Annotated in this window: 53 protein-coding genes (1 of these 53 running past the window's edge); 21 read left to right on the forward strand and 32 right to left on the reverse strand. The window is 48.3% G+C overall.

Annotation, left to right across the window (positions count from 1 at the left end):
• The 11 genes from BLU99_RS06585 to lepB all read left to right on the forward strand — a co-directional run.
• A partial coding sequence (locus BLU99_RS06585) for an RICIN domain-containing protein (protein WP_144006102.1) occupies positions 1 to 1,752 on the forward strand: 1,752 nt, incomplete at its 5' end.
• A gap of 246 nt (positions 1,753 to 1,998) precedes the next feature.
• Positions 1,999 to 3,813, forward strand: a complete 1,815-nt coding sequence (locus BLU99_RS06590) for an O-antigen ligase family protein (protein WP_176771067.1) — start codon at positions 1,999 to 2,001, stop codon at positions 3,811 to 3,813.
• Positions 3,810 to 4,988, forward strand: a complete 1,179-nt coding sequence (locus tag BLU99_RS06595; protein ID WP_091900420.1) for a DUF4221 family protein — start codon at positions 3,810 to 3,812, stop codon at positions 4,986 to 4,988. Before BLU99_RS06590 ends, BLU99_RS06595 begins: the two co-directional genes overlap by 4 nt.
• 8 nt (positions 4,989 to 4,996) lie before the next feature.
• Positions 4,997 to 5,452, forward strand: coding sequence for a hypothetical protein (locus BLU99_RS06600; RefSeq protein WP_144006103.1), 456 nt, complete (start codon positions 4,997 to 4,999; stop codon positions 5,450 to 5,452).
• Between the two features lie 49 nt (positions 5,453 to 5,501).
• Positions 5,502 to 5,741, forward strand: a complete 240-nt coding sequence (locus BLU99_RS06605; protein WP_091900422.1) for a hypothetical protein — start codon at positions 5,502 to 5,504, stop codon at positions 5,739 to 5,741.
• A gap of 145 nt (positions 5,742 to 5,886) precedes the next feature.
• On the forward strand, positions 5,887 to 8,052 hold the full coding sequence (locus tag BLU99_RS06610) for a hypothetical protein (protein WP_144006104.1): 2,166 nt from the start codon (positions 5,887 to 5,889) through the stop codon (positions 8,050 to 8,052).
• Between the two features lie 85 nt (positions 8,053 to 8,137).
• Complete coding sequence (locus tag BLU99_RS06615; RefSeq protein WP_091900424.1) at positions 8,138 to 8,389, forward strand: hypothetical protein; 252 nt, start codon at positions 8,138 to 8,140, stop codon at positions 8,387 to 8,389.
• Between the two features lie 298 nt (positions 8,390 to 8,687).
• Positions 8,688 to 8,954: a hypothetical protein gene (locus tag BLU99_RS06620; protein WP_091900425.1), complete on the forward strand. Its 267-nt coding sequence runs from the start codon at positions 8,688 to 8,690 to the stop codon at positions 8,952 to 8,954.
• A 155-nt stretch (positions 8,955 to 9,109) separates the two neighbouring features.
• Positions 9,110 to 11,323 carry a TonB-dependent receptor domain-containing protein gene (locus BLU99_RS06625; protein ID WP_091900426.1) on the forward strand — a complete coding sequence of 738 codons (2,214 nt, stop codon included), beginning with the start codon at positions 9,110 to 9,112 and terminating at the stop codon, positions 11,321 to 11,323.
• Between the two features lie 23 nt (positions 11,324 to 11,346).
• Complete coding sequence (locus BLU99_RS06630) at positions 11,347 to 11,874, forward strand: hypothetical protein (RefSeq protein ID WP_091900427.1); 528 nt, start codon at positions 11,347 to 11,349, stop codon at positions 11,872 to 11,874.
• On the forward strand, positions 11,871 to 12,713 hold the full coding sequence (gene lepB, locus BLU99_RS06635; protein WP_091900428.1) for a signal peptidase I: 843 nt from the start codon (positions 11,871 to 11,873) through the stop codon (positions 12,711 to 12,713). The genes BLU99_RS06630 and lepB overlap by 4 nt, the downstream gene beginning before the upstream one ends.
• A 164-nt stretch (positions 12,714 to 12,877) precedes the next feature.
• Here lepB and trpS read toward each other — a convergent pair whose 3' ends face one another.
• Both trpS and BLU99_RS06645 read right to left on the reverse strand, forming a co-directional pair.
• A complete protein-coding gene (gene trpS / locus BLU99_RS06640; protein ID WP_091900429.1) occupies positions 12,878 to 13,966 on the reverse strand; it encodes a tryptophan--tRNA ligase in 1,089 nt (362 codons plus the stop codon).
• Between the two features lie 125 nt (positions 13,967 to 14,091).
• Positions 14,092 to 14,931 (reverse strand): patatin-like phospholipase family protein, encoded by an 840-nt coding sequence (locus tag BLU99_RS06645; protein WP_091900430.1) that lies wholly within the window; start codon positions 14,929 to 14,931, stop codon positions 14,092 to 14,094.
• Between the two features lie 95 nt (positions 14,932 to 15,026).
• On the opposite strand from BLU99_RS06645, the gene BLU99_RS06650 reads away from it, so the two are divergent.
• The 4 genes from BLU99_RS06650 to BLU99_RS06665 all read left to right on the forward strand — a co-directional run bounded on the left by BLU99_RS06650 (position 15,027) and on the right by BLU99_RS06665 (position 21,588).
• Positions 15,027 to 16,439 carry an aminopeptidase P family protein gene (locus BLU99_RS06650; RefSeq protein ID WP_091900431.1) on the forward strand — a complete coding sequence of 471 codons (1,413 nt, stop codon included), beginning with the start codon at positions 15,027 to 15,029 and terminating at the stop codon, positions 16,437 to 16,439.
• 6 nt (positions 16,440 to 16,445) lie between these two features.
• A complete protein-coding gene (locus BLU99_RS06655; protein WP_091900432.1) occupies positions 16,446 to 17,654 on the forward strand; it encodes a C1 family peptidase in 1,209 nt (402 codons plus the stop codon).
• 177 nt (positions 17,655 to 17,831) lie between these two features.
• Positions 17,832 to 19,559, forward strand: a complete 1,728-nt coding sequence (gene recJ / locus BLU99_RS06660; protein WP_091900433.1) for a single-stranded-DNA-specific exonuclease RecJ — start codon at positions 17,832 to 17,834, stop codon at positions 19,557 to 19,559.
• Positions 19,560 to 19,626: 67 nt separating this feature from the next.
• On the forward strand, positions 19,627 to 21,588 hold the full coding sequence (locus BLU99_RS06665) for a RecQ family ATP-dependent DNA helicase (RefSeq protein ID WP_091901102.1): 1,962 nt from the start codon (positions 19,627 to 19,629) through the stop codon (positions 21,586 to 21,588).
• A gap of 4 nt (positions 21,589 to 21,592) precedes the next feature.
• On the opposite strand, the gene BLU99_RS06670 is transcribed toward BLU99_RS06665, so the two are convergent.
• The 8 genes from BLU99_RS06670 to ilvD all read right to left on the reverse strand — a co-directional run bounded on the left by BLU99_RS06670 (position 21,593) and on the right by ilvD (position 30,979).
• A complete protein-coding gene (locus BLU99_RS06670) occupies positions 21,593 to 23,044 on the reverse strand; it encodes an amidophosphoribosyltransferase (RefSeq protein ID WP_091900434.1) in 1,452 nt (483 codons plus the stop codon).
• Between the two features lie 68 nt (positions 23,045 to 23,112).
• The gene (locus BLU99_RS06675) at positions 23,113 to 23,577 is read right to left on the reverse strand and encodes a MaoC family dehydratase (RefSeq protein WP_091900435.1); all 465 of its coding nucleotides are present in this window, start codon (positions 23,575 to 23,577) and stop codon (positions 23,113 to 23,115) included.
• A gap of 59 nt (positions 23,578 to 23,636) precedes the next feature.
• Positions 23,637 to 24,686 carry a ketol-acid reductoisomerase gene (gene ilvC, locus BLU99_RS06680; RefSeq protein ID WP_091900436.1) on the reverse strand — a complete coding sequence of 350 codons (1,050 nt, stop codon included), beginning with the start codon at positions 24,684 to 24,686 and terminating at the stop codon, positions 23,637 to 23,639.
• 164 nt (positions 24,687 to 24,850) lie between these two features.
• Positions 24,851 to 25,621 (reverse strand): acyl-[acyl-carrier-protein] thioesterase, encoded by a 771-nt coding sequence (locus BLU99_RS06685; RefSeq protein ID WP_091900437.1) that lies wholly within the window; start codon positions 25,619 to 25,621, stop codon positions 24,851 to 24,853.
• 13 nt (positions 25,622 to 25,634) lie between these two features.
• A complete protein-coding gene (locus BLU99_RS06690; protein ID WP_091900438.1) occupies positions 25,635 to 26,876 on the reverse strand; it encodes a glycosyl hydrolase 53 family protein in 1,242 nt (413 codons plus the stop codon).
• Positions 26,877 to 26,883: 7 nt separating this feature from the next.
• The gene (gene ilvN / locus BLU99_RS06695) at positions 26,884 to 27,438 is read right to left on the reverse strand and encodes an acetolactate synthase small subunit (RefSeq protein WP_091900439.1); all 555 of its coding nucleotides are present in this window, start codon (positions 27,436 to 27,438) and stop codon (positions 26,884 to 26,886) included.
• Positions 27,439 to 27,451: 13 nt separating this feature from the next.
• Complete coding sequence (gene ilvB / locus BLU99_RS06700) at positions 27,452 to 29,167, reverse strand: biosynthetic-type acetolactate synthase large subunit (RefSeq protein ID WP_091900440.1); 1,716 nt, start codon at positions 29,165 to 29,167, stop codon at positions 27,452 to 27,454.
• A gap of 9 nt (positions 29,168 to 29,176) precedes the next feature.
• Positions 29,177 to 30,979 carry a dihydroxy-acid dehydratase gene (gene ilvD, locus BLU99_RS06705; RefSeq protein ID WP_091900441.1) on the reverse strand — a complete coding sequence of 601 codons (1,803 nt, stop codon included), beginning with the start codon at positions 30,977 to 30,979 and terminating at the stop codon, positions 29,177 to 29,179.
• A gap of 121 nt (positions 30,980 to 31,100) precedes the next feature.
• On the opposite strand from ilvD, the gene BLU99_RS06710 reads away from it, so the two are divergent.
• Positions 31,101 to 33,587: a glycoside hydrolase family 2 TIM barrel-domain containing protein gene (locus BLU99_RS06710; protein WP_091900442.1), complete on the forward strand. Its 2,487-nt coding sequence runs from the start codon at positions 31,101 to 31,103 to the stop codon at positions 33,585 to 33,587.
• Positions 33,588 to 33,683: 96 nt separating this feature from the next.
• Positions 33,684 to 34,088, forward strand: coding sequence for an FMN-binding protein (locus tag BLU99_RS06715; protein WP_091900443.1), 405 nt, complete (start codon positions 33,684 to 33,686; stop codon positions 34,086 to 34,088).
• Between the two features lie 70 nt (positions 34,089 to 34,158).
• On the opposite strand, the gene BLU99_RS06720 is transcribed toward BLU99_RS06715, so the two are convergent.
• The 17 genes from BLU99_RS06720 to BLU99_RS06800 all read right to left on the reverse strand — a co-directional run bounded on the left by BLU99_RS06720 (position 34,159) and on the right by BLU99_RS06800 (position 48,993).
• Positions 34,159 to 34,701 carry a 2-oxoacid:acceptor oxidoreductase family protein gene (locus BLU99_RS06720; protein ID WP_091900444.1) on the reverse strand — a complete coding sequence of 181 codons (543 nt, stop codon included), beginning with the start codon at positions 34,699 to 34,701 and terminating at the stop codon, positions 34,159 to 34,161.
• A 31-nt stretch (positions 34,702 to 34,732) separates the two neighbouring features.
• Positions 34,733 to 35,503: a thiamine pyrophosphate-dependent enzyme gene (locus BLU99_RS06725; RefSeq protein ID WP_091900445.1), complete on the reverse strand. Its 771-nt coding sequence runs from the start codon at positions 35,501 to 35,503 to the stop codon at positions 34,733 to 34,735.
• 3 nt (positions 35,504 to 35,506) lie between these two features.
• Positions 35,507 to 36,589, reverse strand: coding sequence for a 3-methyl-2-oxobutanoate dehydrogenase subunit VorB (locus tag BLU99_RS06730; protein ID WP_091900446.1), 1,083 nt, complete (start codon positions 36,587 to 36,589; stop codon positions 35,507 to 35,509).
• A gap of 3 nt (positions 36,590 to 36,592) precedes the next feature.
• Positions 36,593 to 36,823 carry a 4Fe-4S dicluster domain-containing protein gene (locus BLU99_RS06735; protein ID WP_036911182.1) on the reverse strand — a complete coding sequence of 77 codons (231 nt, stop codon included), beginning with the start codon at positions 36,821 to 36,823 and terminating at the stop codon, positions 36,593 to 36,595.
• 192 nt (positions 36,824 to 37,015) lie between these two features.
• Positions 37,016 to 38,542: a carboxylesterase/lipase family protein gene (locus BLU99_RS06740; protein ID WP_091900447.1), complete on the reverse strand. Its 1,527-nt coding sequence runs from the start codon at positions 38,540 to 38,542 to the stop codon at positions 37,016 to 37,018.
• A gap of 72 nt (positions 38,543 to 38,614) precedes the next feature.
• Positions 38,615 to 38,794, reverse strand: a complete 180-nt coding sequence (locus tag BLU99_RS06745; protein WP_091900448.1) for a tetratricopeptide repeat protein — start codon at positions 38,792 to 38,794, stop codon at positions 38,615 to 38,617.
• A gap of 76 nt (positions 38,795 to 38,870) precedes the next feature.
• The gene (folD, locus tag BLU99_RS06750; protein ID WP_091900449.1) at positions 38,871 to 39,749 is read right to left on the reverse strand and encodes a bifunctional methylenetetrahydrofolate dehydrogenase/methenyltetrahydrofolate cyclohydrolase FolD; all 879 of its coding nucleotides are present in this window, start codon (positions 39,747 to 39,749) and stop codon (positions 38,871 to 38,873) included.
• Positions 39,750 to 39,767: 18 nt separating this feature from the next.
• The gene (ffh, locus tag BLU99_RS06755) at positions 39,768 to 41,132 is read right to left on the reverse strand and encodes a signal recognition particle protein (RefSeq protein ID WP_091900450.1); all 1,365 of its coding nucleotides are present in this window, start codon (positions 41,130 to 41,132) and stop codon (positions 39,768 to 39,770) included.
• A 69-nt stretch (positions 41,133 to 41,201) separates the two neighbouring features.
• On the reverse strand, positions 41,202 to 41,795 hold the full coding sequence (locus BLU99_RS06760) for an epoxyqueuosine reductase QueH (RefSeq protein ID WP_176771097.1): 594 nt from the start codon (positions 41,793 to 41,795) through the stop codon (positions 41,202 to 41,204).
• Position 41,796: 1 nt separating this feature from the next.
• Positions 41,797 to 42,639 (reverse strand): DnaJ domain-containing protein, encoded by an 843-nt coding sequence (locus BLU99_RS06765; protein WP_091900453.1) that lies wholly within the window; start codon positions 42,637 to 42,639, stop codon positions 41,797 to 41,799.
• Between the two features lie 142 nt (positions 42,640 to 42,781).
• Positions 42,782 to 43,024 carry a GlsB/YeaQ/YmgE family stress response membrane protein gene (locus BLU99_RS06770; RefSeq protein WP_091900455.1) on the reverse strand — a complete coding sequence of 81 codons (243 nt, stop codon included), beginning with the start codon at positions 43,022 to 43,024 and terminating at the stop codon, positions 42,782 to 42,784.
• A gap of 70 nt (positions 43,025 to 43,094) precedes the next feature.
• Positions 43,095 to 43,973, reverse strand: coding sequence for a DMT family transporter (locus BLU99_RS06775; RefSeq protein WP_091900457.1), 879 nt, complete (start codon positions 43,971 to 43,973; stop codon positions 43,095 to 43,097).
• Positions 43,970 to 44,761 carry a prephenate dehydrogenase gene (locus BLU99_RS06780; RefSeq protein ID WP_091900459.1) on the reverse strand — a complete coding sequence of 264 codons (792 nt, stop codon included), beginning with the start codon at positions 44,759 to 44,761 and terminating at the stop codon, positions 43,970 to 43,972. Before BLU99_RS06780 ends, BLU99_RS06775 begins: the two co-directional genes overlap by 4 nt.
• Before the next feature lie 19 nt (positions 44,762 to 44,780).
• Positions 44,781 to 45,845 carry a bifunctional 3-deoxy-7-phosphoheptulonate synthase/chorismate mutase type II gene (locus BLU99_RS06785; RefSeq protein ID WP_091900461.1) on the reverse strand — a complete coding sequence of 355 codons (1,065 nt, stop codon included), beginning with the start codon at positions 45,843 to 45,845 and terminating at the stop codon, positions 44,781 to 44,783.
• Between the two features lie 74 nt (positions 45,846 to 45,919).
• Positions 45,920 to 47,092 (reverse strand): pyridoxal phosphate-dependent aminotransferase, encoded by a 1,173-nt coding sequence (locus BLU99_RS06790; protein WP_091900463.1) that lies wholly within the window; start codon positions 47,090 to 47,092, stop codon positions 45,920 to 45,922.
• 16 nt (positions 47,093 to 47,108) lie between these two features.
• Positions 47,109 to 47,951 (reverse strand): prephenate dehydratase, encoded by an 843-nt coding sequence (locus BLU99_RS06795; protein WP_091900465.1) that lies wholly within the window; start codon positions 47,949 to 47,951, stop codon positions 47,109 to 47,111.
• A 304-nt stretch (positions 47,952 to 48,255) separates the two neighbouring features.
• Entirely contained in the window at positions 48,256 to 48,993 is a 738-nt protein-coding gene (locus BLU99_RS06800) for an SDR family NAD(P)-dependent oxidoreductase (RefSeq protein WP_091900467.1), read from the reverse strand.
• A gap of 153 nt (positions 48,994 to 49,146) precedes the next feature.
• On the opposite strand from BLU99_RS06800, the gene BLU99_RS06805 reads away from it, so the two are divergent.
• Positions 49,147 to 49,647, forward strand: coding sequence for an HXXEE domain-containing protein (locus tag BLU99_RS06805; protein ID WP_176771068.1), 501 nt, complete (start codon positions 49,147 to 49,149; stop codon positions 49,645 to 49,647).
• A gap of 82 nt (positions 49,648 to 49,729) precedes the next feature.
• Here BLU99_RS06805 and BLU99_RS06810 read toward each other — a convergent pair whose 3' ends face one another.
• Entirely contained in the window at positions 49,730 to 51,055 is a 1,326-nt protein-coding gene (locus tag BLU99_RS06810; RefSeq protein ID WP_091900472.1) for a Fic family protein, read from the reverse strand.
• 757 nt (positions 51,056 to 51,812) lie between these two features.
• Between BLU99_RS06810 and BLU99_RS12160 the strand changes: the two genes are divergently transcribed.
• From BLU99_RS12160 to BLU99_RS06820, 3 genes are all read left to right on the forward strand, one after another.
• Positions 51,813 to 52,043, forward strand: coding sequence for a hypothetical protein (locus BLU99_RS12160; protein WP_144006107.1), 231 nt, complete (start codon positions 51,813 to 51,815; stop codon positions 52,041 to 52,043).
• 637 nt (positions 52,044 to 52,680) lie between these two features.
• Positions 52,681 to 54,546, forward strand: a complete 1,866-nt coding sequence (locus BLU99_RS06815) for a heavy metal translocating P-type ATPase (protein ID WP_091900473.1) — start codon at positions 52,681 to 52,683, stop codon at positions 54,544 to 54,546.
• Positions 54,547 to 54,555: 9 nt separating this feature from the next.
• Entirely contained in the window at positions 54,556 to 54,825 is a 270-nt protein-coding gene (locus BLU99_RS06820) for a TIGR03905 family TSCPD domain-containing protein (protein WP_091900475.1), read from the forward strand.
• 73 nt (positions 54,826 to 54,898) lie between these two features.
• Here the strand turns inward: BLU99_RS06820 and BLU99_RS06825 are convergent, their stop codons facing one another.
• The 4 genes from BLU99_RS06825 to BLU99_RS06835 all read right to left on the reverse strand — a co-directional run.
• On the reverse strand, positions 54,899 to 55,357 hold the full coding sequence (locus BLU99_RS06825) for a GAF domain-containing protein (RefSeq protein ID WP_091900477.1): 459 nt from the start codon (positions 55,355 to 55,357) through the stop codon (positions 54,899 to 54,901).
• A gap of 111 nt (positions 55,358 to 55,468) precedes the next feature.
• Positions 55,469 to 55,633, reverse strand: coding sequence for a hypothetical protein (locus BLU99_RS12255; RefSeq protein WP_176771069.1), 165 nt, complete (start codon positions 55,631 to 55,633; stop codon positions 55,469 to 55,471).
• Between the two features lie 229 nt (positions 55,634 to 55,862).
• Complete coding sequence (locus tag BLU99_RS06830; RefSeq protein WP_091900479.1) at positions 55,863 to 56,756, reverse strand: helix-turn-helix transcriptional regulator; 894 nt, start codon at positions 56,754 to 56,756, stop codon at positions 55,863 to 55,865.
• Positions 56,757 to 57,671, reverse strand: the 3' portion of a protein-coding gene (locus BLU99_RS06835) for a C1 family peptidase (RefSeq protein ID WP_091900481.1). 489 nt of this gene lie beyond the right edge of the window; 915 of the gene's 1,404 nt are visible here — the last part of the coding sequence; its start codon lies off the right edge, out of view; the stop codon is at positions 56,757 to 56,759.

Here is a 57,671-nt window from a genome sequence, read left to right on the forward strand (position 1 = left end):
TATCAGGGCTATCCGTGCTGGAGGATTGCTCCCATGGACTCCGTGGACCTGTACCTGGAAGACTATCGGGTCTGTCTTGACACCCTGGCGATTGTAAGTAAGCAGGTATACATCCTGGTGACCAATCCGGACAGATGCTATGAAAGGGATGTGACCGCCTATCAGTCCAGATACATCAATCACCAGAAATGGGCAATCATACCTGTCGGTGACGGCATGTGCAAGATCATGAACAAGCAGACGGGCTTGTTCTGGGAATCCCGCGTCGACAAGCAGACTGGCAAGGAGATCCTGGTACAGAACTTCTATTCTGGAAAGGACACGCAGAAATGGAAGATCACCAAGAAAGAAAAGAACCCCTATGCCCGGTCATTCTTCAGGATCGGAAATGCCCAGTCTGAGGCTGTGCGGGTGACGGATGCGATGGACCTGTTCGTGCCCGCTAAAGCCAGAGGCAGTGTAACTCCGAGTCTGGCATCATTATGCCGATACCGTACAGGACCCTGTAAGGACGAGGCCTCCTACGTAGCTGCACTATCCAGATATATGGGAATTCCCGTGGCCATAGATTTCACGCCACATTGGGGAAACCGCACCAACAACCACACATGGAATGCCCTAGTACTACCTAATGGAAAAGCGACACCCTTTTACATGGGATATGTTCCGGGAGATACGACCCAGTTCACACATAGTCCCGTCTATCTGAAGCCCAAGATCTACAGATACCGCTTCGAGGTTAACCAGAAGATCGTCGATGACATGAAAGGTGAGAAGAGCGTCCCTGAGTTATTCCAGTTTCCGACGTTTACAGATGTCACAGACGAGTATCTGAATACGACGGATGTGGTACGTGACATTCCGAAGGAGTTCCGTGACAGTAAGATCGCCTACATCTGTGTCAACGACAAGGAGCACTGGATCCCCGTTCATTATGGCAAGGTATCAAGGGGTAAGGTTACATTCACGTCTATGGGACGTAATATACTGTATTCCGTCTGCATCTATCAAAATAGCAGTTTAACTCCTATCGGGAATCCCTTTATCCTGAAACCAGACGGATCGATCAGAGAAATCGTATGCAACAACTCCAAACGCCAGACGATGACGTTACTCCGCAAATATCCTTTCTTCGCTCAGTTTGATTCCTTCAGGTATAGAATGAATATGGGAGAGTTCCAAGGGAGTAACGTCAAAGACTTCTCACAAAGCACGGTCTTGTATCAGCATCAGGGATATACAGATGCCTATTGGTATGAGCTGGAGTTGGAGAACGCTGGGAACAAATACCGGTATCTTCGCTATATTGGCGACAAGGACTCCTATTGCAACATTAATGAGATAGAGTTCTATAACAGCAAAGGCCAGAAACTGACCGGCAAGATACTTGGCACTCAGGGCATGCCCGGTCACACGAAGGAGACCGTCTTTGACGGCGATATCCTGACAGGATTTAACGGAATCAGTCCCGATGGCCATTGGGTAGGACTGGAACTGGCTCAGCCGTCTGACGTGGCAAAGATAAGGTTCATACCCCGAAATGACGGTAACTGCATCGAAGTCGGTGATATTTATCAATTACTTATGTATGATAGTGGGAGATGGATTGAACTGACGGAGTTACAGGCACAGAACAATAAGATTGTGCTTGAGGATATGCCAAGTGACGGATTGTACCTATTGAAAAATCTCACGAAAGGCATAGAGGAACGTATATTCACCTATGAGAATGGTGAACAGATTTGGTGGTAAGGATAGATAATTGAGAGAATGATATAAAGTGTCACATGGCATTTTATATCATTTTCTTTGCTATTTGTAACCATAAAACCCGTCTTCGTCTATTGTCAACTCATTGTCAACTCTAATACTTGGATATACACATCCCATGTTGTATATTTGCTTCGAAAAAACCGAAATATTAACTATTCATGACGACCGCCTTAACCGCATTTTTGACATCTGATGCGTTCGCGAGTCCAAAATAAATGTGAAGAGATGAACGATAAAAAGAAAACAAGCCAAGACATTCTGGCCTGGACAATTAGATTGTTTTTGTATTTGATGCTTATTATTCTCCCCTTTGCACCACATCTGTTAGATATTAGTGGAGAGGGAGAGAAGGCAATGGGACTTTCTTTGTTGGTATTCCTTTCGCCTTTAGCAATTCTAACTGCAATTCATTTCTTTTCTCGGTTTAATTGTATACACATCACCAAACTAGATATCTGTGTATTTCTGTTAATATGCTATATACTACTACAATCACTCTTTCTTCATCATCTGACAGGACAGCATATCATTCTGGGAGGTTTACTGTTATTATATGCTATCATAAGGTCTTTGGGAGCAGAATCCATCAAACAACTTACCACTATTCTCGTAATCTGTGCTGTTGTTCAAGCCTGTTATGGACTGCTCCAATTATTTGGAGTGGCCAAATCACAGAGCTCCTTATTCAACATAACAGGCAGTTTCTACAATCCTGGACCTTTAGGAGGATATCTGGCTATGATATTTGCGATTCCGTTAACAAGCATCATCAGAGACGGTAATCTGCTCGATGCACATCAACAATCATGGAAGAAGACAATATATTATTTCGGAGTCATTGTTACGGCAACTGCCATTATATGTAGCCAATCACGAGCCGCGTATGTCTCCATACTACTGACATGCCTCATACTATTTTATCCCGCAATACGAGATTACATCGTGAAACTGACAAAAACCAAGAAATACCTACTCTACGGCACTGGAGTATTGGTTGTACTTATTCTTTCTGTCTGCATCTTTAAATACAAAACAGTATCTGCTTTTAGCAGACTGTATATCTGGGGAATAACAGCATCGATACTTGACAAATCAAATATATGGTTCGGAGTGGGATACAACCATTTTAATCCAGCATACATGAATGCACAAGAAATGTATTTCAGAAACAACCCGATGTCAGGCTACTCTGATTACGCTGATAATATCGCATTCTGTCTGAATGAGCCTCTCCAAGCATTGGTTGAACTAGGAATCATTGGTTCACTTATATTACTAACAATCATCTATTTTATATGGACAGTACGTTCAGGATCTAATAGGTTTTTATTACAGATAAAGTTGTGTCTGTTTAGTATTCTTGTTTTTTCATGTTTTTCTTATCCTTTCCATACCATCATCATAACGTTGAACATGTGCATTTGTCTAGCTTTTATCTCTACATTATCAGCCAAAGACAATCGTCACATAATATTATCATTCAAGTTGAACAAAATTGGCAGATTAATATCGGGCATACTGTTCCTTTCCTTAAGCATCATAACAGCATGTTACGCCAACGAGCTTGCAAGTTCGCTGAAGGATTGGGGAAAAGCAAATTACTATTACCATGACTACAGGTATAAAGAAGCAATACCACACTACAAGAAAGCAAATGCATTCTTTAGTACAGACGGTAATTTCCTAAACAATTATGGGAAAGCCTTGTCGTTGGCTCAAAGATACGAAGAGAGCAATACGATCTTGCATCAAGCGACACAACACACCATCACCTCTTTTTCATATACAACGATGGGACAGAACTATGAAATGTTAGGAGACATGGCATTAGCAGAGACCTATTATTGGAAAGCTCATTGGCTAGTTCCATCAAAAGATTATCCGTTATATCTATTGTTTAAGTTATATGACAAAGAAGGGGATTCTACAAAAGTAGTGGATATGGGATACAGGATTCTCCATAAAAAACAGAAAGTGCCTTCCATCGCTTCAGAGCAGATAAGAAAAGACATTACAAACATTATAAATAAATATCAATGAAAAAGAAACTCTACAACTGCATTTTGATACTTCTATGTGCAGGGGCTTTCATTGCCTGCAAGAGAAGTACTGTTATCACTATTAGTAATCCACAAGAAGGGAAACTTCATGCGACTCGTTCTTTAGTTGAAAACGGGGAAAAAGTGTTCGAATTAGACTCTGTGTCTGCACCCAAGGCTGTTTACATGCAGTTCTGTAAAATCGGTGGGAGGGATGTCCTTTCTTTCTTAAATAGATTCAATTCTTCTATTTATTTTTATGATTATAATGAAGGTAGTTTATTAGGAGTTTATAATTTTGGAAAGGATGTTGTAAAACCGGGAGCCTATTATATCGTCAATGAAGACAGTGTCTACGTGCTTGATATGGCTAAGATGAGTTTAACGTTATTCAATTACAAACAAAACGTTCTGTTAAATGATATCTCCTTAAAAGGGAAAGAGGGCAAAGATTGGCCTATCAAACTACCCCAATACAATCTCTTTACATCCAACCCCATTATCAAGGTGGGCAATGAACTTATCATGACAGGGCAATTATTTTGGTCAATACCAGCCAAGGCCATCCAAACATTCCACTTTTCTGCAAGCATTGGAATACAGTCTAGAAAATTGAAGTTTGAGCATTGTTATCCAGAAGAGTTATATGGCCACGATTCTAACTGGGAAGGAGGACACCCAACGGCTCCCCATGCAACAGTATCGCCTGATGGAAATTTGGTATATAGTTTCCCGCCATCACATGACTTGTATATTACGGCACCACATGCCGACTCATACAAAAAAGTGTATGGAGGAAGTAATGATGCTGGCGATGTCTCATCTATTGATTATCAAAACAAAGAAGAGACCCCAGAAGACATCATCTCGGAGAATTACGTGATGCAGGATATGTATGGCCCGATTATATATGACATATATCGCGGCGTCTATTATCGTTTTTTGTTGAAGAAAGTCACAGACAAACGAAAGAGCAACTCCGTACCTGACAAGGATATTAATATCGTAATCATGGACAAAGATTTCAATTATTTAGGAGAGACAACTATAGGAAACGGGAAAAAGTGGAATATTCAAAATGCTTTTATAACGCAAGAAGGTCTGAATATCGAGCATCTGTCACCTGAGAATCAGGACGAAGATCATATGGTTTTTAAAATATTTCAATTAAAATAATGTACATTATGAAGAATTTATCATTTTGCTTATTGCTATTCTTTAGTCTGATATTTTATTCATGTAACAGTGAAAGGCAAAAAGAAATAGACTTTATAGATAATGTCCTTTCCGAACATGTAGACCTCTCTAATTACAACTGGCTTGTCATTATACCAGGTGTAGGTTGTAATGGGTGTATCCAAGAAGGTGAGTATTTCTTAAAAAAACATGTATCGGATAAAACCATTGGCTTTGTACTGACCAATATCAGCTCCCTTAAAATCTTACAACAAAAGACGGGATTAAAACTCAAAGAGCATGATAATATATATGCAGATACAGATAATGCATTCATCGTACAGACTCACAACTCTATCTATCCTTGTGTTGTTGAAATCAAGGATCATCATGTCGCATCACTTGAGTTCCAGTCCCCTCAGACACCCGCATTACGTAACCTCGAAGAAATCTTATTGAAATAAAAAGGCGAGGAAAGACCTCGCTATTATCAATTAACTAATAAATATTACAATGAAGAAAAAAATTATTATGGGCGCTGCAGCATGCATGATTGCTGCTCTGTCTGTTGTTGGTCTGAATGCCAACAAAACAAATTCAAGTAACGTTACCATGAGTGATCTAGTGATGACATCAGATGCAAATGCAGATTGGGGTGGCTCCACTTGGATTGCAGATGGGCACAGAGTCTTTGGCTACGGTTTCTGCATCTTCAGGATGGATAGTCATGACTGCGATCCGTACGCAAACTAATAACCATAGCAGAGGGTGCTTGAAAAGCACTTCTCTGCTATTTCGTTTCTAATAATAGAATGAGATAGAGCGTATGAAGTCTGTCGTAATATCCATATTGTCCATGATGTTTTGGGTTTGCCAAGTGACGGCCCAGACCACAGACATGCTGTATATATTCCCGAATAAGGATATATATGAGACTGGCGAGGATATGTGGTTCAAGGCATATCTGATGGACAGGCAGACTCTGGCCTTGTCGGACAGAAGTCAGACGCTCTATCTGCAGGTGAGGAGTGAAACGGGTAAGGTGGTATGGAGCGAGAAATATCCCCTGACATCGGGACGAGGTGACGGGCATATCTATATCGGAGAGAATTGGCTGCAGGAAGAATATTATCTGGAGGGCTATACTCGCTCTTCTTTCACAACGGACAGCACGACAGCCATCCATCCTCGCAGGATTCGAGTTGTGGACAGGGTGACGCAGATGGACTCCATCTCATCTGAGGCGGTAAAGCGCGATTCCATAGAAAGACAGACAACAAAGCACAGGTTTGACCTCTTCCCTGAGGGGGGACAGCTGATTGATGGTATCAATGCCTGCGTGGCATTTAAGGCGACATATGGGAAAGGTTTCCCTGAAGATATATCAGGAAAAGTGATGGAGGACGACAGGGAGATAACGGCCATCCGCAGCCTGCATGACGGGATGGGAATGTTTGCCATCACACCACGATGGGGGAAAGACTATAAGGTGATTCTCTCAGATGGCAGGACCTACCCGCTTCCTGCCATAGAGCGTACAGGCATGGGACTTCGTGTCTTACGCAACAACGAGTCTGGCATCACGGTCGTTGTATCAGCATCGGACACCATCGCACGGCCGTTTACTATATTGGCCAAGATACGCGGTATGCTCTGTTGCACTGCGAAAGGAGTAGTCAAAGGACAGCAGATTGTCAGGATGCCCAAGGAGAGATTCCCGATGCAGGGCATCGCAGAGATCACATTGACAGTCGGGGACAACCTGTTCCCTGTAGCTGAACGACTGGTATATGTCAATCCTATACAACGGCTGAACATCACTGCACATACAGACCGTCAGCAATACAACAGGCGTGATGAGGGAAAGGTCTGCCTGCGAGTAACAGATCATGGAGGCAAGCCGCTCAAGGCGGAACTGGCCGTAAGTATCTTCGACAAGGCCTATCTCTATCTTCCAGGACATGAGAATATCCTTTCGCACTGCTATCTGTCAGAAGAAATACGGGGTAACATCTTCAATCCCTCCTATTATTTTGACGAACGGAACGAAGACCGCCTGCAGGCTCTCAACCTGTTGCTCATGACGCAAGGCTGGAGACGCTATGTCTGGGACAAGGAGCCTGCACAAGGACGCCCGTTGCTAACGGACGGGGTGAGCGGAAAGGATCTCGTTGCCAGAACGCAGTTCATCCAGGTATTCTCGCCTCAGAGTGATACATGTCTTGTGATGTCGGATTCCATAGGCCGATTTGAGATTATACCTGCTATGATGGACGCGATGCGAGGGAATATCTACTTAAAGCCAATGGCGAAAAGTCCCAAGCCAAAACTATCATTAGTCAACCCGTTCGACAGCATCAGCTATCATCAACAGGGCAGACCGAGGTATCTGCCGCAGAACCACATCTTTGAGACAGCCAACGGAGAACGCGACATTACCAACGCCTTCGGGACTGTCGTACTGAAAGACGTCTACGTAACAGCCAAACGACGTTCACCTTATCGTGATAAGGTGACGGGTTATCTGGATAGCCTTGCCATCATGGCAAGCGGAGAATGGGTCTGTAAACATGGGGGACAAATGTACCTTAACGATTATCACGGTTACACGCACCATCCTGAAGACTGTTTCTGTCCACCGAGTAAGGTAGAGCATCTAATGCCCAAACGAGGGGAAATATACAGAGTCATAAAATACGTGCCAGGTGGCCGATATTTAGTAGACATAGATATGAACGATCCTCCTCATGACATCGTATATAATGGCCCCCAATATACAGAAGAGGAGTTGCTAAAGAAATATGGAATGTCGAAAGCACAAGGCTATTACCCACGACGTGAGTTCTATGAGCCTGACGTCTTTGACCTCTCCTCCCCCACGCCAGACTCTCGGAACTCTTTACAGTGGAAGCCCGCCATACCGACCGATGAGAACGGTAAAGCAGAAATCACTTTCACTGCCTCAGACGTTAACACCGAGTTCATTGGCATCATCGAAGCCATCGATGGTACAGGACTCATGGGCTATCAGACATTCACATTCAGAATCATCAGGAACAAATAGATGATGAAACACGAAAAGATAACAGAGAGAGAAAAAAGCGGGGAAAGTCCTCGCTATTAATTCATTTACCAATAATTTATAAACAATGAAGAAAAAAGTATTATTTGGTGCAGCAGCATGCATGATTGCAGCTCTGTCTGTTGTTGGTCTGAGCACCAACAAAGCCAACTCAAGTGACGTCACACTGAACGACATGGTGATGACATCAGATGTAAATGCGGAATGTGCCCCTCCTCACTGGTTTGGTGAAGGGAAATGTATCGGTGGTTGGGTATGTATCTTTTCATACTATTCTGGTGTAAACAACTGTGATCCATACACATCTCGTGATTTCTAATTATCATAGCAGAGGGTGTCTATATAGCACTCCTCTGCTATTTACACATCTAAAGACCAAAAGCCACTAAACATATAGAATATAAGTTCTTTTTTTCAAATGTTTGCTATGACGAACAGCATAATATGAGAAAAAGTGTTCTCTATTAACGCATTAATGGAATTGTATTTATACCGTCAGACTTTCACACTCAGAATCATCAGGAACAAATAGATGATGAAACATGAAAAGATAACAGAGAGAGAAAAAAGCGGGGAAAGTCCTCGCTATTAATTCATTTACCAATAATTTATAAACAATGAAGAAAAAAGTATTATTTGGCGCTGCAGCATGCATGATTGCTGCTCTGTCAGTTGTTGGTCTGAACACCAACAAAGCGAACTCAAGTGACGTCACCCTGAGTGACCTAGCGATGACCTCCGATGTACATGCGGTATGTGCAGACGATGACCCATTCGGGTGGAAGTGGTTTGGCGAAGGAAAATGTATAGCTGGTTGGATCTGTATCTTCTCATACGGCTCTGATACAAACGACTGTGATCCATATAAATCTCATGATTTCTAATTATCATAGCAGAGGGTGCTTGAATAGCACACCTCTGCTATTATATTTCTGACGAACGAGCATAACAGGACGTATGAAAGCACTGACGATTAAGAATTGCTTGAAAGTTGTATATTTGAGATAAACAAAAATATTCACATTACATAAATAGAAAAATGACACTAAGATCTTCTTTTATCGCTATTTCCCTACTCATCCCAACCATAGGCATGATGGCCCAGAGTAAGACTGATTCCGTACAACATCTGAAAGAGGTAACAGTCACTGGCGTCCGCCCTCTGATCAAAGCCGACCTTGACAAATTCACATATAATGTCGCATACGATCCCGATAGCAAGAGCCAGAGCATTCTTGAGATTCTTCGCAAGGTTCCGATGGTGAATGTCGAAGGTACTGATCAAATCAAGGTAAACGGGAGTTCAGACTTTAAGGTCTATGTAAACGGAAAGCCCAATACGATGATGAGCAATAAGCCCTCTGAGATATTAAAGGGTATGCCCGCCTCAACAGTAAAAAAGATAGAAGTGATAACAAACCCAGGTGCCAAATACGACGCAGAGGGAGTGGCAGGCATTTTGAACATTATCACGGAGAGCAATATCCGTCTGGAAGGTTATAATCTGAATATCAACGGAGGAATGACTACTGTAGCACAGATGGCCAGCATATCAGGCATCATGAAAGTGGGGAAACTGACAGTTTCTGTTTCAGACGGTTTTACTTATGCCAAACCACCAAAAGGGTATCAGGAAACAGAGCGTACCACCTTTGGTGCAAATGCCAGTTCGATTCTTGCTAATTCCACCTATAAGTCAAAAGCTCCAGTACACTACTTTGAGATGGAAAGCAGCTACGAAATCAATAAGAATAATCTCCTGAGCATTTCTGCTGGAGTTGAGAATTACACATCAAAGAGTTGGAATGACATGAGTACTGTTTCAACTCTCCTACCTGATTATCAGATGTATTCTTACTCAAACTCCCACTACGCCCGAAATAAGATTAACGGATACTATGCAGGGGCTGACTTCCAACATTCTTTTGGCGAAAAGGGGGGAAACATCGTTTTTTCCTATCGTTATATGTCAGCGCCATCAAATACTGATGGGTCAAGTATCTTTAGCAACATATCTGATACCAATAATACACTGATGCTGACAGACATGCAGACTAAGACCGATCTTGGAATACGTGAAAACACAGGACAGATTGACTACACCGTCACTCTAAAACGACAGCATACTTTCAGCGTCGGGACCAAATATATCCACAGAACAAACAAAGCCGATAACGCTGAGTATACTCGTCCCGCAGGGATGGATGGAGCATTTGCCCTAGACGCTTATAGGAGCATCGACTACAAACAGACAACTGATGTCGCAGCAGCCTACACAGAATACAATCTGAGACTTAAGACCCTATCATTCAAGGCTGGTGCCCGATATGAACATTCCTCTCAGAAGGTTTCCTATCCAGGCGAGAATCTTTTAGGTCGGCCAGACTTCAAGGTAGACTTCAACCATCTCGTCCCCAGTCTATCCGCAGGTTATAGATTAGGAAACACCCAAATGGTCAGTCTTGCCTATGCCATGAGGATCTCCCGCCCAAACATCTGGAATCTCAATCCTTATGAAGACAAGACATCGCCAACAGTCATCAAGGTAGGTAATCCCGATCTGGAGACGACCACATCACATGGGTTCAGTCTCTCATTCAACGATTTCCGTCGCAAAGGAGGTTATAATCTGCAAATAGGCATGGATCTGTCAGACGATGGCATTACTGAGTATTCTAGTCTGAATGCTCAGAAAGAGATGGTGACAACCTATGGCAACATATTGAACCGCAAGAACACCTATCTGAACTTATTCGCACGATATATGCTCACTAAGACTACCAATCTCTCGGTAAACGCAAACGTAGCCTATACAGACTTTAAGAGTTCAATGGCCCATCTGCACAATCATGGTTTCACAGGCAATGGTAACATCGGTATACAACAGCGTCTTCCTTGGCGAATGACCTTGTCTGCCATTTGCGCATACTCCAGTCGTAGTCTTGATGTGCAGGGATATAGAGACGGTAACACTATGTTCCGTCTGATGTTGATGCGCTCATTCCTGAAAGAGGATCGTCTCACCATCACGCTTTATGGATATAACATCTTCACGAAAGAGCTCCGTATAGACGATATCACAGAGATGCCGGACTTCAGGAATCGTTTCACTTCCATCAGACGCGATTACCGCAACCTCGGTATCACTGCCAGTCTGCGATTGGGTAAGCTGAGGGAACGCGTGAAGCATGCCTCCAAGAGTATTCAGAACGATGATGTCATCCAAGAGGGCAATCCAAGAACTGCAGATTAAAATATCTATAACATCAAATAAGTATGAAGATGAAGTCAAAATATCTGATATTTGTCTCGATTGTCCTGATACTCCTTTCATGTAACGAAAAAAAAACCGTGTATCAAGACAAAATAGAGTTTCCGTCCGACGTGACGGCATTTATGTCTGGAGACTGCGTATACGAAGAGAGTGTATCTCCTGAAATGAAAATCGTCATTTATGCCGACTCATCTGGGTGTACTGGATGTAAGTTGGAATTAGACATGTGGAAGTTCTATATGGAAAGTATTTCTCAGAAATACAATGATAGAGTCCTCTTTATGTATTATCTTCAGCCTCGGGACAAAGACGAGTTACTGTTTATTCTAGAAAATGAGGAATTCAATTATCCTGTTTATATTGATATGGGCAATCAGTTTGGGAAATTGAACAGTCTTCATGCCGATGAAGTATTCTTACTAGATAAAGATAATCATATTCTATTGGCAGGTAATCCGCTTGCTACGACAAAAAGGAAAAAAGAATATGAGGAAGTTATACAGAAGTATCTGAACGAAAAGAAATCATGAGAGTCAACTCCAAGATCGTGTCGCGATATATCAAGCGTCTTACAATTCTTATCCTTGCACTTTTCATTCTATACATGCTAAGTGTCATCTTCCTTTTCGCAACATTCAGGGTTACTAGCGAATCCATGAATCCTGAATTACAAAAGAATGATTTCCTCATCGTATACAAGCCGACATTGGGTGCGAGACTATTCAACGTCTTTGCCGCAATTAAGGGAGAAGATTTTCATGTGTATCGAATGCCAGGATTGCGCGATTTCAAGAGAAACGATATTGTCGTATTTAACTATCCCTACAAGGAATGGGATACATGGGACCATATCACGTTGAATCTGAAAGAGTATTACGTGAAAAGATGTATAGGACTGCCTGGTGATTCTATTCTTGCCAAAAACGGAATCTTCGAGGTCCTGGGGGTTAATTGCACATTGGGTAACTACAGTATGCAAGACAGAGCATCTGGAAGCAGTTTTGACTCTATCCCTCGACCATCATATATTGACGATTGCGACCTTGGTTGGAATCTACATGATTGGGGGCCTATCTATGTCCCAAAGAAAGACGATTCCATTCTCATAGATAAGAACAATTATCACCTGTATAAGAAGATCATTGAGTGGGAAAGCGATCTTCCGATAGATAGTCTGTCAGAGGGGATACAGTATCGATTCAAGCATAATTACTATTTTGTTGCTGGAGATAACACCCTTCATTCTATTGACTCCAGATACTGGGGACTTGTGCCCGATGATTTTATCGTTGGAAAAGTTTCATTTGCAATAGGAAACTCCAAGAAATCATTCCTACACATAATTTCTGATTTCAGACGAGTAAAATGATGGCTTTGTCAATCCTATGAGAGTTGACAGATGACAGAGTATCTGGGAAATGGTGGCTGTAAAGTGAGACTTTCCTCCGGGGAAAGTAGGAGTTTCCCCGGAGGAAAGTCTGAGTCTTCGCGGTAGGTGTTTCCTCGCCACGAAGTATCGGCCTATAGAATTCCCTATTTATTGGCGAAGCGCTCGGCCTGCTGACGAATGAGTTCAGCATCGTTGAAGTAGTCGATGCGCATAGCCTTGCGGACCTCGTCCATGGTCTGTGCACCAACCTCGCGGGCCTGTTCCGTACCCTTCTTCAGGATATTGTAAATCTCAGGAATATCCTTCTCGAACTCGGCACGACGGGCACGCATGGGCTCCAGGAACTTGTTCAGTACCTGATTCAGGAACTTCTTGCACTTCATGTCACCCAGACCGCCACGCTGGTAGTGAGCCTTCAACTCGTCAAGGTTCTGGTATTCCGGCCAGAACTCCTTAAAGTCGTCATCGCATGAGAAAGCATCGAGATAGGTGAATACTGCATTGCCCTCTACATGACCAGGATCATTCAGGTTCACATGAGTAGGATCGGTGTACATCGAACGAACCTTCTGCCATACATCGTCGGCAGAATCTGAGAGATAGATGCAGTTGCCCAAAGATTTCGACATCTTCTCCTTACCATCGGTACCTGGCAGACGACGAGCCGTAAGGTTCTCAGGCAGCATGATATTCGGCTCCACAAGCACCTCGGCATATGTCTGGTTGAAACGGCGCACAAGCTCACGGGTTACCTCCAGCATCGGTTCCTGATCCTCTCCTGCAGGCACGGTCGTTGCCTTGAACAACGTAATATCGGCAGCCTGAGAAACAGGATAGCAGAAGAAGCCGAGAGGGATATTGGCCTCGAAGTTACGCATCTTGATCTCCGTCTTCACCGTAGGATTACGCTGCACGCGACTCACCGTGATCAGGTTCATCAGATAGGTAGTGAGTTCTGCGAGTTCGGGTATCTGACTCTGGATAAAGAGGACACACTTCTCGGGATCAAGACCTGCGGCGAGGTAGTCGAGTGCCACCTCTATGATATTCTGACGGATCTTCTCAGGATTATCGGCATTATCGGTCAGAGCCTGTACATCGGCCATAAAGACAAACATACGGTCGAAATCGCCCTGATTCTGCAACTGGACACGACGACGCAGTGAGCCGACATAATGTCCGAGATGGAGCTTTCCGGTGGGGCGGTCACCGGTCAATATCACTTTTCCCATTGTATCTTTTGGTCTTTAATTTCAAATTTGACTGCAAAGGTACAAAATAATTAAGAGTTAAGAGTTAAGAAATAAGAAAAAAATGTTGGGACAGGAAAAAAACTCATATCCCCCACCTCAGAGTCTTATCCTCTTGTGCAGAAAGCCTCACCAAGACGGAAGCCTTCCTCATAAAGAGCCTCAAGTTTATCCACATCACGACAGATACGATCCACTTCCATGGGACGCTCTGGTCGGATGCAGATGATCTCACCCCAGTCTTCCATCCGTTCCACCAACTCAAGTTGTCGATTGTAGACCTCAACTCGATGACTTAACGCTACACGCAGACGAGGATAGTCCTTATAGAAAAACCGTGGAATCTTGATGTCGCGCTCACTCGAGCGGAAGCCGCGATTGCGGGTCATAATCACGACATTGGGCGAATACCCCATATCGATAGCTCGAACCACGGGAATGGAATCTATGATACCTCCATCGAGCATCGGCACCCCGTCGACCTCGGTGATCTGAGCCACATACGGCAGACTGCTCGAGGCTTTCACGATGGCCGTCAGGCGTTGGGCAGACTGCTTCTCTGTGAGATATTCTGCACGTCCCGTCAGACAGTTGGTCGTCACCATCTCGAATATACCAGGATTAGTCCGATAGGCATCATAGTCGAAGGGTACAATCTCATTGGGGAAACGCTCATAGAGGATGTTGGGGTCAAAGATGCTGCCCTGTGTCAACAGACTCTTCAGCGAGATGTAGTCGTATTTCTTCAGCATGTCAATATTGCTGAAGCGCGCTCTCCGCGGCTGCCGACTCATATAAGACAGGCCATTACAGGCACCAGCAGAGACGGCCACCACATATGGGAAATACAGTTCGTGCTTCATAAAGGCGTCGAGCACACCAGAGGTGAACACACCACGCATGCCGCCTCCCTCCAACACCAATCCTGTTTTCCTGTCTATTTGCATAAAATATGTATAAATTTAGTGCAAAGGTAACGTTTTTTGAGAAATATGTTGTAACTTTGCCGGGATTTTCACGAGAAATAACAAAAACTTGACACATGTTTAATCAAGAGACTTATATCAGACGCCGCTCTGAGTTGAAAAGACTGGTGGGGAACGGCATCGTGATCCTGTTTGGCAACAATGAGGCTCCAGCCAACTATCCAGCCAACAGCTACGCACCGATGCGTCAGGACTCTTCGTTCCTGTACTATTTCGGACAGCATCGCGACGGTCTGGTAGGTGTCATTGACATCGACCAGGATACAGAGATGCTTTTCGGCGACGACATCGATGTTGAGGACATTGTGTGGATGGGATACACTCCGTCTGTGGCCGACCTTGCTGCAGAAGTGGGCATCACCAAGACCGCTCCTATGAAAGAACTGACCACATATGTCCAACGGCAGACTGCTAACGGCAAGACCGTCCACTTTCTTCCGCCCTATCGTTTCGACACAAAGATCCAGATTATGGACCTGCTGGGTATCCATCCCAGTCAGCAGAAGGAAAGTGCGTCGCTGACTCTGATCAAAGCTGTTGTCAAGATGCGTGCCACGAAAGAGCCACAGGAGATTGAGGCTATCGAGCGTGCCTGCGAAGTGGGCTATGCCATGCACACCACGGCCCAACTACTCATCCGACCAGGTGTCACAGAGCGATTCATCGGTGGTCAGGTCGACGGTATCGCCCGTAGTCTGGCCCAGGGCGTCAGTTTTGCGACCATCTTCACTCAGCATGGAGAGATTATGCACGGCTGTCCCTCTGATGCTCGTCTGGAGGCTGGTCGTCTGGCGCTATGCGACGCAGGCTGCGAACTCGATGACTATTGTTCTGACAACACTCGCACGATGCCCGTCACAGGTAAGTTCGACCAGCGCCAGTTGGAGATATATTCTATCGTCGAGGCCTGTCACGACTATGTGTTGGAAGTCGCTAAACCTGGCGTAAAATATGCAGACGTGCATTTTGCAGTCTGCCGACTGATGACCAATCGTCTCAAGGAACTCGGTCTGATGAAGGGCGATACAGAGGAGGCTGTCCGCGCTGGAGCCCATGCCATGTTCCTGCCTCACGGTCTCGGACATATGATGGGCATGGATGTTCACGACATGGAAGGTCTCGGCCAGATTTACGTAGGTTTCGACGAGGAGACCCGCCCGAATCTGGAACAGTTTGGTACGAACTGTCTGCGCATGGGGCGCCGATTGGAGGAGGGCTTTGTTGTAACAGACGAGCCTGGCATCTATTTCATCCCTGCCCTCATCGATGATTGGAAAGCAAGCGGACACTGTAAGGACTTCCTTAACTTCGACAAGTTGGAGACCTATAAGGATTTCGGCGGCATCCGCATCGAAGATGATATCCTGATTACTGCCGATGGCTGCCGCTTCCTCGGCAAGAGCCGTATCCCTTATCATCCGAAGGAACTAGAAGCATTCATGGAAAATAACAACCAAACAATACATTAAAATTTTATGAAGAAGATTTTCACTCTTGCACTCATGGCCATGATGGTCCTCGGTGCATCGGCTGCCAAGAAAAAGACACCAGCCAAAGACGCCAATAAACCGGTGTTTACAACTATCAAGGAGAACCCGATTACCAGTATCAAGGACCAGAATCGTTCAGGTACTTGCTGGAACTATTCTACCCTCTCATACTTCGAGTCTGAGATTCTGAAGGCTACAGGTAAAACCTACGATCTCTGTGAAAGTTTCGTTGCCAACAAAACCTATCTGGACCGTGCCATCCAAGTGGTTCGCTATCATGGCGACTGCCAGTTCGCTCAGGGCGGAAGTGCAGAAGACGTACTCGCCACAATGAAGACTTATGGTATCGTTCCAGAGGGAACCATGCCTTTCCCTGGCTCACTGTATGGCGACTCGCTGAATAACTTCAATGAGTTCTTCGGGGTGCTGGAGCCTTACGTTGCCGCTATCGCCAAGAGCGATGCCAAGAAAATCAGTAACGCATGGAAGAACGGTATGCAGGGCATCCTCGATGCCTACCTCGGCAAGTGCCCTGAGACATTCACCTATGAGGGCAAGGAATACACGCCAAAGAGTTTCATGGCTTCACTGGGCATCAATCTCGACGACTACGTCAGCATCACCAGCTATACCCACCATCCCTTCTACACTACTTTTGCAGTAGAGGTACAGGACAACTGGCGCTTCCCACAGAGCTACAACGTGCCTATGGACGAGATGATGCAGATCATCGACAACGCAGTAAACGAGGGTTACACCGTAGCATGGGGCGGCGATGTATCTGAAGATGGTTTCACCCGCAAGGGTCTGGCTTACGCCGTTGACAGCAAGAAGACTCAGCAGAGTCTTCAGGGCAGTGATATGGCCAAGTGGCTGAAGATGACCGCTACCAAGAAGCGTGACATCATCGACTCACTGGGATGCACAGTTCCTGAGATTGTTGCCACACAGGAGTTGCGTCAGGAGCGTTTCGACAATTGGGAACTGACTGATGATCACGGCATGCTGATCTATGGCGTTGCTAAGGATCAGAATGGTAAGGAGTATTACATGGTAAAGAACTCATGGGGTGAGACAGGCGATTACAAGGGAACCTGGTACATGACCAAGACCTTTATCGCTGCTAACACGATGGACTTCCTCATCAACAAGAACGCCATCCCCGCCGACATCCGCAAGAAGCTCGGAATCTAGGATTTCATAAATTAAGTAAAAAAGGGCATAATCTGTTAAATTTTAAACAGATTATGCCCTTAATTCATTTTTTATTATTACCTTTGAGCGCTATATTGCCTTAATAGGCCTTTTTCAGATATAAGGGAACGGTAATAATAGCCACTGAAGCGATAAGAATAAAAAATAAATATATTAATGCATTTCAAATGGAATTACGAACCACCTACATCAGAACGACAAACGGCAGCTAAGGAGCTTGGAGAGAAGATTGGGATGAGCCCAATCCTCGCCGACCTACTCATTCAGCGAGGCATCAAAACGGAAAGTGCCGCCAAGCGATTCTTCCGTCCGATGCTAAACGAGTTGATAGACCCGTTCCTGATGAACGATATGGACGTGGCGGTTGACAGACTGAATGACGCTATGGGGCGCAAGGAGCGTATCATGGTGTATGGCGACTACGATGTTGACGGATGTACGGCGGTAGCTTTGGTGTACAAGTTCCTGCAGCAGTTCTATTCCAATATTGAATACTATATTCCCGATCGCTACGAAGAGGGTTATGGTATCAGTATCAAAGCCTTGGACTATGCCGCAGAAAAGAATGTGAAACTGATTATTGTGCTCGACTGTGGCATCAAGGCCATAGAAGAGATTGCTTATGCGAAGGGCTTGGGTATCGATTTCATTATCTGCGACCATCATGTGCCAGATGAGGAGCTTCCACCAGCCATCGCTATTCTGAACCCAAAACGGGAAGACTCTACCTACCCCTTCAAGCACCTCTGTGGTTGTGGCGTAGGATTTAAGTTCATGCAGGCGTTTGCGAAGAATAATGGTATCCCGTTCTCTCGCTTGATACCCCTACTCGACCTATGTGCGGTGAGCATCGCTGCCGATATCGTGCCTATCATGGGAGAAAACCGTATCCTTGCCTTCCATGGACTGAAACAACTGAACCAGAGTCCATCGGTAGGTCTGAAGTCTATTATTGAGATCTGCGGTCTGACAGGTCGTGAGATTACGATGAGCGATATCGGTTTCAAGATTGGGCCTCGTATCAATGCCTCCGGACGTATGCAGAATGGCACAGAAGCTGTAGACTTGCTCGTGGAGCGTGACCTTGAGAAGGCGCTGGCTGAAGCCAACCGCATCAATGAGTATAACGAGCAGCGAAAGGATGTTGATAAGCAGATGACGGAAGAGGCCAATCAGATCGTCGAGAAACTGGAGAACCAGAAGCACCATGCCAGTATCGTACTCTATGATGAGAACTGGAAGAAAGGTGTGATTGGTATCGTGGCCTCCCGACTGACGGAACTTTACTATCGTCCAACGGTTGTACTGACTAACAGCAACGGTATAGCTACAGGATCTGCCCGGAGTGTTGCGGGATATGATGTCTACGATGCGATCAAAAGTTGTCGTGATCTGCTGGAGAATTTCGGTGGTCACACATACGCTGTGGGGCTTTCGTTGAAGATTGAGAATATTCCGGAGTTCCGCCGCCGTTTTCAGAAATATGTCAACGAGCATATCCAACCAGAACAGACGGAGGCGACACTCGATATCAATGCGGTCATCGACTTCAAGGATGTCACGAAGAAGTTGCACAACGACCTGAAGAAGTTCGCTCCTCACGGACCTGATAACCCCAAGCCGCTTTTCTGTACACGCAACGTATACGACTACGGCACCTCCAAGGTGGTGGGACGCCAACAGGAGCATATCAAACTGGAGCTTGTTGACTCGAAGTCAAGCAACGTGCTCAATGGTATCGCCTTCGGACAGAGCGAATCTGCAAGATATATCAAGTCGAAGCGCTCGTTTGATATCGTTTACACGATTGAGGACAATATCTACAAGCGTAGTGAGGTACAGTTGCAGATTGAAGACATCCAGCCCTCAGCAATTGAAAATTGAGAATTGAGAGTTGAGAATTATGAATAGTTCTAAAGATTCTATCGATGGCGAAAAGGATGGTGGAGAAATGTCTACCCCAGAAAGTAATCATGACTCTCCATTCTCAACTCTCTATTCTCAACTCTTAAAAAAGTATTGGGGATACGATGATTTCCGTGGCATCCAACGTGAGATCATTGAGTCCATAGGTAGCGGCCAAGATACACTGGGACTGATGCCGACAGGAGGCGGTAAAAGCATCACGTTCCAGGTACCTGCGTTAGCAAAAGCGGGGACATGTATTGTCATCACACCGCTGATAGCCCTGATGAAAGATCAGGTGGAGAACCTTAGAAAGAGAGGAATACGGGCGGCCGCTATCTACTCTGGGCTCACCCGTGAGGAGATTATCATCATTCTTGAGAACTGCATCTTCGGTGACATCAAGATTCTCTATGTATCACCAGAACGCCTCTCTTCCGACCTCTTCCGTACAAAGCTCCGACATATGCGTGTCAGCTTCATTACTGTTGACGAGGCTCATTGTATCTCACAATGGGGATACGATTTCCGTCCTTCATACCTGCAGATTGCCGATATCCGTAAACAGTTACCTGGTATTCCTGTCCTCGCACTGACAGCCACCGCCACTCCAACCGTTGTACAGGACATTCAAGAAAAGCTATCCATTCACTCTGAAGATTCCAAAGGATCTGGCTTCGCGGTCTTCCGAATGAGTTTCGAGCGCAAGAATCTCGCCTATGTGGTAAGACAGACAACCGACAAACGCGAACAACTAATCCACATTCTGAATAGCATAAATGGTTCTGCCATTGTATATGCCCGTAGCCGGAGGCGTACCAAGGAATATGCAGACCTTCTGTGTGAGGCAGGGATCTCCGCCACATTCTACCATGCAGGACTTGATTCGACTGTAAAAGACGAACGCCAGAAAGGATGGCAACGGGATGAAGTGCGGGTCATGGTGGCAACCAATGCCTTCGGTATGGGTATTGACAAGCCAAATGTGAGAATTGTCATCCATATCGACTGCCCCGACAGTATAGAGGCTTACTTTCAAGAGGCAGGAAGAGCAGGAAGAGACGGCAGAAAAGCTTATGCCGTTCTGCTCTATAACCATGCCGATCGACGGAAACTGGAGAAGCGCATCACCGATACTTTTCCAGAGAAAGACTATATCAAAGAGGTTTATGAGCATCTGGCCTATTTCTACCAAATTGGTGTAGGATCAGGTTACAACCACATCTTTGAGTTCAACATCGATAAGTTCTGCCATGCTTTCCGACATTTCCCGATTCAGGTTGATGCCGCCCTGAAGATTCTGAACAGGGCTGGCTATATCGAATATACCGAGGAACAAGACAATCAGGCACGTGTGATGTTCACGATCGGGCGTAACGATTTATACCGATTAGAGAACAACACCCCGAATGAGGAGAAGGTCATAACGGCCTTATTACGTAACTACGGCGGTCTCTTCACCGACTACAACTATATTGACGAGAGTTTTATCGCTAGTCAGACGGCTCTTCACCCGCATCAGGTTTACATGATCCTGAAAGCGTTAAGTCAACGACATATCCTCCATTTCATTCCCCAGAAGAAGACGCCATACATCCGCTACACTCAACGTCGTGAGGATAAAGAGAATATCCAACTCATGCCAGTAGTCTATGAGGAACGGAAAGAACAGTTCCGAAAGCGGATTCGTGCTGTGATCGATTACGCAGAGAACGACCGTATCTGTCGTAGTCGGCAGTTATTACGCTATTTCGGAGAAAAGGATAGTCATGACTGCGGGCAGTGTGATGTCTGCCTAGAGCACCGTCCTGAAGGGATGGTGTCAGAAACCGGACTCATAACCGCCCAAAAAGCCATCCTGCAATTGCTCGTCGACAACGAGCCACATCCTATTACAGAGATACACGGCATCCAGTTGTCTACCGACGAACTGAATGCCGCGCTCAAATATCTTCTCAAAGAAGAGATCATCCGCATGGAAGACGGAATGATCTATCGTTGTTGTTAGCCTTCTAAAAATCTATCTTCAACTGTAAGTTATCCTCCTCATCGTGCTCATGACAGTAGCTACTACCGTCAAAGCAATGCGTACAAACACTGCACTTCGGCATACCGATAGATTTAATCAAGGACTCCAGTTTAGCAAACTTCAACGTTGTCAATCCAAGTCGCTTAGCTATCTCATCAACCATCCGTTTATACTCTGGCGAGTCGGTGGTAGCATACTTCTCGAGATTCTTTTTGTCATCACCCTCGAAATCTCGTATAATACGACGTGTAATCAATTCCAGATCACTCTTCGATGAGGTGAAGCCAATAAACGGACAACCATAGACCAGCGGCGGACAGGAGATACGACAATGCACCTCTTTTGCTCCATATTCAAAGAAGGTCTTTACATTATCCCTTAATTGGGTACCACGCACAATTGAATCATCACAGAAAACCACGCGCTTATCCTTTAATAAAGCTGAGTTAGGAATCAGCTTCATCTTCGCCACGAGATCACGACGGGTCTGATTGCCAGGTGTGAAGGAACGGGGCCATGTCGGTGTATATTTCAGCACCGCACGCTGATAGGGAACACCCTTGCCCTCAGCATACCCCAGCGCCATACCGACACCAGAATCGGGAACGCCACATACACAGTCAACATCTGTTTCGTCGTGCTCACCCATCATTTTTCCATTCGCCTCACGCACAGCCTCTACATTGATTCCATTATAATCCGAAGCAGGGAACCCGTAGTACACCCAGAGGAACGAGCAAATCTGCTCCCGTTTGAATGGTTCCTGCAGCACCTCAAGTTTATCTGCCTGAAGATACACAATCTCACCAGGTCCCAAGTCCCTCACACGACGATAGTCGAGATTCGGGAAACTGGTGGTCTCACTGCTCACTGCATATGCGCCATCTTTCTTACCGATGACTATCGGCGTACGTCCCAAGAAATCACGAGCAGCAATAATACCTTTCTCTGTGAGGATCAGCATCGAGCATGAGCCTTCAATCTTCTTATATACCAGATTGATACCCTCCACGAAGGTACGTCCCATATTGATGAGCAAAGCCACCAGCTCCGTCTGGTTGATATTGTTGGCTGAGAGCTCACTGAAATGCATACGACGCTCCAACAATTCCTCTGCTATCTCATGCAGATTGTTGATCTTTGCCACCGTCACCACGGCATAGCGTCCCAAGTGTGAATTAATGATGATTGGTTGTGGATCGGTATCACTGATAACACCGATGCCCTGATTGCCAGAGAACGACTCCAGTTCATCCTCAAACTTCGAACGGAAATAGTCGCGCTCCAGATTATGGATCTTTCTACTAAAGCCTTTCTCCTGATCAAACGTTACCAATCCAGCACGTTTGGTTCCCAAGTGCGAGTTATAATCCGTACCATAGAAAAGATCATTCACACAATCCCTGACGGCGATGGTTCCAAAGAATCCTCCCATAATTTATTCCATTTGCTTTTTGCTAACGGCCATCGGCTGATAGTAACAGCCTAAGCCCCCCTATTTACTTAATTAAAATAATACAGGAACGAAGCTATACCCTCCAAAGCGGGCTTACGCTGTCCCTCAATCTCGATTCTGAATTCAATCTCCGCCTTACAAATCCCACGCAGATTCTGGATGTTATGCAACTTCGTTACCAGACGGACCCGTGAGCCTGTGATTACCGGCTGACCGAAGCGCATCTTGTCCATACCATAGTTCACCAGCATCTTGATGTTATTCACCTCAATGATCTGATCCCACATGTAAGGCAATAGCGACAGCGTCAGATAGCCATGAGCTATTGTGCTCTGATACTGACTTTCCTTTTGGGCACGCTCCACATCTACATGGATCCACTGATGATCGAGCGTAGCGTCGGCAAACATATTGATACGCTCTTGATCAACCTGCAGCCAATCAGAAGCACCGAGCTCCTCACCCAGATGAGCAGCAAACTCATCATACGAATTGATTACTAATTTTCCCATTATGATTGATTATAATAAAACACGGGGGCGTCGTACGTCCCCGTGTCTATTCTTATTTATTATACATCCTGATTCTCTGGACGAAGCTTGCGCACGGTCTCACCAGCGCGCCACATCTCCTGATTACGCATCGCCTCCAGCTCCTTCTCCAGACCAGCACGATAGTCGGGCTTAGAGTTAGAGTCGATAGAGATCTGAGCCTCATTACCGGTCTTCACGGAGTAGTACAACCACTCCATAACAGGCTTGATGGCATCATGGAAACGGGGAGCCCAATCAAGCGCACCACGCTGAGCCGTGGTAGAGCAGTTGGCATACATCCAGTCCATACCCTTCTCACCGAAAAGCGGGCCAAGGCTCTGAGTCAGTTCCTCGACAGTCTCATTAAAGGCCTCAGAAGGTGTGTGTCCGTTCTCACGGAGTACCTCATACTGAGCGAGCAGAAGACCCTGAATAGCGCCCATCAAAGAACCACGCTCACCTGTCAGGTCACTGGTTGCCTCGCGCTGGAAGGTTGTCTCAAACATGTAACCAGCACCGATACCGATACCAAAGGCAAGAGTCTTGTCCTTTGCCTTACCGGAAGCATCCTGATAAACGGCATATGAACAGTTCAGGCCACGACCCTCACAGAACATTGTACGAAGAGATGTACCAGAGCCCTTAGGAGCCACCATGATCACGTCAACATCTGCAGGAGGAACCACACCCGTACGATCGCTCCAGTTAATAGCAAAGCCATGACTATAATAAAGAGTCTTGCCAGGCTTCAGATATTTCTTGATGGTTGGCCATACCTGAATCTGACCAGCATCGGAGAGCAACATACAAAGGATAGTACCCTTCTCGGCGGCCTCTTCTATAGAAAAGAGTGTCTCACCGGGAACCCAGCCATCGGCAACAGCCTTGTCATAGGTCTTGCCCTGACGCTGACCGACAATTACATTAAATCCATTGTCGCGCAGGTTACATGCCTGACCAGGACCCTGGATGCCATAGCCGATCACAGCGATTACCTCATCCTTTAATACTTCACGCGCTTTCTCCAAAGGAAATTCCTTACTGGTGACAACAGTCTCGATAACGCCACCAAAATTCATTTCTGCCATAATAGTTTTTGTTTTGAATGTTATACTTATCCCTATGTACCGTGCCAGCCCTACCCGAGAGCCGTCGTCTTGTCAGTCCATTCCTACCCTACCCGAGGGTACGACGAGGGGTTAACTTAAAATCGCTTGCAAAATTAATCATTTATGGCGAGACCGCCAAACTTTTAATCGAAAAAGGTGACCTTGCTGCGACAGGTTTCCACATCGCCTTCCTTGCATATGCGAACGCAATATTCGCTGTCACCAGATGCTGTTCGATAGAAGCTGAGTTGATCACCCTGATGAGCCTCAGCCACATAGGCGATCTCAAAACGTTTGATCTGATGTTCCTTATACCAAGCAAGATCCCAGAGGTCAAGCACATGCTCGATATATTTCACGGAATTCACGTGTCCATTGATATCTATATCATTATAATAAGTATCGATGGTACAGACGAGTTCCGCCTGATCATCCATCTTTACACGACCGCCCTTATCTATCGGACATTCCTTATCTTTCTCAATCCAGTCGTTAATCGCCCCATTGTCGATAGAAAAAATATCCGTGGGCTGCCGACTCTCTGTATCTATCATCGCCCATATACTACGACCGTAACCATATACTTTGGGTGTTGATTCGTTACCATTACCTGTTGGTTCGTGGCCAACCACTCGGAAGTTACGACTAGTGAAATAGCGCATAGCACTCTCTACCCAAGTCTCAACCGTGAACTTCGTATACTGTGTCGGCATCTCAATCATCTCAATAGCCAGACGCGATAAGACCCAAGAACGCTTAATCGTCATCAGGTACTTCATACCGAAACCTCGAGCCGTAGAATGGAAGTCGGCAGCATTAAGCATATGATTACCCAGATGTCCTATAAAAAGCCGTCCGTTGAAATCACAATGGAACGGCTCAGCCAAAAATTCGTATTTTCCAACTTTATCCATTATTCATAAAAAACTATTTGACAGCCACCTTCTGTCTGTTCCTTACATAAATGCCAGGAAAGGCAGGACAAGAATCAAGACATACCCCCCGTAAGGTGTACCATTTACTGTCATCCATATCTGCCATTACAGAAGCTATGCCCGTTCTTCCATCAAAGAATGATTTCAGCTCATAGAGGGCTGGCAGGGCACAATGTGTGTTATTATCCCATAGTCCGCGATTAAGCTTACCACCGATAACTGCTTCGTTCGGACCAGTCCCATTCTCCTCTGGGAACCACCAGTAGAGCGCATTTACATTGCTATGTTTCTTGAGTTCAGCGATAAGATCTCTGACAAAAGAAGCTTGGCCCTCTGCAGTGGCAGGCCACATCGAAGAGAAGTCATAATCAATGCCATTGCCTTGATAATAATAGGCGGTTTCCACAATCTGTACTTTCTTATCAGGAAAGACAGCAGCCAACATATTCAATGATTCCGACAGAGTAGAAAGGTCTTTATGCCAGAACGGGTAATAGCTCAGTCCGATAATATCGTAGTCTACACTCGTCAACCGCTCATAGATACCTCTTAAGACATCAGGCTGCCCATTACGTTCGGTATGGATGACTATCTTCGCCTGTGGACACACCTCCCGACAGGCTTTTCCTGCCTGCTGAAGTAAGGCAATGAAACGTGGCCAATTATCATCCGAATTAATGTAACAACGATTACTACCAGACCCCTTCTCTCCCCACAGCATACCATAGGATATCTCATTACCCGTCTGTATGAAGTCGGGAGTTGCACCGGCTTCCACCAGTTTTGTCAGACAATCCCTCGTATACTCATATATCTTTGTCTGTAACTCCGTGTCATTTAGTGAGAGCCAGGCTGTTGGCGTCCACTGCTTAGCTGGATCAGCCCAGACATCACTATAGTGAAAGTCCAACATAAAAGCAAATCCTGCATCCTTGATACGCTTTCCCAATCGGGCGACATAAGCCAGATCCTGACAAACGGCTGGATCGTTATATTCAAGAGCAGGATTAGGATTGACGAAGAGTCGCACACGCTGGGCATTCCAACCGACAGCCTCACTCTTCATATAAGTCAGCACATCACTGATAGGCCGTCCTTGTTGATCGTAATAAGACACACCATAATCATCATACTGCTGTAACAACGAGATATCACCGCCGACATATAAATCCTGCGCAAAGAGTTGCGACGTCAGCGACAACAGCGCCATCATCAATATGGTCTTACACTTCATTCCTCCCTCAATTATCTGTCTTTAAGAGATCCTGCTCACGTTGCTCAAGGAACTCACTTACCTGCTCCTGCATGCCGCGAGTAACGGCTATTCGTCCGCTACGGGTATACTGGAGTACACATCCGAAAGCATCAAGAGCCCGATAGAGAGAGATGATATCCTCTGTGATACCATGTTTCATGACAATCACATAAGTGGGGTTCACCTCAATAATATGGGCATCAAATCTGCGGACTGTTCGTGAGATCTCCGGATTATTCATCACCATATCGGTGGTGAGCTTATACAAACCAGATTCACGAATAAACAACTGTTCGTCAGTAAAATAGTTTGCCTTCACCACGTCGATCTTCTTCTCTATCTGACGGGTGATCTTGACAATCTGATCCTCATCGCTCCATGCCGTAATGGTGTACTTGTGAACACCAGGGATACTTGAAGCCGACACGTTCAGACTTTCAATATTCACCTGCCGACGAGTAAACACCGCAGTAATCTGATTCAGAATACCGGCGATATTCTCTGAATAGACTAAAAGGGTATATAACTTTTTTTCTTCCATTGCAATCAATAAATTATACTTCTACCTCTAGCATCATATCATCGACGTTCATGCCTGGAGGGGTCATGGGCAACACATTGTCGTCTTCGAGGATGGCACACTCAAGGATATATGGGCCATCAGTAGAAAGCATCTTCTCGACTGCCACAGCAAGGTCCTTACGATCAACTACCGCCTGATAAGGGATACCATAACCTTTGGCTATCATCTCATAGTTGGGATTCAACATCTTGGTAAATGACTTACGACGTTTCCAAAACATATCCTGCCACTGACGTACATTGCCAAGATAATGATTGTTCATCAGGATCATCTTGACCGGGCACTGCTGCTCCATAATCGTGCCTAACTCCTCAATACACATCTGGAATCCACCGTCACCGGAGAAACTGACAATAGTCCGGTCGGGTGCTCCGAATGTCGCGCCAATGGCTGCAGGCATGGAATAGCCCATAGTACCCAGACCACCACTGGTACAGATGCTACGTTTCTTGAGATATCTGAAATAGCGAGTTGCAAATAACTGGTTCTGTCCGACATCTGTTACTAGGACAGCATCGCCCTGTGTAGCCTCCGCTACCGCATTGACTACCTCACCCATCAACAAAGGTCCTTCCGTCGGATGGATGGCAGGCTCTATCACCTTCTCACGTTCTTTCTCCGCCAAAGGCAGGAATGAGTCGCGCCACTCACGATGATCAGCCTTCTGAATGAGGGCTGTAAGCGCCGGTAGCGACTCCTTACAGTCGGCAATCACAGCCACATCGCTCTTTACGTTCTTATCAATCTCACTTCTGTCTATATCGAGATGAATCACCTTTGCCTGCTTCGCATAGGTCTTGAGATTACCCGTCACACGGTCACTAAAACGCATACCGATGGCGATAAGCACATCACACTCCTGCTCTTTCAGGTTGGGCGCATAATTTCCATGCATACCGAGCATACCCACGTTAAGCGGATGAGTACTGGGCAGAGCAGAGAGTCCAAGCATCGTTCGTCCGGCTGGTATATCAGCTTTCTCAAGGAAGCGCACTAACTCCTCTTGTGCATTACCAAGTTCAACACCCTGGCCTACAAGTGCCATAGGTTTCTTCGCCTGGTTAATCAAATCTGCAGCTTCTTTCACGGCTTTTGCATCAAGCTTCGGATAAGCCACATAGGAGCGCACGAAGTCAACCTTCTTCGGCTCAAAGTCAACCATTTCTGTCTGAGCATTCTTCGGGAAGTCAAGAACAACAGGACCGGGGCGACCGCTACGTGCTATATAGAACGCACGACTCACAGCCCATGCGATATCTTCTGCATGTCGGATCTGGTAGCTCCATTTCGATATCGGTTGCGCAAGACCCACGAGATCAACCTCTTGGAACGCATCCGTACCCAATGCGGCGATAGGCACCTGTCCTGCAATGACCACAATCGGCGTAGAATCAAGCATGGCATCTGCAACACCCGTCAGTGTGTTCGTTGCACCCGGACCACTGGTCACTAAAGCTACTCCCACATGACCTGAGACACGTGCAAAACCTTCGGCAGCATGTGTCGCAGCCTGTTCATGACGAACAAGGATATGATCAAACGCTTTCTTTTCTCCTCTTGTATAGTCGTATAGTGCATCATAGACAGGCATGATAGAACCTCCGGGGTAACCGAAAATAGTTTTTACCCCTTCGTTCTGCAACGCCCTCATCAGCGCCTCGCTACCTGTTATCATCTTCTTTTCCATATCGTTTTCCTACTCAATAATCCTTACTCCACCCTTGTCTGCAGATGAGACGCTCTGAGCATAAGCACGAAGTGCCTTACTAACCAAACGGTTACGTCTCATCGGCTGTTGCGGGCGGGCAGCCAGTTCCTCATCAGAGAGCTTCACGCAGATGGAACGACTAGGGATATCTATCACAATGATATCACCATCCTTGATCTTACCAATATTACCACCAGAAGCAGCCTCCGGGGAGATGTGTCCGATACTAAGTCCCGACGTTCCACCCGAGAAACGACCGTCAGTAATCAACGCACATTCCTTACCAAGGTGCATACTCTTGATGTATGATGTAGGATAAAGCATCTCCTGCATGCCAGGTCCGCCTTTGGGTCCCTCATGGGTTATCACCACACAGTCGCCGCTCTTCACCTTACCGCCAAGGATGCCTTCGCAGGCATCTTCCTGAGAGTCGAACACCACTGCAGGTCCTTCAAAATGCCATAATGTCTCATCAACACCTGCAGTCTTCACCACACAGCCGTCTTGGGCTATATTACCGAAGAGAACTGCAAGTCCACCATCCTTAGTATAGGCATGGGACAAATCACGAATACAACCATTCGCACGATCGGTGTCAAGTGTTCCCCACTCTTCCGACTGCGATCCCATCTTCGTTGAGAAACGATTACCAGGAGCCGTCTGATAGATGCGGTTTGCCTCTGGATCAATGGCACTGTCTACGATACTGTATTTCTTCATCGCCTCAGAAAGTGTCATACCATCCACACGTATGGCAGAGCCATCAACAAGTCCGCCCTTATTAAGTTCATTCAAGATACCCAGGATTCCACCGGCACGACCGCACTCCTGAACAGAGTACTTCTGTGTGTTCGGGGCAAGCTTACACAAGCAAGGCACCTGACGACTTAACGCATCTATATCTTTCATAGTGAAATCAGCACCAGCCTCCTGCGCAACAGCAAGCAGATGAAGAACCGTATTCGTAGATCCGCCCATGGCGATGTCAAGAGCCATGGCATTCATAAATGCCTGACGCGTTGCAATGCTCCGGGGAAGAACAGACTCGTCACCATCCTCATAATAGGCAAAGGCATTCTTCACCACCTGACGGGCAGCAGCCTTGAAGAGTTCCACACGATTGGTATGGGTAGCCAGAATCGTACCATTGCCAGGTAACGACAGACCAATAGCCTCTGTCAATGAGTTCATCGAGTTGGCAGTGAACATACCCGAGCAGGAACCGCAACCAGGACAGGCACAGCCTTCTATCTCCTTCATCTCCTCATCGCTGACCGAAGGATCGGCGCCTTTAACCATCGCTGTAATCAGGTCGGCATTCTCTCCGCGCCATTTCCCTGCCTCCATCGGACCACCACTACAGAATACCGTTGGGATATTCAGTCGCATCGAGGCCATCAGCATACCAGGGGTCACCTTATCGCAGTTTGAGATGCAGATCATGGCATCAGCCTTATGAGCATTCACCATATACTCCACAGAGTCGGCGATGATATCACGTGAAGGCAAGGAATAGAGCATTCCGTCATGACCCATGGCGATACCGTCATCAATGGCAATCGTATTGAACTCGGCCGCATAACAGCCCATCTTCTCTATCTCGGCCTTGACAATCTGCCCAATCTCATGCAGATGGGTGTGTCCCGGAACAAACTGCGTAAAGGAGTTCACGATGGCGATAATCGGCTTACCAAACTGCTCCGGTTTCATACCTGTTGCCACCCAGAGCGCACGAGCTCCTGCCATCCTTCTGCCTTCAGTACAGACAGCACTTCTCAACTGATGTTTCATTTTTTAAGTATTTCCAACAAATTTAGGTGCAAATTTACATTAAATCTGCCAAACGACCAACAAATTCGAGTTTTTTTAGTATTTTTGCACCGTATATAGTCAACTAAAACAATAGTCAATTATGAGAATCAAACTCCTAGCGCTGACAATGGCTGTTGCAGCAACTGCCATCGCACAACCTCGTTGTGAAATCACCCTTTCCGACAATTGGCAATTCTGCAAAGGTTCATGCGACAATGACGGAGCGGTCTGGAAGACTGTCAGCGTGCCACACGACTGGGCCATCAGCGGTCCTTTCGATAAGAAATGGGACTTGCAGACGGTTGCTATCGAACAGAACGGAGAGAAACAAGCCACCGAGAAGAGCGGTCGCTCTGGTGCCTTACCATGGATTGGAGAAGGTCATTACCGACGGACATTCCAAATTCCCGAAGGCTATGAACATATCGAACTTGTATTCGATGGCGCAATGGCCGAACCATCTGTATCTATTAACGGTCACAAAGCAGGCTACTGGGCCTACGGCTATAATGCCTTCCGCATTGATATCACACCCTATATCAAGACTGGTGATAATCTTCTGGAGGTCGACCTGAAGAACGTCGAGGAAAGCAGTCGTTGGTATCCCGGCGCAGGCATTTATCGTCCCGTAAAACTGGTACTGACACCCAAAAGTCACATTGATATGTGGCAGACCTGCGTGCAAACCTTATCAATACAAGAGAATAAAGCACTCATCCGCGTGTCAGCTAAGGTAGAGAACCCTCTGGAGGAACAGGAGATTTTCATTTCCTTGATCGACCGAGACGGACAGATTGTTAAGACAAACTGGGTGAAGGTTCCTCCCCACGGTGACCTGACATCTACGATTGAGGTGGAAGAACCTTCGTTATGGACACCAGAGACACCATATCTGTATACCCTGGGACTTAGTCTTGTTCGTGAAGATGTGGACGAGGCGGCAGGAATAGCTGATGTTGTGACTATAGATGAGACACGCCTGCGTTTCGGCATCCGCACCGTCAGCGTCTCGGAAGAAGGCGGTTTCCAACTGAATGGTGTCACACGTAAGATCAAAGGTGTTTGTCTGCATCACGACCTGGGACCTCTTGGCACGGCCATCAATAAGTCAGCCCTCATCCGTCAGATTAAGACGATGAAAGAGATGGGCTGCGATGCCATCCGCACCTCACATAACATGCCGAGTCAGATGCAGATGGATATCTGCGACTCTCTGGGTATGATGGTCATGGCCGAGAGTTTCGACATGTGGCTCTACCCGAAGTGCAAGAATGGCTATGCCCGTTTCTTTAACGAGTGGGCCGACAGAGATATCACGAACCTCGTGCTTGTCAACCGAAACCACCCGAGCATCATCATGTGGAGCATCGGCAATGAGATTCCCGAACAAGGTAGCGAGAAAGGCCGTGAGATATCCTGCCATCTGCAGGAGCTGTGCCATCAGCTCGATCCCACCCGTCCTGTCACACAAGGTATGGACCGCGCAGAGGAGGCACTGAAGAGCGGCTTTGCTCAGGTGATGGATGTGCCTGGCTTTAACTATCGGGTGCATAAGTACTCAAAGAATATCGAACAACTACCACAAGGATTTCTTCTAGGAAGTGAGACCGCCTCAACGGTAAGCAGTCGTGGCGTGTATAAATTCCCTGTTGAGATTACTGACAACTCACGTTATGCCTCGTGGGCACCTACCTATGACCCTACCGCTATCCAGACCGCCGACGGACAATGCTCCAGCTATGATGTAGAATACTGCTCATGGAGTAATCTACCCGATGACGACTGGGTATGGCAAGACGATAAACCATGGGTGATTGGTGAGTTCGTATGGACGGGTTATGACTATCTCGGAGAACCGACGCCCTATGATGAATACTGGCCATCACGCAGCAGCTACTTTGGCATCTGCGACCTGGCTGGACTACCCAAGGATCGTTATTGGCTTTATCGCGCGAAATGGAACAAGGACGAACACACCATCCATCTGTTACCCCACTGGACATGGGACAAGAAACGTCGAGGAAAGGTGACGCCCGTCTACTGTTATACCGACTACCCCACCGCTGAGCTCTTCGTCAACGGCAAGAGTCAGGGTAAGATATCCAAGAATCCCGCCAGTCGTCTCGATCGCTACCGCCTGCGCTGGAACGATGTAAGATACGAGCCGGGTGAGATCAAGGTCGTGGTTTACGACGGACAAGGCAATCTCGCTGGCGAACGGATCATCCGTACCGCCGGCAAACCTGCCAAGCTCCAACTTGATGCATGGATGGCTGAAGGTCATCTTCTGAAGGCTGACGGTGACGACCTTGCTTTCGTGACCGTCTCACTGACCGATGCCCAAGGTACTCTTATTCCCGATGCTTCCGACCAACTGACCTTCGAGGTCTCAGGTGCTGGTTCCTTCGAAGCTGTCTGCAATGGTGATGCCACCAGTCTGGAGTCTTTCACCCAACCGACGATGAAGCTTTTCCACGGTCAACTTGTCGTGATTGTACGCAGTACCAAAGAGGCAGGAGCCATCACACTCAAGGTAACGGATGAACATCTGAACCTCTCACAGGCCATCGATATTCCAACCAGATAACATACCGAAAAATAATGATTTTGTACCTTTGCTATTGTACAAACAGAATTAAATGCTTACCTTTGCACCTCGAAAAGATTAAATAAGGAGATAACAATGAAGAAGAATCAAATCAAAGCACTGAGCATCTGTTCACTCATTGCCGTATCACTCACCCTACTGAGTGCCGGTGCCAATGACGATACGATAACGAAGGAAAATGACATGTTTGTCGTTAACACGACAACCATCGGCAAGAACATAGAAGGATACAATGGTCCGACGCCTCTGAAGATCTACATTAAAAAAAACAAGGTGGTGAAAATCGAAGCCCTCAAAAACGCAGAGACTCCGAAGTATTATGCCAAGGTCAAGAAAGCCCTCTTGGAGAAATGGAACGGTCTGAAGGTGAAGGAAGCTTCCCAACTGAAGGTCGATGCCGTTACCGGTGCCACCTATTCCTCCGAGGCAGTCATGAAGAATGTCCGTCTGGGACTCGAATACTACCAGTCGCACAAATAATCACAAATAGTATATAAACAAAGAAATCCCCACCAGAAGTGGGGATTTCTTTTATGTATAACCGTAGAGATTACTTCTGCTCAATGATCTTTCCTCCCTCCTGCAGAGCCTGCATATTCAGAGGAATCAATCCGTGATGACGCTCGGGGAGAGTCTTATAAAGAGCTTTCTCCACGCCCTTGTCGCTGACTACGGGAGCCACTTTCAACAGACCGCCAAGCACAATCATATTGAACACCTTACCATTCTTCATCTCGGCAGCCTTGTCCATGGCATTGATCTCATAGATGGTAATATCCTTACGGGTTGGCTTGTTGATAATACCAAAACCATCGTAGATCAGAATACCACCGGGTTTGATCTTCGGTTCGAACTTCTCGAGTGAGGGCTGGTTGAGTACTACGGCGATATCGTACTTACTGAGAATGGGCGAAGAGATACGCTCATCACTGACGATGACCGTCACGTTGGCTGTACCACCACGCTGCTCAGGACCATAGGCCGGCATCCATGTCACCTCCTTATCCTCCATCAGTCCTGAATAGGCCAGAATCTTACCCATAGAGAGCACGCCCTGACCTCCGAAACCTGAAATAATTATCTCTTTTTTCATCTTTTCTTAATTCTTAATTCTTAACTCTTAATTAAAGATTTGTGGTATCTTTCAGGTCTCCCTTTGGATAGAAGGGGAACATATTCTCCTTCATCCATTCATTAGCCTTGGCAGGCGTGAGTTTCCAACCGCTGTTACAGGTAGAGACGAACTCTACAAGACTTGAGCCCTTGCCAGCCATCGAAGCCTCGAAAGCCTTGCGCAGAGCCTTCTTGGCCTTGTTGATAGAGGCCACACTCTCCACACTCTGACGAGTGACGTAGCAGGTTCCCTCCAACTGAGCGGCGATATCAGCCATCTTCAAAGGATAACCGTGGATCTCAGGATCACGACCGTAAGGACAAGTTGAGGTCTTCTGACCGATCAGCGTGGTAGGAGCCATCTGACCACCCGTCATACCATAGATGGCATTGTTGACGAAGATGATAACAATGTTCTCGCCACGGTTCAAGGCGTGGATGGTCTCACAAGTACCAATACATGCCAGGTCACCATCACCCTGATAGGTAAACACCAGACGGTCGGGCCAGCAGCGCTTGATACCCGTAGCCAGTGCGGGAGCACGACCATGGGCAGCTTCTTGCCAGTCGATATCAATATAATTATATGCGAAGACCGCGCAGCCTACAGGCGATACACCTACGGTCTTGTCTTCCATACCCATTTCTTCGATGACCTCGGCAATAAGCTTATGTACCACACCGTGGCTACAGCCCGGGCAGTAGTGCATATTATTGTCGTTCATCAGCGTCGGCTTCTTGCAGACGATGTTCTCTGGACTAATGATCTGATTTCTATCCATAGCTTACATGACCTTTTTCAGTGCGTTAACAATTTCCTCGGGATCGGGGACGATACCACCCAGACGACCGAACTGCTCTACAGGTACGGCACCGTTCACAGCGAGACGGACATCCTGAACCATCTGTCCTGCGTTGATCTCTGCCACGAGAATACCTTTGACCTTCTTAGACAACTCTGCGATCTCCTTCGTGGGGAACGGGAACAGGGTGATAGGACGGAACAGACCAACCTTGATGCCCTGCTCACGAGCAACCTCGATAGCCTTCTCTGCAATACGGGCAGCACTACCGAAAGCCACGATGGCATACTCAGCATCATCGCACTGCTGCATCTCATAACGCACTTCGTTCTCCTCAATTTTACGATATTTCTCCTGAAGGGCAAGGTTACGCTGTTCCATGATCTCCGGCTTCAACTCCAGTGAGGTGATTACCACACGCTCACGGTTCTTTGGCTTACCAGTAGAAGCCCATGGACACTCTTTGATAACCTCCTCGTCTGTACGACGGGGCTTGAATGGCGGCAACACCACCTTCTCCATCATCTGACCGATCACACCATCAGAGAGGATCATGGCAGGGTTACGATATTTGAATGCCAACTCAAAAGCGAGATCCACGAAGTCGGCCATCTCCTGCACAGACGACGGTGCAAGTACGATCACCTTATAGTCACCATTACCACCACCACGAGTAGCCTGGAAATAGTCTCCCTGTGAAGGTTGGATGGTTCCCAGTCCAGGACCTCCACGCTGCACGTTCACAAACACACCTGGCACCTCGGCGCCAGCCATATAGGTGATACCCTCCTGCATCAGTGCAATACCAGGTGATGAAGAGGAGGTCATGGCACGCTTACCGGCACCGGCAGCACCATAGACCATATAAATTGAAGCCAGCTCACTCTCTGCCTGCACCACCTGCATACCAGTGGTCTCCCAGGGTTTCAGTTCAGCCAGCGTCTCAATCACTTCACTCTGCGGAGTAATAGGATAGCCGAAATAGCCGTCGCATCCGCAACGAATAGCAGCGTGGGCAATCGCCTCGTTACCTTTCATCAACACAACTTCTCTTTCTTCTGCCATAGCTTATTCCTCCACTTTTTTACGATACACGGTGATACAACCATCTGGGCAGACGATGCCACACGAGGCACAACCCACACAGGCCTCCTCGTTGACAGCCTCCACATAGGGATAACCGTGCAAATTCACTTTGTTGGCCAGAGCGATCACCTTCTGGGGACAAGCGATGATACACAACGAACATCCCTTGCATCTTTCAGTATTCACCTCAATGGCGCCTTTCAATTTTGCCATATTATCTTATGTATTAATGCACTAATTTCTAAAATTGGGTGCAAAGGTAACAATAAGTAAGCAAATAAACAAATTTCCTTAGGTTTTTTACATTTACACCCCCATTATTCTTCATTTTCGTCACGAAAAGCAATCCCTGGACCGTCAACGGTCCAGGGATTATATATGTCTCTACAACAGAAAACATACAGATTACCTACCGCTGGGAGCACCGAAGGGGAAGCCTTGCGGCTGAGGTGCAATCTCGGGATCACCGAAGAAAGAAGCCTCAGCATCCTTATCATCGAGTTTGAACACCATGAACTTCGTATTCTTCTCTGTACAGGGAGCCCATTCGCCACCCTTCGGACCATTCGGATCAGCGTATTTCACGAAATTAGTCCACGCAGTGAGCATCTTCTCTGAGAGATCCCAATCGCCCTGAGTCCAAGGACGCCAGCAGTGCTTGAGCGACTTGAACACAAACCAGAGGTCACTGCTATGGAAAGCACCTTTGAGACGAGCAGTCACCTCAGGATGAGAGCCGTCATCGGGCAACGGACGAGCAAACTCGTAGGCCCAGGCTTTACCACCCTTCTGTTCACGAACCTTACAGAACTCGGCGATATTAGGAGCCATGTTACCCATATCGTTGAGGGTAAAGCCTATCATATATGGAACGTCGGCCAGGGTACCTCCGCGGGTAGCATCATCAAAACTCTTCTCACTGACATAGCCATCAATCATCGGCATGAATGGCAGACCCATGCGCATAAACGCCATTGGACCACTAGCCTGCTGACCGTCATTGTTAATCTGATAGTAAAGTGTAGGCAGAGCAAAGATGGTCTCTGTGGAAGCTTGACGCATCTTCTTCAGATCGGTCAGACCAGCCCAGTCAAATACCTTCTTGGCATTAGCCTCAGCCTCCTGGAATGTGCCGCCACTGTAACGGGCACCCATCATATTGCCCTGGGCATCAGGGATAGCAAGTCCTTGGGCACTCATGATCACGGCCTTGTTGAAAAGACCACGAGCCAAGGGCGACTCACAGAGAGTACGTACGCTACCGCCACCGGCACTCTGTCCGAAGATTGTCACGTTATCAGGATCACCACCAAACTGTGCGATGTTCTTCTTAATCCATTTCAGAGCCTCAATCTGGTCGAGGATACCATAGTTGCCCGACACCTTATTAGGACTCTCCTCAGAAAGAGCAGGATGCACGAGGAATCCGAACACACCCAGACGGTAGTTGATAGAAACGAGCACGACGTCCTTCGCGCCCCACTCCTGTCCGTCGAACTCTGGCTCAGAACCGAAACCCTCGCGATAGCCACCACCGTGAATCCACAGGGCAACAGGCAGTTTCTTACCGACCTGACCAGGAGCCTTTGTCCATACGTTCAGATATAAGCAGTCCTCACTGGAACCGGCCTCCTTACCATAACCCCACTCGGTGTAATATCCACCAGGATACTGAATAGCCTGATAACTGGGACGTCCGAAGGTGTCACAGATCTTCACACCCTTCCAGGGTATGACCGGCTGTGGAGCCTTCCAACGGTTCTCCTTAATAGGAGGTGCGGCATAAGGGATGCCACGATAAACAAACACATCGGGATGATCATCGGCCAGAACACCTTGGACTTTACCACCTTCAATCATTAACACGGGATTCTCTGCAGCATTGGCAGACATAGCCACCAAGAGCAGTAGAGGCAATAATAATCTTTTCATAATAAGTTGTTAGTTAGAAGAAAATAATAAGTTGTTAGTTAAAATAAATATAGTTTATTGGTTGTTGAGGGTTCAGGGATTATACATATCCTTGCAATAAAAGGCCATGATATCATCGAGCATCCGCTTGGCCTCGACAGCAGGACTGTCCGGGTCGAGTTCAATAGCCCGTATATAGTTATTGATAGCCTCGTGCCACTGGCCGCGCTTACGCGCCTCATTACCTTGCTGATAATACTCTTCTGCTGTCATCTTTCCTTTTTTTGATAGCCGATAGTGCAGAGTATATAGAATAGCATAACTACAGACTCTGCACTATCACTATCAACTACTTATAATACTCCTTCTTGCCTGCGGCGAGGGTATTCTTCATCAGCGAACAGATGGTCATCGGACCAACCCCACCGGGAACAGGTGTGATAAACGAGCACTTAGGAGCCACCTCATCGAACTTCACATCACCATTCAGACGGAAGCCACTCTTACGAGTAGCGTCAGGCACACGGGTGGTACCAACGTCGACAATGACGGCACCCTCCTTCACCATGTCGGCCGTCACGAAGTCAGGCTGACCGATGGCAGCAATGATGATGTCTGCTGCACGACACTCCTCCTTAAGGGTCTTCGAACGAGAGTGACAGACGGTTACCGTAGCGTCACCATACTGCTTCTGCATCATCAGCTGAGCCATAGGCTTACCGACGATGTTAGAACGCCCGAGGATGACGCACTTCTTACCGGAGGTCTCGATGCCATAGCGCTTCAGCAAAGTGATGATACCCAACGGAGTGGCTGAGATGAAACACGGCAGACCAATCGCCATGCGTCCCACGTTGATCGGGTGAAAACCGTCGACATCCTTGCGATAGTCGATGGCCTCGATGATCTTCTGTTCATCGATATGCTTCGGCAGAGGCAACTGTACGATAAAGCCATCAACATCCTCATCCTTGTTGAGTTTGTCAACACACGCCAGCAGCTCCGCCTCGGTGATATCATCCTCAAACCGAATGAGTGTCGACTTGAAGCCACAGGCCTCACAAGCCAATACCTTGTTCTTCACATACGTCTCCGAGCCACCATCGTGACCCACGAGCACAGCAGCCAGATGGGGCTGCTTGCCACCCTTGGCAACAATCTCCTTTACCTCCTCAGCAATCTCAGCCTTGATGGCCGTTGCTGTTGCTTTTCCGTCTATCAGTTGCATATCTCAAAATAAAATATCCTAGAACTTCGGCATGCCGCCTTTCATAGCCTTCATGGCATTAGCCATCTGAGCCATCTTCGACGCATTCATGCCAGTTACCATCTTCATCATCTTACGGGTCTGGTCGAACTGCTTCATCAGACGGTTCACATCTTCCATCTTCGTTCCCGAGCCAGCGGCGATACGACGACGGCGACTCTGATTGATGATGTCCGGATTGGCACGCTCCTTCGGTGTCATCGAGTTAATGATAGCCTCAATACCCTTGAAGGCATCGTCGTCGATATCCAGATCCTTGATTTGCTTACCGACACCAGGGATCATACCTGCCAGATCCTTGATGTTACCCATCTTCTTGATCTGCTGTATCTGACCCATGAAGTCGTCGAAGTCGAACTTGTTCTTGCGGATCTTCTTCTCCAGACGCTTAGCCTCCTCCTCGTCGTACTGTTGCTGGGCGCGCTCCACCAGAGAGACGATATCACCCATGCCGAGGATACGGTCGGCCATACGCTCAGGATGGAACACATCGATGGCCTCCATCTTCTCACCCGTACCGACGAACTTGATAGGCTTCGTCACCACCGTACGGATAGAGAGGGCAGCACCACCACGGGTGTCACCGTCGAGCTTTGTCAGCACCACGCCGTCGAAGTCGAGACGGTCGTTGAACTCCTTGGCGGTGTTCACGGCATCCTGACCGGTCATCGAGTCAACCACGAAGAGGGTCTCATTGGGATGGATTGCATTCTTCAGCGTCTCGATCTCATTCATCATTTCCTCGTCGACAGCCAGACGACCGGCAGTATCGATGATCACCACGTCATTAGCCTTAGACTTAGCCTCCTGGATGGCATGGTTGGCAATCTCCACCACATTCTTGTTGTCGGGCTCGGAATAGACGGGCACACCTACGCTCTCTCCTACCACCTTCAACTGCTCGATGGCAGCAGGACGATACACGTCGCAGGCCACCAACAGAGGTTTCTTATGGTTCTGGTTCTTGAGCAGGTTGGCCAGCTTACCACTGAACGTGGTCTTACCAGAACCCTGCAGACCCGACATCAGAATGATGGCAGGAGCACCGGCACGGCCTTCGATCTTCAGTTCGGCAGCCTTGCCGCCCATCAATTCTGCGAGCTCGTCGTGTACGATCTTCACCATCAACTGACTCGGCTTCACAGCCGTCAGCACGTTCATGCCAAGAGCCTTCTGCTTCACCGTGTCGGTGAAGTTCTTTGCCACCTTGTAGTTCACGTCGGCATCAAGCAGCGCACGACGCACATCCTTCAGTGTCTCAGCAACATTGATCTCGGTGATCTTTCCTTCACCCTTCAATATCTTGAACGACCGTTCAAGTCTATCACTTAAGTTCTCAAACATACTACCTTATTTATTTTAGGCTGCAAAATTACACAAAAAAAACGAGACTCACAAACAATAGTCTCGTTTTTATTTATTTTGTTCACCAGAAGGACGTTGCGAAAACTCACAGCCACAGTACTGCTGATTATAGAAGGCATATTCCTTCAGCAGTTGGTTCCGTCGCTCATAGAGTCCGCCCTTACGCCAGTTCTGTGCCCAGAAGGTGGTACCCTCCACAGTCTGTTCTGCCTGATGCCCAGCACGTTCTATCTGTTCCAGGCTCTTCCACCGACTAGAGGCAAGCGTCGTCGTGAAATACTGCAGTCCGAGTTCCTTGGCCTCCCGGGCGGCCGCCGTCAGACGGAGTGTGAAACACAGTTCACAGCGCCGTCCCCGCTCCGGTTCCCCCTCAAGGCCGCACACGTTCTGTCGCCACTGCTCGTGGTCATAGTCACCATCGATCCATGTCAGCCCGAGACTCTCTGCATGCCGTTTGCTCTCCTGCTTACGGATCTCATACTCCTCACGAGGCCAGATGTTCGGATTATAGTAGAAGATGGTGGGGTGCACATCATGCTGCACCATCCACTCCACGATAGCAGATGAACAAGGTGCACAACAGGCATGCAACAACACCTCATGACACCCTTCTGGTACTATAATCGCAGGCTTCTTCATGATATCATAGTCCGCGAGCTTTCCAGATACGATCTTTCGCAGCGTTGATCTCCTGGAACTTCTTCTCGGCCGCCTTCCTCACATCATCACCGAGAGCCGCCACCTTGTCAGGATGATGTTCAAGAGCCAGTTTACGATAAGCCTTCTTCACCTCATTATCACTGGCATCAGGACTGACACCCAGCACCTTATAAGCATCCTCGAGGGTATTGCCTTCGAGGTGGAGCATCGAGTCGACCTCACTCTCACGGAGGCCCATCCAACCGGCGCACTCCTTCAGCGCCGCCACCTCACTCTGGGGCACACGACCATCAGCCTTGGCCACCATCACGAGGTAGTTAAGTAACTGGAGGCGCTGTGAGTAGTCCATCTGTCGATTGATCTGTGCACAACACTCCCGGACGGTCTGCTTAAACTGCGACCACCCCTCCCGTTTCTGTTCGTCGAAGAGCTTATTCAGAATCTCATTGCCTTGGGATACAGCAGTAGCGCCGAAGTTCTGCCTAAGCATCTGCCGTACCATCTCCATCTCCGAGTGCATCGCCTTACCATCGGCCTTGATGATATACGAGGAAAGCACGAGCAACGAGAACAGGAAACTGTTCCGGTTACCCTGCTGCTGACGCTGGCGATAGGCCTGCTGATAAGCCTGACTATAATCCTGATATGTCTGTTGCCAGTTGCCATCACGCTGTGAGCCATAGCCCCACGTGCCGGAGTTGTCGGGGGTGTTCACCCCATCGAGCATAGAGTCGAAGAGCGCTCCCACCAGATATCCGGCTAATGCGCCCAACGGTCCTCCGGCCATCCAGCCGATAAAGCCACCAATCCATTTTCCTGCTACCATCGTTTCTTTTTACCTGCAAAAGTACATATAATATCCGATACCGCAAAGCGATTAGGAATAATTTACTTTTAAACAAAAGGGGACGGCTCTCATGTGCCGTCCGACACAAAAGAACCGTCCCTCTGTGTTTTTTCTTTGTTTTTTACTTCTTGATCAGTGAAGCGATCCAGAGGATGGCAACAGCACCGATGATGGCTGTGCCAAGCTGTCCCAGAAGTCCACCCCACTCGATGCCCAGTTCAGTAAACAACCAGCTACCGAGAACACTACCGAAGAGGCCAAGCACCAGGTTCATGACAAAGCCGTAGCCGCCACCTTTCATCAACTTGCCAGCACAGAAGCCAGCCAGACATCCGATAACAATTGTGAAAATAATACTACCCATAATCATTCGTTTTTAGTTCGATTCATACCGCAAATATAGACAAATATATTCAAAGTACAAAGAAACTCGCTCATTTTTTCCTGTTAGCCAGATACATACCCCCAAGAATGAAGACAGTACCAAGGAGGAACCAGACGGTGATCTGCTCATGGAGCAACCACCATGCGAAGAGGATTGTGGTGATAGGATTGAAGTAAATCCAGTTGGTAGCGACGACAGCCCCGAGCTTGCTGATGACCCAGTTCCATACGACATAACAGATCATTGAGGCCACAACACCCAGGAAGAGCAGATTCCATATCACCTCTGGTTTCAGAAGCACGTCGAGTGAAGGGAAGCCCGGCACGATCAGGTAGTAAGGTATGATGGTGACAAGACCATAGATAAACACCTTACGGGTGATGAAGAGCGTGGAATAGCGCTCCACGAACGGCTTCATCAACAAGGAATAGACCACCCAACAGAGACAGGCGGCAAAGGCCAGCATATCGCCAAGAGGCGAGAGATGGAGCACGAAACGCCCATTCAGCACCACGACAGCCATTCCCAGGAAAGCCACGAAAGAGCCCAATGCCTGAACCCTCGTAATGCGCTCGCTATGGCGATACAGCAATGCGAAGGCCAGCATGGCAAACAGCGGACAACTACATACGATAAGTGATGTATTGGTGGCTGTCGTGTAGAGCATCGCCGCGTTCTCCGCCAGGAAATAGACCGATCCGCCGGTAAGGCCAAGCACGACCATCAGCAACTCGTCGCGCCAGTTGTCGCAGAAGAGCCGGAAGTTCTTCTGGGCGATACTGAAGGCCAGCAACAGGATATAAGCGATGGCGAAGCGAAGGGTGAAGATCTGCGCCGGTGACAGACCATTTTGGAGCAACATCTTCGTAAAGACGAAGGTGCTGCCCCATATTGCTACAATCGCAAATGCTACAAGATGATATTTCATTTAATCTCTATGTCGCGTTTCACATTGTTACGGATCTTCGTCAAGTACTTCTTCATACCACCGGCATCCTTCTTATCAATAATCTCAAGAAGCTCCTTCAGTTCCGTGCGGATCTGGGCCACCTGATCGTGAGTATAGGGGTTGAAGAGTATTTCCTGAAGCAGGTAGTCATCCTCGTTGAGCACCCCCTTGGCAATCCGCATATGACGCTTGAAGGTAGTACCCGGCGCATCCTGATGCTTCATGACAGCCGCAAACACAAACGTCGACACGAACGGGATTGACAGCGAGTAGGCCACCGTCTTATCATGCTCCTCGAAGGTATATTCGTAGATGTTGAGTCCCAACTTCTGATAGAGGTCCTTGAAGAAGATACGACCCATATAGTCGCCCTCGCTGATGATGATCGCGTTCTCCTCAGAGAGCTGCTGCAGGTTGGCGAACGTAGGACCGAACATCGGGTGTGTCGAGACATAACGCATGCCCGTCGACTCATAGAACTCCTTCATATCAGTCTTCACCGAAGCGATGTCACTGATGATACACTCCTTGGGGAGATAAGGGATCACCTCCTTGAACACCGGGATCGTGTATTTCAGAGTGACCGCATTGATGAGTAGTTCGGGTTTAAACTCCTTAATCTCTTCAAAAGTAGTGAAGCGCTGACAATTGTAGGTAAAGCGCATCCGCTTGGCGTCGCGCTCAAAGACAGCCACTTCGTGTTCAAAGCTCAGCAGGTCGATGAAGAAACTTCCCATCTTACCTGCGCCCATTACTAATATTTTCATCTGCTTCCTTCTCCTATACCTACTTATTGATGATTTCAATCTGCTGACGAACCGATTCCTCATGGATATTCTCAAACACATGAGCCACAAACTCCGGGTCCATGCCACAGAGTGAGCCCTGTGCACCACGCTTGTTCAGGATCTCATTGTAGCGGTTGGCCTGCAACACGGTCATATTATGCTCCTTCTTGTACTGTCCGATCTCACGGCACACTCTCATACGCTTGGCGAGCAAGTCCATGAGTTGGTTGTCGAGCTCATCAATCTGCTTACGCAGAGAGGTGATGCCCTCGGTGGTGGTGTTCTCATCACGGATCACCAACAGCGAGAGGATATAGTCGAGCACATCAGGTGTCACCTGTTGCTTAGCATCACTCCATGCCTTATCAGGATCACAGTGGCTCTCGATGATCAGACCATCGAAACCTAAGTCCATCGCCTGCTGACAAAGAGGTGCGATCAGTTCGCGACGCCCTCCGATATGCGACGGATCACTGATAATCGGCAGCTCAGGCACACGACGACGCAGTTCGATGGGGATCTGCCACATCGGCGCATTACGGTAGATCTTCTGCTCATAAGATGAGAAACCGCGATGGATAGCTCCCAGACGCTTCACGCCAGCCTGGTTCAGACGCTCCAAGGCACCAATCCAGAGTTCCAGATCAGGATTCACCGGGTTCTTCACGAACACGGGGATATCCACACCCTTCAGCGAGTCGGCGATTGCCTGCATGGCAAAGGGGTTAGCCGACGTACGAGCACCAATCCAGAGGATGTCAATATCATACTTCAAGCACAGCTCTACGTGCTCAGGTGTGGCCACCTCAGTAGAAACCAACATCTTCGTATCTTCCTTCACCTGTTTCAGCCATACGAGTGCAGGCTCACCGTGCCCCTCGAAGCCACCCGGTTTCGTGCGTGGCTTCCACACACCAGCACGGAAGTTATGGCAGCCCTTCATGGCCAGCTCACGGGCAGTAGTCATCACTTGTTCCTCTGTTTCTGCTGAGCAAGGCCCGGCAATCACGAAGGGACGTTCATTGTCACTCGGTAAGTTCAATGGTGCTAATTCCAGTTCCATATAGTTTCTGTTTTTGAACACAGAGACACAAAGATACAGAGTTGTTTTCTCTCTGCGCCTCTGTCACTCTGTGTTTATTTAATTTTATTCTTAATTCTTTCTAACGCTTCCTTGATCTTGTCTTCCTTGGCGCAGAGCGAGATGCGGATATAACGCTGACCGTTACTGCCGAAGATAAAGCCAGGTGTGATGAACACACGCGCCTCATGGAGCACTTTCTCTGTCAGATCCTCGACATCAGCATATTTCTCGGGAATCTTTCCCCAGAGGAACATACCCACCTGATTGGGGTCGTAGGTACAGCCCAGCACATCCATGATCTGCTCAGCATACTGACGGCGACGCCCGTAGGTCTCGATATTCGCCTCATGATGCCACTTTTCTGAGTTACGGTAAGCCTCGGCGGCCGCCAACTGGAGTCCTCGGAACGTACCCGAGTCGATATTACTCTTAATCTTCAGGATCCAAGAGATAAAGGTGGCGTTCGTAGCACACATACCCACACGCCAGCCCGGCATATTATGACTCTTCGACATCGAGTTGAACTCAATACAACAGTCTTTCGCCCCAGGCACCTGCAACAGCGACATCGGATGATCATTGAGGATGAACGAGTAAGGATTGTCGTTCACCACGACGATCTGATGATCCTTAGCAAACTGAACCAGTCGCTCATAGGTCTCACGGCGCGCATTCCCGCCTGTCGGCATATTGGGATAGTTGGTCCACATCAGCTTCACCTTCGACAGATCCATCTGCTCCAGTTCGTCGAAGTCGGGCTGCCATCCGTTGTCCTCACGCAGGTTGTAGTTCACGATCTTCGCTCCAAGGATCTTCGACAGCGACGTGTAGGTGGGATAGCCTGGATTAGGCACGAGCACCTCGTCGCCTGGGTTCACGAAGGCCAGCGTCACATGCAGGATACCCTCCTTTGAGCCGATGAGTGGCTGTATCTCCGTCTTCGGATCGAGGTCCACGTCATACCAACGCTTATAGAAGTCGGCCATGGCCTCACGCAACTCAGGAATACCCATCGTAGGCTGATATCCATGGGCGGTAGGGTCGTGTGCCACCTCACAGAGCTTCTCCACGGTCTGCTCCGACGGCGGCATATCCGGACTGCCAATGGCCAGACTGATGATATCCTTGCCCTCGGCATTCAGCTGGGCCACCTCCTTTAACTTTCTACTGAAGTAGTATTCGCTCACTAAACTGAGCCTGTCTGCTGGTTGTATCTTAGTATCCATAATATATAACTGTCGATTAATTCGTCTGTTTCCCATCTTTGTATTCACCCAGGATCTTCAGGTCCCTTGTCAGCGGAATGATCGCATCCACCGCCTGACGGTAACGCGTCAGATCGTCGTACATCACATCGACATAGAACAAGTACTCCCATTCACGTCCGATGATTGGCAACGACTGGATCTTCGTCAGATTGATTTTATAGAACGAGAGAATGGCCAGCACGTGAGAGAGCGAGCCCTCCTCGTGGGGCAACGAGAAGACGATGCTCGACTTATTGGCCTCTGTCAGTGGACGTAGCATATCAGCCTTGTTCGGATTCGACACCACAAGGAAGCGGGTGAAGTTGTGCTTGTTGTCCTCGATATGATCCTCGAGCACCTTCAGTCCGTAGAGTCTGGCAGCCTCAGCATGACAGATGGCCGCCCATCCGCGTTTCTGTCCCTCGGCTATCATCTTCGCCGATCCAGCCGTATCCTCCGCCTCCACGTTCTTCAGCGTAGGGTGCTGAGACAGGAAGTTACGGCACTGCATCAGAGCCACAGGATGAGAGTGCACCTCAGTGATGGTGCTCCAGTCGTCCTCAGGCAGACAGCAGATACAGTGGGTGATGTGCAGCTTATGCTCGCCGACCACCGTCGTACCACTATCACGCAGCAGTTCATAGTTATGCAACAGCGAGCCGGCGATTGTGTTCTCGATGGCCAGCATGCCGATGGCTGTGGGATCCTGCTTGATCTGAGCGAACACCTGCTCAAAGGTTGAACAGCAGATCAGTTGTATCTGCTCTCCCTCGAAGTACAGATGTGCGGCGATATCGTGGAACGATCCGATCAGTCCTTGTATGGCTATTCTCTTCATATCTTTTTCTTTCCTTTATTCTTTGCTTTAACAAAAATCCCGCTTTCACGGATGTGAAGCGGGACCTTGTATTTCTTTATTCAGTCATAAGTTGAATTTACACGCAACTTCCCGCTTCACAATTTCTTGCAAAGTAAAAGTAGACGTAAATATAGGCGTTCAACTTATTCATTGTCTTCTCTTTTTGTTTGACGGGTGCAAAATTATCACTTTTCCTTGAAACAAACAAATATTTTGCTATAAAATTTGCGTTTTCACTTACATTTTTCTATTTTACCCCCTTGTCGGCCCCTCTTCTCTGTCTTCAGAGCTTCATCCGTCGCCAGACACACCTGGGGATCCGTCGCCAGACACAATTGGGAATCCCCCGCCATACGGCCGTCAGCAATCTGTACTTCCAGTCGATCACGCGGATATGACACTTGTCGTTGATGGCCCGCACGATCTCCTTGGCCACCCGCTCAGGCTTCAGCATCATCGGATAGCGGAAGTCGCCCGCAAGCAGAGCCGTATCCACGAAGCCAGGTCTGATATCCGTAAACCGTATTTTCAACCCTCGGCTGTGCGCCTGTTGCTCCAAGGCTTGCAGGTAAACGTTCTGCAAGGCCTTTGTAGCCGAATAGGCCGGAGCCGGGCCCAGCCCCTTCGTCCCTGCGATTGAACTGATGGCAGCGATATGCCCCCCACCCTGTTCCGCGAAATAACGGTAGGCCTCGCCAATCATCCGGGTAAACCCCAAGGCGTTCGTCTGCATCGTCGCTAACTCGATGCCCTCCACCAGCTCACGGTTCTGTTTGCCGATGCCCGAGGCATAGAAGAACAGATCCATGCCGCCCACCTTATTTATTAGCGTGCGCAAACGACTCGTCGCATCCTCACTGGTCACGTCGATCTGCTCCACCTGCACGTCACCGAGTGTCTGCAACAAGTCTGTCCGTCGCGCCGCCACGCCCAACGTCCATCCTTCTGCGATCAACAGCCGCGCCACCTCTCTTCCGATGCCCGACGACGCTCCAATCACGATTGCTCTTTTCTTTTCCATCACATCAGTTATTGATTATCTGTTATCATGTCGCAAAGATACAACATTTCTTCTTATTATAATTATGTCTATGTCAAGAATATCGCCTCTCCGACACAAAAAAACGCCTTCTGTCATCGGGTTACGACAAGAATTTCCGATCTTTGCATGACGATGAACATCATTTACATCCTATTCATTCTTGCCTTCGTCGTTCACGACGGGGAAGAGGTAGCCGTGCAGCACAGTTGGGTGACCGCACATCATGCCGCCTTGAGTTCACGTCTCCCCAGGTTGCGACGTATATTCGACCACCTGCAGCGCATGAACACCAAGGCCTTCCTGACGGCCGCATTAGAAGAACTCGTCGTGTTGGTGGGTATCACCATCTATGCACTTCTCGGAGGCGCATACGCCATCGAACTCTGGACGGCTACGTTCCTGGCTTTCTCCATCCATCTTGTCGTACATGTCATTCAGGCAATTGTCGTAAGAGGCTACATACCAGGTCTTGTGTCATCCATCCTCCTACTCCCCTTTTCCTACATGGTCATACACGAGCTATGCCATCAGTTCAGTCCATCCCAACTGTTGTCGTACGCTCTGATCGGCTTGCCCCTCATAGTTGCCAACCTCGCCCTCGCCCACTATCTGGGCCTCAAGTGGGGGAAATAAACATCTCGTTATTTGAAGTCAGAAACTGACGCAACAACAGTTAGGGGAGCGCATAGGAAAGAAACGCGAGTATATTTCAATGCTATCTAAACTCTATGTCCTTTACGATATCATCGTATTCTTCGCCTTTTACGTAACCACGCTTCACTTTATTGAATGCGATTTCTTTAAGCAAGCCACGATTCAACAAGCCTATGATATCACTTTTGGCTGTAGTGGCAGTCACCATAAACTTGTTCTGCAGATCCTTCACCGTCAGCACTTCTTTTGGATTCTCCATATACATACGGATAATCTGGGCTTGACGCTCATTGATATCACCAATCTGAAGAAATGTATTTGCCAACATCTTTTCGTCCTGTTTCTTCTTGATGTAATTCTGCAATTGCTTAAAAGCTTGGTCAAGCACTTTTAGGTTGTAAGTAATGAAATAGCCCAAATCGTTATCATCAGCTTCCACATATTGATAAGCTTTCTCATACGACTTCTTTGACATAGCTATAACACGAGAGATGGAAAGATACTCCGTGAGCCAATAGCCCTGCTTCAACATATACCAGTAGAACAAGGCACGAGCCGTTCTGCCATTTCCATCAACAAAGGGATGCATATAAGCCACCATGAAATGGATGATGATGCCACGAATAATGGGATGGACAAATACTCTTGCGTTTGTCTCATTGAAGTATTTGCACAACTCCTTCAGGAATGTTGGCAGTTCTTCATAAGAGGGGGGCGTATGAACAACTTCATGGGTAATGCCATCTTCTACCACCACCTCGTTATTTGTGCGGAGCCTGCCAGCATCATTGGGGTCGTTGAGAGTCTTATCCGTCATCAAATGATGGATGTGTAACACTAATTCCGGTGTCAACGGAGTTTGCTTGTTTTCAACAATAAAACGAATAGTCTGATAGTTGTTGACTATCATCTGCTGCGACTTGTCCTTAGGCGATATTTGCCTACGTAACATATCCTTTGCCACCTTACGGGTCGTAGCAGCACCTTCCATCTGGCTAGAATAGATGGCTTCTTCCATCAGCGAACTGATTAGATATCGCTCTCTATTCTCATTAGGAATGACACTACCTGTCCCCCATGAACCACCAAAGTTCATATCAAACTCGTGGCACAACCTCTGCATCTTGTTGGTCATGCCGAAATTTACGTTGTATTTGTCCCAAGTATAAACGGTACTTGATATGCGAGAGGCTTTTACACTTAACCATAACTCTTGAGCTGAAACGCAACTATCTGGGCGTTTTTTGTATTTGATCGTATCCCAATATTCGTAGTCGTCGTTAATCTTGCCAATTAATGCGTTCAACTTCTCATCAGGTCTTCTTGACTTGTCAAGCATCACCGTTGCCAAATCCCTGTCTGTTATATATGGAGGTCTTTCTATCATATCTTCCTTATAATGATTTCTGACCGCAAATATATACAATTCTTTCCAATATTACAAGAATTGGAAAGAATTAATTCAAATAAAAACCTATATTTAACCATTTATAACTATTCAATTCTTTCCAATTCTTTATAAATTGGAAAGAACCATAAACTATATCCCAACTTCTCATAGAGAGCATTCGGCTCTTGTTTACTCTCTATTTCTTGCTGCAAGAGGTCACGCATATCTGTTTATTGTTGGTTAGTGTCATGTAAAGTTGGGTGATTTCATTCACTGTCTTGACACTAAATCGGAGGAACGAGGCAAGAGAGAAAAGTCTTTTGTCAGGAAAAAGTAATAAAAAAAGTGGTTGTGCAAAGTTGCGAACCAGAAGAAACAGGGTGGCTCTTCTAGCTCCTTTTAGCCCTGTTATGGCATACTTGGGACCTGTCCGGAGTAAAGAACGGGCCTGCTCTGGGTTGACCCGCCTCTTTATGGTTAAAGAGATAATCTCCACGATGGTAAGGAATGGCACTTATGAGTGAAAGAGATAATCTCTTATAGGGTATAGGGATTATCTCCTTCACTCGTGGAGCCTATCTCCACGACTCTTGGAGATTATCTCTTTGAGGGAAAAATCCCACCCCTTTGTTGCATAAATGTAACGTGCTATATATCAGAGAAATACGCATTTCACTCAAAACTCGCGTGTACGGGGTTCATTCCTGCATTCCTGATCTCCATGCGAGTTATGAGGGGGCATTTGTAAAGATATATGGCAAGAAGACTATCTCGCTTGTTACCAGCGGGACGCAAGAAGTTCTATCTACAATGCAGGGTTGTACCATGCAGTCTGTTCTTTTTCTCTGGCGCAGAGAAAAGAACCAAAAGAGACATCCACCCTAACCAAACCTTCCCCTATATGGGAAGGCTTAACCGCTCCTCCTGTCGCTCTTACATTAAGGTACGCTCAGACCATCCGCTCGACCTCTGGTCGCTTATATGAGCGAAGCGAGTCTTAAGAAAGGTCTGGCGTGATCTTTCTCGGCTGCGCGCTTCGATGTTTCGACAGACTCTGCGGTTTACCCTTCTTGGACAAGCCAAGCGAGCAAAGCTCGAGCGCGACAGGCTCAGGGACCGCGGAGGCGATGCTTCGACAAGCTCAGGGACCGCTGAGGGGCGCAGGGACCGCGCAGCTTCTTCGAAAACACTCCGCACGAGGAGGTCTTTAGAGGGTGTCCTATTTTCGGAGCCATATTGAGTCTTGGCTCGAGGAGCGAGCCAAGGAACGAAATACGAAATGCTGTTTGAGCGAAGCGAGTTCATTGAGTGGCTACTAAAATCGGACAACAGGCCTCCGAGACAGGACGTTTTCGCACTCTTTCTTTTGCTTCCGTTTTCTTTCTGGTGACAGAAAGAAAATGAAGGTCCTCCGCACCAGCGGTTTACCCTTCTTGGACAAGCCAAGCGAGCAAAGCTCGAGCGCGACAAGCTCAGGGACCGCGGAGGCGATGCTTCGACAAGCTCAGGGACCGCTGAGGGGCACAGGGGGGTGGCGGGGGACATGGCAATGGGACTTACGTTCGAGAAAGCCACAAAAACTTTTGGCTTTCTTCTCACTTATTCGTACCTTTGCCATCAGAATGGAGAAAAGAACGATTGCCATACTCGGAATGATGTGCGCCGGATGCTCGGCACGCGTCGAACAGAAGCTCAACAGTCTCGACGGCATCCTGTCGGCTGCGGTGAACCTGCCTGCTCGGACGGCCCTGGTGGAGTATGACCCTGCGAGGATCTCACTCGAACAGATGAAGGACGAACTGGGTAAGATCGGCTACGACATGGTGATCGAGGAAGACCGAAATATAGAAACCATCGAGCGGCGCGCCTATACGACGCTCAGGAATAAGGTCGCTTGGTCGTGGCTCCTTGCCCTGCTGGTGATGGCCATCTCGATGGACTGGGTCGCCATCGGCTCACGCGATACGGCCAATCAGACCATGCTCATCATCGCACTGACGAACCTCTTATACTGCGGACGACAGTTCTATGCGACGGCAGGGAAGCAGCTGATACACGGCTCGGCGAACATGGACACGCTGGTGGCTCTCTCCACGGGCATCAGCTTCCTGTTCAGTGCCTTCAACACGTTCTGGGGCGAACGGGTGTGGGGCGCACGAGGCATGGAGTGGCATACCTACTTCGACGCCTCGGTGATGATCATCACCTTCGTGCTGACAGGACGACTGATAGAGGAGCGCGCCAAGAACGGTACGGCCTCGGCCATCCGCGCCCTGATGGGGTTACAGCCGAAGACGGCTCATCTCGTGGAGAACGGCACGATCACGGAGGCACCTATCACCGTGCTGCAGCCAGGCGACACCATTGAGGTGAGACCAGGCGAGAGGATCGCCGTTGACGGTAGGGTGGTAGGCGACAGCGAGGGCAGCGTCGACGAGTCGATGATCACCGGTGAGCCGATAGCCGCAGCGAAGAAGGCGGGCGACAGGGTGTTCGCAGGTACCATCGTCAGACAAGGCACGTTCCGTTTCAAGGCACAAGAGGTGGGACAGAAGACCATGCTCGCCCATATCATCAAGAGGGTTCAGGAGGCGCAGGGCTCAAAGGCACCCGTGCAACGGGTGGTCGACAGGATTGCCCTCGTGTTCGTGCCTGTCGTGGTGGGCATCAGCATGCTCACCTGTCTCGTATGGCTGCTCATCGGCGGTCTCACCGTACTGCCACAGGCCATCCTCTCGGCGGTCTCGGTACTGGTGATAGCCTGTCCCTGTGCCATGGGACTCGCCACGCCAACGGCCCTGATGGTGGGCATCGGTAAGGCAGCGAAGAAGAATATCCTCATCAAGGATGCGACGGCCCTTGAGGAGATGCGAAAGATAGACACGATGGTGATCGACAAGACGGGTACGCTGACCATGCCCACTGATACGGGAGAGCAACTGAAGCCCCACGCCCGTGAGGCGATGGAGGCCTTGAAGGCTCACGGCATAGCGGTATGGATGTGCAGCGGCGACCAGGACGAGCGGGCACGACAGATTGCCGACGAGGCCGCCATCGCCCACTACCGTAGTGAGGTGCTGCCACAGGACAAGGAGGATCTGGTGCGCCAGCTGCAGAGCGAGGGGCATCGCGTGGCGATGGTAGGCGACGGCATCAACGACTCACAGGCTCTGGCGATTGCGGATGTGAGCATCGCCATGGGCAAGGGCACCGACGTGGCGATGGAGGTGGCACAGGTGACACTCATGGGCACCGACCTGCGACGCATCGGCGAGGCTGTCGACCTCTCCAGGCGCACGGTGGGCATGATACGCCAGAACCTCTTCTGGGCGTTCATATACAATGTCGTGTGCATACCTCTTGCCGCCGGCCTACCCTATCTCTTCGGCGCTCAGTGGCAGATCAACCCGATGTGGGCATCGGCACTCATGGCCTTCTCGAGCGTGAGCGTCGTGATGAACAGTCTCAGATTAAAACTAACAAGATAATATCGCTTTATGAAAACCAAGCACATCCAGTACGAAACACAAGGCACATGCTCAAAGCTCATTGACGTGACAGCCGACGAGAACAACATCATCCAACAGGTATTCTTCCTGGGTGGTTGCAACGGCAACCTGCAGGGCATCGGTCAACTGGTGCGCGGCCAGCATATCGACGACGTGATACGACGCCTCAACGGCATCCGCTGCGGGACGAAGAGCACATCATGCCCCGATCAGCTCTGCCGCGCTCTCGAGCAACTGAAGAACGCTCCGGCGGAATAGGCAGAGGTATGGGTATAAAAAATATGCTCATGGGCAAACACCCATGAGCATCTGTTTGTGACAAATCTTATTCTCAGCCGAGGAGGGGGGAAACGATCTGGCAGATGGTCTCCAGATAACGACGATCGGTATCGTCGAAGGTCGACAGTTCCTTGCTGTCGATATCGAGCACGGCCATCACCTCACCAGCGGCAGAGAACAGAGGCACGACAATCTCGGAACGTGAGAGACTGCTGCAGGCGACATGGCCAGGGAACTGCTCTACGTCGGGCACAACCACCGACTCGCGGCGCTCTACCGATGCACTGCACACGCCACGTCCGAGACGGATACGCATACAAGCCACAGGGCCCTGGAACGGACCCAACAGCAGTTCGCCGTTCTCCACACGGTAGAAGCCCGTCCAGAAGAAGCCCATCGTCTCGTGGATGGCTGCACACACATTGGCCATCACACCTATGGCATTAGTCTCACCTTCGACCAAACTTCGGATCTGCTTTACGAGCAGTTTGTATTTCTCTTCTTTTTCCATAATTATTTAATGATTTGTTTGAGACGACAAAGGTACAAACAAGAACTTAGTATCATGCATCTGACAGTCAAAAACGAATACCATTCAAGAAAAAAGATGATATAGGACAAGTCAGAACAGGTCGCCCTCTACCATCTGGTCTTCACGGGAGAAGCGGATACGGGGCACAGGAGACTCTGCCGTTTCAGAGGCACGGTCGGAAGGTGCGTGACTGCGGGTCAGATAGTCGGCCAACCTCAGGAGTGATGTCATCAACACATCTATCAGTCTGTCCATCTGCTGATATCACGAGGTTAATGCCTGTTGACTGTCTCTGCACTGTCGAGTGCATTGAGGTATCCGTTTACCAGTCCGACGAGGGCGATAGAGATCAGGAAGATGCAAAATAAACCAGCCATAGTCTTATTACTTTTTTAGTTGTACAATCATGTTATCGGATGCAAAGATAAAACGAGGGTGTACCATAAGTTGATACACCCTCGTATTTTTTCTAAAAAAAGTATTTCTACTGATATCTGGCACGTAAGGCATCCACTTGTTGCAGGAACCTCTGACGGAGGTCCTGAGGCTGGAGCACCTCCAAGCCGTCGCCATGCGAGAGGAGCGTGCCGATGAAGTCGGCCGTAGGACGGATGTCGAAGGAGAAGTCAGCATACGTATCGGTCGATGCAACCTCGCGCTGTGACCGATGGAGCGGCAAGGTGCGCAAGTAGTCGGGCGTCCGGCCATAGGCACGAACGACGACATGCGCCATAGGCGTCTCGTCGGTCAGCACCCCGAAATACTCGGAGAAATAAGCCTGGGGCGAGAAATCGTCAGGCATCTTGAAGGTCTCGTCGGTCAGCGTGACGGTCGTCATCCGGTCCAGTGAGTAGGTGGCGAAATGACGGCCCGTAAAGGCCAGCAGGTACCACCGCTGGTGGAACAGCTTCAGGGCATAGGGCGCCACGGTCTTCTCGTAGCTGTCGGCCCCGAAGCGCCGATAGCCGATGGTAATGATCTTATTGGTCTTGATGGCCCGGATGATGGTCTGGAGGAACTCTTCTCCGGCAGGTACATCCTCGAGGATGATACGCTCTTGAACGGAAAGCCCGTCGGAGAGCACACCGCCGACGGTAAGCGTGGAGAGCATCCACCGCTCCATCGTATCGTCGTCGAGCACCTCGGGGTTATAGATATAGTACCTGTAGCCATCCTGCGCGTCGCACTCGATGACGATGCCGAACATGTCGAGGATGGCATCGCGGTGACGGTTGAACGAGGACCGGGAAAGCGGGTTACCGTCGGCGACCTCGTCGTCGACCCACCGCTGACTGAGTTCGTCGAGCGTCATCTTCTTATAGCGCCGCAGCGTGTTGACCAGCCAGATATACTGGTGGAAGATCATGGAGGGTTTCATCTACTCGTCGGGCAGGAAGAGCGGATCCTCGGGCATCACCATCACCGGCTCGGTCTCGGCTGCCTTCAGGATCTTCTCGGAAACATACTTCTTGTTGACCACCAGACGGAACATATACTCACGGAACCAACGGTCGGTCATGATCAGACAACCCTGCTGGCCCCAGGAGGCGCCCCACGAGTTCTCGACCTTCCACTTACGGGCCTTACCCTTCTCGTCGAGGTCGACGGCCGTCAGTGTCATGGCATGGGTGGAACCGCTATCGAAGGTAGAGATACGATCGGCCTTGTTCATGCCGAAGGTCGTGCCGAAGAGCGACTGATAATCGAAGTTCTCCGTGTCGGCATAGCCACGCTTACGATCGAGGAACTTACCCACGTCGTAACTGCTATAGAGCTTGCGACCGTCCTTCAATGAGGCGATGGCCATCTGCTCGATATCGTCCATCGGCAGGTTCACATACTTCCAGTTGTGCCCGTCGTAGGTGTGACGGTCATACTCTACCTCATAGGTCTTGTAATAAGGGCGACGCGGATCATTCATCGCCATGATGAACGTGCCGTTGAGCGGACCACCGACCACCTCTTGGTAGAACGACTGCGGGGTGTACTCCTTGGCACGACCGACAGCCTTGCCGTTCTTATCCTTGAAAGCATAGACGAACTTCTGCGGCGGTTCGCCGATCGTCATCTGAAGCATCTTATAGATCTGGGCCAGCATACGGGTTTTGGCCTTATCGATGGATGCCTGCTTACGGTCCTTGGCCACCATATCGCGCAACTGCAGGCCGAACTCGCGGAGCTTCGAGGCAATGAGACTGCGCGCCTTGTCGGTATTGTCGCTGGAGAACGACTCGGGCATCACCTCTGTCGGCACAAGACCGTACTTCTCCGTCAGGTCGGAGACACCACAGAA

The organism is Prevotella sp. lc2012, from assembly GCF_900107065.1.
Classification (GTDB): domain Bacteria; phylum Bacteroidota; class Bacteroidia; order Bacteroidales; family Bacteroidaceae; genus Prevotella.

Coding starts and splice junctions, on each gene's coding strand:
- BLU99_RS06590 (WP_176771067.1), top strand. CDS start 1,999: ATGAACGATAAAAAGAAAACAAGCCAAGACATTCTGGCCTGGACAATT.
- BLU99_RS06595 (WP_091900420.1), top strand. CDS start 3,810: ATGAAAAAGAAACTCTACAACTGCATTTTGATACTTCTATGTGCAGGG.
- BLU99_RS06600 (WP_144006103.1), top strand. CDS start 4,997: ATGAAGAATTTATCATTTTGCTTATTGCTATTCTTTAGTCTGATATTT.
- BLU99_RS06605 (WP_091900422.1), top strand. CDS start 5,502: ATGAAGAAAAAAATTATTATGGGCGCTGCAGCATGCATGATTGCTGCT.
- BLU99_RS06610 (WP_144006104.1), top strand. CDS start 5,887: ATGCTGTATATATTCCCGAATAAGGATATATATGAGACTGGCGAGGAT.
- BLU99_RS06615 (WP_091900424.1), top strand. CDS start 8,138: ATGAAGAAAAAAGTATTATTTGGTGCAGCAGCATGCATGATTGCAGCT.
- BLU99_RS06620 (WP_091900425.1), top strand. CDS start 8,688: ATGAAGAAAAAAGTATTATTTGGCGCTGCAGCATGCATGATTGCTGCT.
- BLU99_RS06625 (WP_091900426.1), top strand. CDS start 9,110: ATGACACTAAGATCTTCTTTTATCGCTATTTCCCTACTCATCCCAACC.
- BLU99_RS06630 (WP_091900427.1), top strand. CDS start 11,347: ATGAAGATGAAGTCAAAATATCTGATATTTGTCTCGATTGTCCTGATA.
- lepB (WP_091900428.1), top strand. CDS start 11,871: ATGAGAGTCAACTCCAAGATCGTGTCGCGATATATCAAGCGTCTTACA.
- trpS (WP_091900429.1), bottom strand. CDS start 13,966: ATGGGAAAAGTGATATTGACCGGTGACCGCCCCACCGGAAAGCTCCAT.
- BLU99_RS06645 (WP_091900430.1), bottom strand. CDS start 14,931: ATGCAAATAGACAGGAAAACAGGATTGGTGTTGGAGGGAGGCGGCATG.
- BLU99_RS06650 (WP_091900431.1), top strand. CDS start 15,027: ATGTTTAATCAAGAGACTTATATCAGACGCCGCTCTGAGTTGAAAAGA.
- BLU99_RS06655 (WP_091900432.1), top strand. CDS start 16,446: ATGAAGAAGATTTTCACTCTTGCACTCATGGCCATGATGGTCCTCGGT.
- recJ (WP_091900433.1), top strand. CDS start 17,832: ATGCATTTCAAATGGAATTACGAACCACCTACATCAGAACGACAAACG.
- BLU99_RS06665 (WP_091901102.1), top strand. CDS start 19,627: ATGTCTACCCCAGAAAGTAATCATGACTCTCCATTCTCAACTCTCTAT.
- BLU99_RS06670 (WP_091900434.1), bottom strand. CDS start 23,044: ATGGGAGGATTCTTTGGAACCATCGCCGTCAGGGATTGTGTGAATGAT.
- BLU99_RS06675 (WP_091900435.1), bottom strand. CDS start 23,577: ATGGGAAAATTAGTAATCAATTCGTATGATGAGTTTGCTGCTCATCTG.
- ilvC (WP_091900436.1), bottom strand. CDS start 24,686: ATGGCAGAAATGAATTTTGGTGGCGTTATCGAGACTGTTGTCACCAGT.
- BLU99_RS06685 (WP_091900437.1), bottom strand. CDS start 25,621: ATGGATAAAGTTGGAAAATACGAATTTTTGGCTGAGCCGTTCCATTGT.
- BLU99_RS06690 (WP_091900438.1), bottom strand. CDS start 26,876: ATGAAGTGTAAGACCATATTGATGATGGCGCTGTTGTCGCTGACGTCG.
- ilvN (WP_091900439.1), bottom strand. CDS start 27,438: ATGGAAGAAAAAAAGTTATATACCCTTTTAGTCTATTCAGAGAATATC.
- ilvB (WP_091900440.1), bottom strand. CDS start 29,167: ATGGAAAAGAAGATGATAACAGGTAGCGAGGCGCTGATGAGGGCGTTG.
- ilvD (WP_091900441.1), bottom strand. CDS start 30,979: ATGAAACATCAGTTGAGAAGTGCTGTCTGTACTGAAGGCAGAAGGATG.
- BLU99_RS06710 (WP_091900442.1), top strand. CDS start 31,101: ATGAGAATCAAACTCCTAGCGCTGACAATGGCTGTTGCAGCAACTGCC.
- BLU99_RS06715 (WP_091900443.1), top strand. CDS start 33,684: ATGAAGAAGAATCAAATCAAAGCACTGAGCATCTGTTCACTCATTGCC.
- BLU99_RS06720 (WP_091900444.1), bottom strand. CDS start 34,701: ATGAAAAAAGAGATAATTATTTCAGGTTTCGGAGGTCAGGGCGTGCTC.
- BLU99_RS06725 (WP_091900445.1), bottom strand. CDS start 35,503: ATGGATAGAAATCAGATCATTAGTCCAGAGAACATCGTCTGCAAGAAG.
- BLU99_RS06730 (WP_091900446.1), bottom strand. CDS start 36,589: ATGGCAGAAGAAAGAGAAGTTGTGTTGATGAAAGGTAACGAGGCGATT.
- BLU99_RS06735 (WP_036911182.1), bottom strand. CDS start 36,823: ATGGCAAAATTGAAAGGCGCCATTGAGGTGAATACTGAAAGATGCAAG.
- BLU99_RS06740 (WP_091900447.1), bottom strand. CDS start 38,542: ATGAAAAGATTATTATTGCCTCTACTGCTCTTGGTGGCTATGTCTGCC.
- BLU99_RS06745 (WP_091900448.1), bottom strand. CDS start 38,794: ATGACAGCAGAAGAGTATTATCAGCAAGGTAATGAGGCGCGTAAGCGC.
- folD (WP_091900449.1), bottom strand. CDS start 39,749: ATGCAACTGATAGACGGAAAAGCAACAGCAACGGCCATCAAGGCTGAG.
- ffh (WP_091900450.1), bottom strand. CDS start 41,132: ATGTTTGAGAACTTAAGTGATAGACTTGAACGGTCGTTCAAGATATTG.
- BLU99_RS06765 (WP_091900453.1), bottom strand. CDS start 42,639: ATGGTAGCAGGAAAATGGATTGGTGGCTTTATCGGCTGGATGGCCGGA.
- BLU99_RS06770 (WP_091900455.1), bottom strand. CDS start 43,024: ATGGGTAGTATTATTTTCACAATTGTTATCGGATGTCTGGCTGGCTTC.
- BLU99_RS06775 (WP_091900457.1), bottom strand. CDS start 43,973: ATGAAATATCATCTTGTAGCATTTGCGATTGTAGCAATATGGGGCAGC.
- BLU99_RS06780 (WP_091900459.1), bottom strand. CDS start 44,761: ATGAAAATATTAGTAATGGGCGCAGGTAAGATGGGAAGTTTCTTCATC.
- BLU99_RS06785 (WP_091900461.1), bottom strand. CDS start 45,845: ATGGAACTGGAATTAGCACCATTGAACTTACCGAGTGACAATGAACGT.
- BLU99_RS06790 (WP_091900463.1), bottom strand. CDS start 47,092: ATGGATACTAAGATACAACCAGCAGACAGGCTCAGTTTAGTGAGCGAA.
- BLU99_RS06795 (WP_091900465.1), bottom strand. CDS start 47,951: ATGAAGAGAATAGCCATACAAGGACTGATCGGATCGTTCCACGATATC.
- BLU99_RS06800 (WP_091900467.1), bottom strand. CDS start 48,993: ATGGAAAAGAAAAGAGCAATCGTGATTGGAGCGTCGTCGGGCATCGGA.
- BLU99_RS06805 (WP_176771068.1), top strand. CDS start 49,147: ATGAACATCATTTACATCCTATTCATTCTTGCCTTCGTCGTTCACGAC.
- BLU99_RS06810 (WP_091900472.1), bottom strand. CDS start 51,055: ATGATAGAAAGACCTCCATATATAACAGACAGGGATTTGGCAACGGTG.
- BLU99_RS12160 (WP_144006107.1), top strand. CDS start 51,813: ATGGCAAGAAGACTATCTCGCTTGTTACCAGCGGGACGCAAGAAGTTC.
- BLU99_RS06815 (WP_091900473.1), top strand. CDS start 52,681: ATGGAGAAAAGAACGATTGCCATACTCGGAATGATGTGCGCCGGATGC.
- BLU99_RS06820 (WP_091900475.1), top strand. CDS start 54,556: ATGAAAACCAAGCACATCCAGTACGAAACACAAGGCACATGCTCAAAG.
- BLU99_RS06825 (WP_091900477.1), bottom strand. CDS start 55,357: ATGGAAAAAGAAGAGAAATACAAACTGCTCGTAAAGCAGATCCGAAGT.
- BLU99_RS12255 (WP_176771069.1), bottom strand. CDS start 55,633: ATGGACAGACTGATAGATGTGTTGATGACATCACTCCTGAGGTTGGCC.
- BLU99_RS06830 (WP_091900479.1), bottom strand. CDS start 56,756: ATGAAACCCTCCATGATCTTCCACCAGTATATCTGGCTGGTCAACACG.